This is a genomic window from Pseudomonas sp. FP2335, assembly GCF_030687535.1.
In the GTDB taxonomy this organism is placed as follows: Bacteria; Pseudomonadota; Gammaproteobacteria; order Pseudomonadales; family Pseudomonadaceae; genus Aquipseudomonas.
This window is the reverse complement of record NZ_CP117437.1, coordinates 3,750,091-3,807,761: the sequence shown is the minus strand read 5'-3', so window position 1 is coordinate 3,807,761 and position 57,671 is coordinate 3,750,091. Positions and strand designations below refer to the sequence as shown.

Sequence of the window (57,671 nt, the reverse complement as noted above, 5' to 3'; positions counted from 1 at the left end):
GAGCGCCTTGTTCGTTGAGTTTGCGGTAGTTGTCCGGATACCAACTGTCACTGCCTACCAGCACGCCGAGGCGGCCGGCCGGTGTGTCGACCACGCTGACGACGTTCTCATCGCCTGGCGTGATAAAGCCGCGCTCATCGTAGATCGGGTAGAGCTGGCGCTGCGGCTGGCCCACCGGTAGGCCTTCGGCGCTGAACACCAGACTGGCGTTGTACAGCGCGCCATGGCCGACCTGCAGTTGCCCCTGGCTCACACTCGGGTTGGGCAGGGCGATGGAGCCGGCCACCAGGGTGACGCCGAACTCCTTGGCCAAGCCGCCGAACACCAACTGATAGTCCCGCGCCATGCCGGAGGCTTTCATGCGCAGGTAGGCATCGTCCATGCGGTTATCGCCGGTGGCGCTGATCCAGGCACGGGCGAACAGCAAGGGGTTGCTGGCCGACAGCCAGTTCATCGCATCCTTCGCGTGCAGGGCCTGGTAGACCTCATTTTTTTCGCCGGTGAGCATCAGCCAGGTGCCGATATGTTCCGGCAGCACCACGATGGTCTTGGGGTTGATCAGCCCCTGATCCCGGGCATTTTGCAGATAGGCCGCCAGCTTCAGGTGCAGGCGTTCCAGGCTCTGGTAGTCGGCAGGGAACAGTTCCGGCTGGATGCCCAGCAGGTTGCCACGATCGGCCGGCACCCCTTCGTTCACCGCAAGGGTAATGCGCAGGTCTGACAGGTAATGCGCCACAGGGCGCTCCTGGGTCCAGACCAGATACGTGGTGACGGCGGCAACCAGGGCCAGGGAGACGGTAAAAGCTAGAAGTTTACGCATGGGGCAACAGACAACAGACCGTGTGCAGGGTTCGCCGACTAGGGTAGGGCCCATGGGGCGGCTTGCCAAGGGGCGCTGCGCATTTGGATCAATAACTTGTCAGTTTCGGTCATTGAGCCGTAGTCCAGTGCCTCTTAGTCTGTGGGACATAAACCGATGGCACACCGTTCGAGTGCGCCACGTCCCGTGATGATCCGTTGTGGAGCTGTACCATGACCGCTGCTGCCTACCCGCACCTGTTGGCCCCTTTGGACCTGGGTTTTACCACCCTGCGCAACCGCACCTTGATGGGCTCGATGCACACCGGCCTGGAAGAGAAACCCGGCGGTTTCGAGCGCATGGCGGCCTACTTCGCCGAGCGCGCCCGTGGCGGCGTGGGCCTGATGGTCACCGGCGGCATTGGCCCGAACGATGAAGGCGGGGTGTATGCCGGCGCGGCCAAGTTGACCACCGACGACGAGGCGCAAAAGCACAAGATCGTGACGCAGGCCGTGCACGACGCCGGCGGCAAGATCTGCATGCAGATCCTCCACGCCGGTCGCTATGCCTACAGCCCCAAGCAGGTTGCACCGAGCGCGATCCAGGCGCCGATCAACCCGTTCAAGCCCAAGGAGCTGGACGAAGAGGGCATCGAGAAGCAGATCCAGGATTTCGTCAACTGCTCGTTGCTGGCTCAGGTCGCCGAGTACGACGGCGTGGAAATCATGGGTTCCGAAGGCTACTTCATCAACCAGTTCCTCGCCGCCCACACCAACCACCGTACCGACCGTTGGGGTGGCAGCTACGAAAACCGCATGCGCCTGGCCGTGGAAATCGTGCGCCGTGTGCGTGAGGCGGTAGGCCCGAACTTCATTATCATTTTCCGCCTGTCGATGCTCGACCTGGTAGAAGGCGGCAGCACCTGGGAAGAGATCGTGCAGTTGGCCAAAGCCATCGAGCAGGCCGGTGCGACGCTTATCAACACCGGCATCGGCTGGCACGAAGCGCGGATCCCGACCATCGCCACCAAGGTGCCGCGTGGCGCGTTCAGCAAAGTCACCGCCAAGCTGCGTGGCGCGGTGCAGATCCCGCTGATCACCACCAACCGTATCAACACCCCGGAAATCGCCGAGCAGATCCTTGCTGAAGGCGATGCCGATATGGTCTCCATGGCGCGGCCGTTCCTGGCCGACCCGGAATTCGTCAACAAGGCCGCCGCTGGACGTGCCGATGAAATCAACACCTGCATCGGCTGCAACCAGGCGTGCCTGGACCACACCTTTGGCGGCAAGTTGACCACTTGCCTGGTCAACCCGCGGGCGTGCTACGAGACCGAGCTGAACTACCTGCCGGTCAAGCAGATCAAGAAGATCGCGGTGGTGGGCGCCGGGCCTGCCGGTCTGGCTGCGGCGACGGTTGCCGCCGAGCGGGGGCATCAGGTGACGCTGTTCGATTCCGCCAGCGAAATCGGCGGCCAGTTCAACATCGCCAAGCGTGTACCGGGCAAGGAAGAGTTTTTCGAAACCCTGCGCTACTTCAAGCGCAAATTGCAGACCACCCACGTGGAGGTGTGCCTCAATACCCGCGTCGACGTCGAGCAACTCAAGGCCGGCGGTTACGACGAGATCATCCTGGCCACCGGCATTGCGCCGCGCACCCCGGCGATCCCGGGCATCGAGCATGCCAAGGTGTTGAGCTACCTGGATGTGATCCTGGAACGCAAGCCGGTAGGTAAGCGCGTGGCGGTGATCGGTGCGGGCGGTATCGGTTTCGACGTTTCGGAATTCCTCGTGCATCAGGGGGTGTCCACCAGCCTTGACCGTGAAGCGTTCTGGAAAGAGTGGGGCATCGACACCCAGTTGCAGGCCCGTGGTGGCGTAGCCGGGATCAAGCCGCAAGTGCATGCGCCGGCGCGTGAAGTGTTCCTGCTGCAACGCAAGGCCTCCAAGGTCGGCGACGGCTTGGGCAAGACCACCGGCTGGATCCACCGCACCGGTCTGAAGAACAAGCAGGTGCAGATGCTCAACAGCGTTGAATACCTGAAGATCGACGATGCAGGTTTACATATCCGCATCGGCGCCGAGGGCGAGCCCCAGGTGTTGGCGGTGGACAACATCGTCATCTGCGCCGGCCAGGACCCGCTGCGCGAGTTGCAGGACGGTTTGCTCGCAGCGGGCCAGCATGTGCACCTGATCGGCGGCGCAGATGTGGCGGCCGAGCTGGACGCCAAACGCGCGATCAACCAAGGCTCGCGACTGGCCGCCGAGCTGTAAGGCACATAGACTACGGGCCCTTTGCGCACAGAGATGCACCTGATGGGCCCGTTTGACTGGCTTCCCCACGCTCCCCTTGAGCCCTTGCGCCTGGACTGGCTGCAAGGCGTCGAGTTGGCCGTGCTGCGCCTGGATCGCATCGACCCGCTGATCAGCGGCAACAAGTGGTTCAAGCTCAGCGGGCACCTGGCGCAAGCGCACAACGCCCAAGGCATCATCAGCCTGGGCGGCGCCTACTCCAACCATCTGCATGCGCTGGCGGCGGCGGGCAAGCGCTTTGGTTTTCCGACTGTGGGCCTGCTGCGCGGCCATCCCCAGGACACGCCCACCGTACTCGACCTGAAAGCCTTCGGCATGCAACTGCACTGGCTGGGTTATGGCGGCTATCGCGCGCGGCATCAGCCGGGGTTCTGGACGCCGTGGCGTGAGCAATATCCCGATCTGCATGCGGTGCCCGAAGGTGGCGGCGGGCTCGCCGGTGCAACAGGTTGCGGCGTGCTCATCGAGCAGGTTCGCGCGCAGTTGCACGTGCTGGGCTGGGCCGACTACGACGCCTGGTGGCTGGCGGCGGGCACCGGCACCACGTTGGCCGGATTGGCATTGGCGGAGACGGGCGCACACCCGGTGTACGGCGCTATGGCGGTACCGGACGACCATGGTGTGGCGCAGAACGTGGAGGCTATCGTGCGGGGCGGTTATGAACTGCTGGACGCCAGCCGAGGTGGTTTTGCCAAGGTCGATCCGCTGCTGCTGGACTTTATCGAGCAAACAGAAAAGGCCTGCGGCCTGCCCCTGGAACCGCTCTACACCGGCAAAGCGCTGCTGGCCTTGAAGCAGCAGATCGAAGCCGGGCGTTTTCGGCCCGGCACCCGTCTGATCTTCATCCACACTGGCGGCCTTCAGGGCCGCCGGGGTTTCATGGGGTAGCGCGCTTGCCGGGTATCATGCGCAAGGCCGTGTTATCGCGCAGGATGTAATGGTGAAAAATCCCCGCCAATGCATGCAACCCAATCAACCAATACCCGACCTTGCCGAACCACACATGCCAGCCCTCGATTTCTTTGGCCAGTGCCTTGTTCTCCGCGATCAACGGCGGCAGTTCAATGCCATAGAACATCACCGAGTGCCCTTCGGCACTGACGACCAGCCAACCGGCGATCGGCATGCCAATCATCAGTGCGTACAGTGCGACGTGCATCAGCGTCGCCAACAGGCTCTGCCATTTCGGCGGCGTTGGCACAATCTTCGGCGCCACCCCCAGGCTGCGTGCAAACAGGCGTAGCCACACCAGCACAAACACGGTGAGGCCCAACATGAAGTGCATCTCGACAATCAGGGTTCGCGCCCCGCTGCCTTTGGGGAACTGGCCGCGCAATTCAATGCAGGCGTAGACCACCGCCAGTAGCACCACCATCAACCAGTGCAACGCAATCGACATGGTGCTGTAACGCGTATCGGAGTTTTTCCACGGCATCGCTGTGTTCCTCACTCATCAGGGCAATCCTGTGGCGAGGGCGCTTGCTCCCGTTGGGCTGCGCAGCAGTCCCTCTGTTCAGGGCCGCTTCGCGCCCCGATGGGAGCAAGCACCCTCGCCACAGCTACAGTTTCTTCACGGAACAGCATTGCGTTCTTCAGTGACGCAGTGACTTAACTGTATGCCGGTTTTGAGCGCTTTGCCTGGGGTAAATGCCGTTGTCTTGACTTCTATCAGTGACCTTGCGGAATTTCCCCACGGGCCAGCCGTGCGTTGATCTCGGCGATCACCGCCGGCAACTCGGCGATGGTGTCGATCAGGTAGTGCGGGCGCGAGCCTGCGAACAGTGCTTCGATGCGCGTGCGTTCACTGGCCAGGGTGCTGGCGTCCAGAGCGCGGAACTGCTCATGGGTCAAGCCCAGCGCATTGCCGGAGCAGGTCAGCGCGACGGTCCACATCCCGGCGCGGCGGCCTTCGAGGATGCCCGGCACGGTGTCGTCGACCTTCACGCAGGCGGCCACGTCATCGATGCCCAGGGCGATCACGTTGGCCAGGGCCTGGGCCGGCCAGGGGCGGCCGTTGGGCACTTCGTCGGTGGCGACCACATGGTCGGCGTAATAGCCATTGGTGGCGGCCAGCGCGACTACCTTGTCCATCACCTGCTTGGGGTAGCCGGAGCAGGAACCGATCTTGAGCCCTTGCAGGCGCAAGCGGGCGATGGTGTCGAGGGCGCCGGGGATCAGTGCCGAGTGCTCGGCGATCTTCTCGATCTGCAAGGGCATGAAGCGCTGGTAGATGGCCGTCACGTCATCATCCGTTGGCGTGCGCCCGAATGCCTGGCGGTAGCGCTCCGCCACCTGCGGCTGGTTGCACAGGGTGCGGATGTGGTCCCACTTGCCCATGCCCATCGGGCCGCGGGCTTCTTCGATGGAGACTTGCACGTCGAACTCGGCAAATGCCTCGACAAAGATCTGCGTGGGCGCAAAGGAGCCGAAGTCGACCACGGTGCCGGCCCAGTCGAGGATCACGGCCTGGAGGGTGTTGGGGGTCTGATAGTTCATGCTGGCGATCCAATAGAGGAAGGGGTGATGCCCATGGCGCGCAGTGCGTCGCCGATGGCGGTGACGGCGGCGCGCATTTGCGGGGTGTCGACATGGCCGATACAGCCGACGCGGAAGGTGTCGACTTCGGTCAATTTGCCGGGGTAGAGGATGAAACCCTTGGCCTTGACCCGTTCGTAGAAGTCCTTGAACTGGTAACGCGGGTCGTGCGGGGCGTGGAACGTGACGATGATCGGCGCCTGGATCGCCGCCGGCAGAAAGCTGCGCAGGCCCAGGTCGGCCATGCCGTCCAGCAGCGCCTGGCAATTGCGCGCATAGCGTTGATGGCGTGCGGGCAGGCCGCCTTCTTCGGCGTATTGCACCAGCGCTTCATGCAGTGCGGCGACCACGTGGGTCGGCGGGGTGAAGCGCCATTGGCCGGTCTTGGCCATGTACGCGTGCTGGTCGAACAGGTCCAGCGCCAGGGAGTGGCAGTTGCCCTGGGCGGCGGCCAAGGCCTGTTTGTCGGCAAAGACAAAGCCCATGCCCGGCACGCCTTCCAGGCACTTGCCCGAGGCGGCGATCAGCGCATCGAACGGCACGGCGCGGGCGTCAATGGGCAGTGCGCCGAAGGCGCTCATGGCGTCGATGATCAGGCGCTTGCCGTGGCGCTTGACCACCTCGGCGATCGCGGCCAGCGGGTTGAGGATGCCGGTGCTGGTTTCGCAGTGAATCAAGGCAACGTGGCTGATGCGCGGGTCGGCGCGCAGCAGGCGGTCGACATCGGTGGCGGTGGTGGGTTGGTCTTCGGCGGTTTCAAAGGTGCTGACGGCACGGCCCAGCACGTCGCAGATCTTCGCCAGGCGCTTGCCGTAGGCGCCGTTGATCAGCACCAGCACCTTGCCATCGCGGGGCACCAGCGTGCCGATGGCGGCTTCGACGGCGAAGGTACCGCTGCCCTGCAACGTTATGCAGTGGTGACTGTCGGCGCCGTCGATGATCGCCAGCAATTGCTCGCAGACGCTGGCGGTCAGTTGGTTGAAGCGCTCATCCCATGAACCCCAGTCCACCAGCATCGCCTGGCGGGTGCGGGCGGAGGTGGTCAGGGGGCCAGGGGTGAGCAGTACAGGCGCGGTCATTGCAAATCCTCGTCAAGCCATCGATTCAAGCTACGGCGCCTAAATTGCAGTTTGGCTTGTTATCAATCAAATTGTTTGTTGTTATGCGAGCTATCAGTGAGGCCGATAACCATGAACCTGTTCCAACTGCGTGCATTTGATGCCGTGGCCCGCGAGGGCAGCTTTACCCGGGCGGCGGCGCGGCTGTTTATCAGCCAGCCGGCGGTGACCGGGCACATCAAGGCCCTGGAAGAGCACTACCAGATCCCCTTGCTGCGCCGTACCGCGCGACGGGTGGAATTGACCGAAGAGGGCGCACGTTTGGCGGCGATCACCCGGGCGATTTTCGGCCTGGTGGACGAGGCGCAGACGATGCTGGAAGCCAATCGCCAGTTGCTCAGCGGGCGCCTCGAAGTGGCAGCCGACGGCCCGCATCTGGTGATGCCGATGCTCGCCAGCCTGCGCGCGCGCTACCCCGGCATCACCGTCAACCTGCGCCTGGGCAACGCCCAGGAAACCCTGGCGGCGTTACTCTCGGAGCACGCGGATGTGGCGGTGTTGACCGAAGTGGAGCCGCGCAACGGCCTGCATCTGCAAGCGTTGAGTGAATCGCGGATTTGCGCGCTGGTGCCGGTCAGCCACCCCTGGGCGATGCAGCCCGCGGGCATTGCGCTGGCGCAGTTGCACGGAGTGATCATGGTGCTGCGTGAGCCGACCTCCACCACCCGGCGCACTTTTGATGAGGCCTGTCAGGCGGCCGCTGTGCAGCCCAAGGTGTTGCTGGAACTGGACAGCCGCGAGGCGGTGACCGAGGCCGTCGCCGCTGAACTGGGCGTGGGGGTGGTGTCGTCGATGGAAGTCAGCCCCGACCCACGGGTGCGGGCGATTCCCCTGCAAGGCGACGGCTTGGTCAACCGCCATCTGCTCGGCTGCCTGGAGCGGCGTCGCTCATTGCGCCTGATCCAGGCGTTTTTCGAGTTGGCGCCCTGACGGTTTTTTGGTGGAACGTTGCGTTTTTGCCCTATAAACTCTGCCCCCAAAGCGCCCGCCAGTAGACGTTTGGGCGCGATGGACAGAAGAGAGCGAGTCATGGGCGCACAGTGGAAAGTCAAACATAAAGAAGCGGCAGCCAATGCCAAGGGCAAGATCTTCGGCAAGCTGGTGAAAGAAATCACCATCGCCGCCCGCAACGGCGCCGACACCTCCACCAACGCCCACCTGCGTCTGGTGGTGGAACAGGCCAAAAAGGCCTCGATGCCCAAGGAAACCCTGGACCGCGCGATCAAGAAAGGCGCAGGCCTGCTGGGTGAAACCGTGCAGTACCACCGAGTGACCTACGAAGGGTTCGCGCCGCACCAGGTACCGCTGATCGTCGAGTGCGTGACCGACAACATCAACCGCACCGTGGCGGAAATCCGCGTGGCGTTCCGCAAGGGCCAACTCGGTGCTTCCGGCTCCGTGGCCTGGGACTTCAACCATGTCGGCCTGATCGAAGCCTCGGCGGACACGCCGGACGCTGATCCTGAAATGGCCGCGATCGAAGCCGGTGCCCAGGATTTCGAAGCCGGTGAAGAAGAGGGCACCACCCTGTTCATCACCGAGACCACTGACCTGGATGCGGTACAGAAAGCACTGCCGGAGCAGGGTTTCACCGTGTTGTCGGCCAAGTTGGGCTACCTCGCGAAGAACCCGGTGAGCGGTTTGAGCGATGAGCAGATGGCCGAAGTCGAGGCTTTCCTCGAAGGCCTGGACAACCACGACGACGTGCAGGACATGTTCGTCGGCCTGGCTGGCTGATTCCAGCAGACCACATGCAGTCCGAAATGTGTGAGCGGGCAAGCCCGCTCCCACATGGGGTTAGTGGTGTCCGATAGCCCCTAGCAAGGTTTCGATTTCTGCGAAACCTGGACGCGCCAGCACATCAGGTTGGCAGCAACGCTCGCGCAACCCGATCAGCGCGTCACTCACCTGGGTCTCGACCCGCGCCAACAACTCCCCCAACAACACCCCAAACGCTCTCACTTCAATGCGCTGCAACGCCCGGGTCTCCTCGGTATCCGTCGTGGCATGGAACGACGCCGCGCCAAAATCCCCAAGCAGGCAATCACCGGCTTCATTCCACAAAATATTGTGGCCATACAGGTCGCCATGGGTGATGCCATGCCGGTGCAGATGCGCGGCGACCGAGGCGATGCCCCGCGCCATGCGTAACGCCACCTCCAGGCTGAACACGGTGCCCGGTGCGTAGATGTCACGGGTGCACGAGGCCAGGCTCGGCAGGGCGGCGAGGTTGCGGTAGCTCGGGTCGATCAGGTCCATCACCAGCGCTGCTTGACCCTCAGGGTGGCCGATCACGCGACCTTCGACCTTGATCAGGTTGGGGTGCAGCCCGGCGGCGATGCACGCTTGCATCTCATGCAGGGGCGAGCCGTCGCTGGTGATGGTGCCTTTGTAGAGCTTCACCGCGACGGATTGCCCCGTGGTTTTCCACAGCGCCTTATGGATCACCCCCGAGGCGCCTTCGCCCAGCACTTCGGCCAGTTCCAGTTCGGACCAGGGGATATTCGGCGTGCTGTCATCGCCAGGCAGCTCCACCGCCATTTCCACCGGATTGCCGGCATACGCCAGCCAGGTCAGGCTTGGCAGCGCCAGCAGCCATTGCGGCAGGCGGGTGAAGCGGTTGGCGGCGATGCGCAGCAGTTCGAGGTTGTGGCAGCCGGCCAGGCTTTCCGGCAGGTGCGTCAGTTGGTTGCCGGCCAGCATCAGTTTTTGCAGCAAGGGGCGCCGTCCCAATTCGCTGGGCAATTGGCTGATCTGGTTATCGGTGAGGATCAGCCAGCGCAGCAGTGGCGGCAGTGCGGCGGCGTGCACCTGCGTGATCTGGTTGGCCTTGAAGCCGATCATGCTCAGCTTGGCGCACTGGCCCAGGCATGGTGGCAGTTCGGTGAAGCGGTTGTCCGAGCAGAACAGCACGCGCAGGTGCGGCAGGCGGTGCAGGTCCTCAGGCAGGTGGCTCAGGGCGTTGCCGCTGAGGTTGAGGATTTCCAGGGAGTCGGCCAGCGCGAAGATTTCCCGGGGGAATTCGGTCAGCCCGCAGGACAGGTCCAGGCGCGTGATGCCAGCCAGTTGGCCGGCCTTGAGTTGGGCGAGGGTATGCATGAACGGCGCAGTCTCTGGGCGGTGGGGACGCAAGCGGCGCCCATGATAACGGTTACGCGTCGCTCTGTTGCAATTGCCCCAGGCGACTGACGGTGCGGGAGAGGTCGATGGCCTGGCCGCGCAACGCGTGCGCAAGCGGTTGTTCGCCGATCAGGATCAGGTGTTTGTCCTTGTCGTAGAGCACGTCCACCAGATTGATAAAACGCTGCTGCACGGCAATCGGGCACTCCGCCAGCTCCGGCAGGCCGTCGATGATCCAGTGGTCGAAGTCGTCGCACAGCAGCAGGTAGTCCAGCACCGCCGTGGGTTGCTCGCACACATCGTTGAAGGTGAAGGCGATGGTGCGCCCCTCGTGACCACGGACTCGCAGCTGGCGGGTGCCGACGGTCAGGCTGAGGGCGGCGCAATCGGCCGCTGGCAAGCCCAGTGCCTGGCGTTGTGCCGGGCTGCCCGGGCACACGAAGCGGCCCTGGGTGAAGCGCTGTTGGTCGTGATTTTGCGCCAAGCCACGGTAGTCCTGGGGCGCGTTGACCTCCATGACGTCCATGCGCGCATCGATCAGCTCGATCACCGGCTTGAACCGCTGGTGGTACAGCGGGTTCGGCAGCAGCCCCGCCGGCGCGTAGTTGGAGGTCACCAGTACCAGCACGCCTCGTTCGAACAACGCTTTGAACAGGCGTGTGATAAGCATCGCGTCGCCGATGTCATGGACGTGGAATTCGTCGAAACACAGCACGCGACAGTCTTCGAGCAATTCATCCAGGGTCACCGCGAGGGCGTCGGGCTGCTGGCGATGGCGGAACATACCCTGGTGCAGGCGGGCAAAAAAATCGTGGAAGTGCACGCGGCGCTTCTCGGCCAGGGGCATTGCCTGGAAAAAACCATCGAGCAACCAGCTTTTACCGCGTCCCACGGCGCCGTGCAGATACAGGCTGCGCGGCGCTGGCCCCGCTTGCTGCAAGGCCCCGGCCAGCAGCGTCATGCGTTCGATGACCTGCTGCTGGCTGGGGCTGAGGGTGTAGCCTTGGCGTTGGGCCTTGTCCTGAAAATACGCAGACACCTCTTCAACCGCGGCCGCGGCAGGCTTGGCGAATAAACGGCGCAGGGTGCTGGGTAGGGCCAATGGGGCGGGTTCCGTCTAGTGAGGGGCGCTATTTTGCGGGAAAGCGCGCCAATTTAACCAATACAAAATGCGCTGGCCAGCGATCGCAAAAGCAGATGGCCAGCTCCCGCCGCCGGCCGGTATCGACTTGCGCAGCGTGATTCCGGGCGGGGGCTTCTAGAACTTCAGCAGTGCCGTGGTGGGCTCGCCCTCTGGGCTGACCATCGCATAGTTGTAGCCGCCGCCGGACCAGTACTCGGCCTGCAAGCCATCGGCGCTGCGGCTGCCACGGGGCAGGAAACCGTTGTCCGGGCCCGGCGGGCGAATATAGAAGCTGATGCGCCGACCTTGTTGATCCTCATACAACACCATCGCCGCCGCGCCTTGGTCGGTCGTGAGCAAACGCCCGCTGACCGCTGTGTAGCCGGCTGCGCTCAAGTCCGGCAGGCGGCTGGCTTGGCTGAAGTAGCGGTCGATCCAGGCTTGCATGCTGCCGCCGTTCTGCACGTGATAGTCGGCGGGCAGCACGCCGTCCCTGGCAAACAAGCGATACGCCTGCATGGCGTCGGCCATGGGCAGCAGGGGCGTTTGCGTTGCTTCGCGGGCCTGCCAGCCGCCGATGCCGCCGAGGCTGACGGCGAGCAACAGCAGCGCCGCCGTGGCGAAGTGTCGGCGGGTCTGGCGTTTGCGGCGTTGGCGGATCAGCGCCGGGTCCAGCGCGGGGTTGCTCGGCTGTTGCAGGCCTGCGCCGAGTGCGGCGCGCAGCAATTGTGCGTCCTGCTGCCAGGCGTGGACCTGGGCCGCGACGTCGGGGTGGGCGGCCAGCCAGGTGTCGAGGAGGCGCCGGTCACTGTCCGCCAATTGGTGGTCGACGTAGGCATGCAAATCGCGTTCGCTGGGGGGCAGGCTGATCATTTGAGTATCCGCAGGGAAGGGCTGGCAATTTCGCCATCGCTGAGTTGACGCAAGGCTTGGCGCGCGCGGGACAGACGCGACATCACGGTGCCGACGGGCACCTCCAGGATGTCGGCGACTTCCTTGTAGCTCAAGCCTTCGACCGAGACCCACAGCAGCAGGGCCCGCTGCTCGGTGTTGAGCAGGTCGAAGGCTTGCAGGGTGGATTGGGCGATCACCGTGCGTTCCACCGACGGCTGCGCATCCTCGCGGCCGGTGAACAATTCGAGCATGCGCGCATAGCGTCGGGTGCGCCGGTGAGCGTCGAGGAACTGCCGATAGAGGATTGAAAACAGCCACGCACGCAAATCGCCTTCGCTGCGCTTGCCGACCCAACGGGTGAGCGCCCGTTCCAGGGTCGATTGCACCAGATCGTCGGCGCTGCTGGCGTTACGGGTCAGGGACACGGCAAAGCGCCGTAGCCTGGGGATGAGTTCACGTAACGCTGCGTCGAGTTCATGCATGGAGTTCTGGCTGGTCATTGCGCTGGGACTAGAGAGACGTCCGGCGTTGGCGGTTATTCCCGGGGCCGGAAAATTAAGTCAATGGCCAGGGAATAGAGGCGGTTGGCGTTCGTCCTAATGCTCCGACCTTATGTTCCACCCCCCTGAGGCCCCTGGCCCTGGAGTTCCTTCATGGTAGATCACTCATCACCACCCCGTCCCCCGTTGAGTACGGCGAGCCTGATCGCGCGACTCGCCGGTATCGGTGCCGTGGTCGCGCTGGTGGCCGGGGCGTTTGCCTACGTCAACGGCACGCTCGACCCACAACGCCTGCGTCCGAAAACCTTGGTGAATGCCTTGGAAACCAACAACGGTGTGCACCCGGGTTTCCGGCGTAACCATGCCAAGGGCGTATGCGTTGCGGGTTATTTCGAAAGTAGCCCCGAGGCACGTGCCTATTCCAGCGCACAGGTATTCAGTGCGGCCAAGACTCCGGTCATTGGCCGTTTTGCCTTGCCCAGCGGCAACCCGTATGCGCCGGACAGCAGTGTGCCGATCCGCAGTTTTGCCGTGCAATTCACTCAGGCCAACGGCCAGCAATGGCGCACCGGGATGAACAGCATGCCGGTATTCCCGGTGGGTACGCCCGAGGCTTTTTACGCGCTGCTCAAGGCCGGCGCGCCGGACCCGGCTACCGGCAAGCCGAACCCGTCGAGCATGCCCGCATTTTTCGCCACGCATCCGGAGACGGCGGCGTTTCTGGCGTGGGTCAAGACGGCCAAGCCGTCGGCCAGCTATGCGACCGAAACTTACAACGGGATCAATGCGTTTTATCTGGTGGACGCCGATGGCAAGCGCCAGGCCGTGCGTTGGGCAATGGTGCCGCTGAGTCAGGATGCAGCGGGTGATACCGCGCCGGCGGGGCCTGATTTTCTTGAGCAGGACCTGGTGCAGCGTCTAGGCGCTGGCCCCCTGCGTTGGCAGTTGAACATGGCCCTGGCCAACCCCGGCGACCCGCTGGACGACGCGAGCAAGACCTGGGCAGGCGCGCACAAGGTGCTGAACGCCGGGACGCTGGTGTTGCAGAGCAGCCAGCCGCAAGCGAACGGCGATTGTCGCGACATCAACTTCGACCCGCTGATTTTGCCCAGCGGTATCGAAGCCTCCAATGATCCGCTGTTGGCCGCACGTTCGGCGGCGTATGCCAGTTCATATCTGCGCCGTGCCGGTGAAGTCAGCCCGCTGCACCGTGCCCCTCAGGAGTCGAAGCCATGAATGCCCAACCGCGGTTTTTTGCGCCATTGGCGCGCTTGCTGCACTGGGTGATGGCGCTGATGGTCATCGCCATGCTGTTTATCGGCGCGGGGCTGGCGGCGTCAGTGTCGCAGCGGCACGAGTGGTTGATCCATCTGCATAAGCCGTTGGGGATAGCGATTCTGGCGCTAGTGATCGTGCGTTTGGTGGTGCGCTTTTCCACGCGCCAACCGCCGTTGCCTGCCGATTTGCCGATGTGGCAAGTGCTGGCAGCCAAGGCGTCCCACTGGATGTTGTACGGCTTGATGCTGGTGTTGCCGCTGCTGGGCTGGGCGATGATCTCGGCCGCCGGCGACCCGGTGATGCTCGGCAGCTCGGTGCAATTGCCCGCGCTGGTGGCGGCAAATGCACCGTTGTTCGCAGTGCTGCGCAAGGCCCATGGCTTTCTCGCCTACCTGTTGTTCCTGACGGTGCTGTTGCACCTGGCGGCGGCGTTGTTCCACGGGCTGATCCGCCGCGATGGCGTGCTGCGCAGCATGACAGGCGTCAGCGCAAAACGCTGACGATGTCGGCGACGGTGCTCAACACATCCTTGCCCAACTGCATCGAACGTTTGCCCGACCAGCCAGTGTGCGGGTTGGGCGCGTCGTCGTTGTCCTTGAACGGCATTTCCAGGGTCAGCGACAGGCAGTCGTACTTTTCCCCAACGGCATTGCAGGCCAGGGTCATGTTGGCTTCGCCCGGCAGGTCGCGGGTGTAGCCGTGGGTGGTCTGGAAGTCGCGGGTCAGGGCGCTCAGGTGACTGCGAAAGTGTTTTTCCAAGGCTTCTATACGCGGCGTGTAACCTGGGTTGCCTTCGCAGCCAGCGGTGAACACGTAGGGGATTTCTTCGTCGCCGTGGATGTCGAGGAACAGGTCGACGCCGTACTTCTCCATCTGTTGCTGGACGAAGAAGACTTCCGGGCTGAGTTCTTCGCTGGCGCTTTGCCAGGCTCGGTTGAGGTCCTGGCCCATGGCGTTGGTGCGCAAGTGGCCGTGGAATGCACCGTCAGGGTTCATGTTGGGCACCAGGTACAGGTCGGCGACTTTCAGCAGTTTTTTCAGCTCGATGTCGCCGTCCTGTTGCAGGCGTTCGATGATGCCTTCCATGAACCATTCGGCCATGTGTTCGCCGGGATGTTGTTGGGCGATGATCCACACCTTGCGTCGGCCTTCGCCGCCTTTGCCACGGCGCAGCAACTGAATGTCGCGGCCTTCGACACTTTTTCCGGTGGCCAGCAACTGGGTGCCCGCACGGGTCAGGGCCTGTTCGATCAGCCAGTCGTGGCGCTCACGGCTATAGGGTTCGAAATAGGCAAACCAGGCGTGTTTCTCACGGGTTTCGAGGCTGATGTGCAAGAGGTCGCCATCAAAACGCGTGGGCACGCGGAACCAGTTGATATGGTCGTAGGACGCCACGGCGTTGTAGCCGCTCCACGCGTGCTTATAGGAAGACTGGCTCGCGTTGCTCAGGCGGAAGGTGTGGGTGTGGCCCACATGCATGCCTTCGGCCTTGAAGTGGAACCATTGGAAATGCGGGCTGCGGGTGTCGGGTTTGATGGCGAGCAACAACTGATAGGAATCGCTGGCGTCGAGCACCTGGATATTGCCACTGTCGAAGTCGGTGCTGATCCGGATGGAGGTCAAGGCCACGGTCATAGTCTGATTGCCTGAGTATGAGTGTTGTGGCAGGTATCTTACACAGGAGTCGGGCAAAATCTTGATGCAAAATTGTTGCATGGAGAAGGGGGGGGCGTCGTCCATGACGCCGCAGCAGCTTAGAATCTATGAGATTGATTCTCAAGCGCTAATTCGCAGAGATCCGACGCAGGGCGTTCGTTCGGCTTTCTTTTCGCGATGGTCTTTTGCTACCATGCGCGCCATCAAGCAACACACAGTCTTCATTAGCCTGAAGCCATGCCAGGGAAACTGGCAAAAAAAAGACCCGGCCAAAGAGCCGGGTCAAAAACCGTGATTAGCCTGATGAGGAGATATTCCAAGAGTCCGACCTAAGGTCCCTTGGTCTATCGACTGATCTCGCGATCAGCTGGGTCCAATAATAATCATTATCATTTGCAAGTCAAATGTTTTTATCCGTGGGATAGAAATATTTTCCCGCGTGCCCGCTAAACGTTCGCCTGGGCTTCTGGCACCTGCAACGACCGCTCCACCATCGCCTTTGCCATATCAATCAAATACACCACTGAAAACGCCAGGTCCCGCTGGTTGCCTTGATGGCTGTTCGCCGATTCATACGCGGTGGCGGCCGCACTGCGCAACAAATCCGAGGCATGCACCAGTGCTTCCTCCTGGCTGATGCCGGATTTGACGCGGAACAGGATGTCGTCCTGGATCGATGTCGACATATCTTCTTTCAAGTAATAGTCCAGCGCGCGCTGGGCGGCGCCGCTGCTGCGCATGTCCAGCGGGTCGTCGGTTTCGGTTGTGTCGGGCAGTGAATACAGGCTTGTCGTCATAAGGGGCGGTACTCCGTGTGGGGGGCGAAAACCTTATGTCCGATGATAGTACGTATCGTATTTATGTCGTTTTATGGATTACTACAAACTGTTTATTGCCCTGGAATATGCCTGCCGTATGCTCAGGCCCCATGGATAAATGGATAGCGTTGGTCAAAGCCAACATGGAAGACGCCAAGGTCTCCCAAACCGAACTGGCCAAGCGCCTGGGCATGAGCCAGGGGGGCGTCGGCCACTGGTTGACGAAGCGTCGCACGCCGCGCGTGGCAGATATGAATCGGGTGCTGGCCGAGCTGGGCCTGGGTGACCTGGAGGTGACGCTGCACATTCGCGAACGCAGCGCTGAAGCACCGGCGGCGACCGGCAAGTACAACCCGTATTTCCGCTACCCGGTCAGCGATTGGAAAGGCCTGTGTGAAGTGCGCGAGGAGCGCGGGACCTATGCCGCGCCACGCTTCGAACCGACGGATTACCACGCCCGGGGCGCCGCCTTCTGGCTGCCGGTCACGGGCGATGCCATGACCGCGCCCAGCGGCTTGAGCATCAGCGCGGGCATGCTGATCCTGGTGGACCCGGCCATCACCCCCGAACCGGGCAAGCTGGTGGTCGCACAATGGGCCGACAGCCCCCAGGCCACCTTCCGCCAGTTGGTGCAAGAGAGCGGCCAGTTGTACCTGGTGCCGCTCAATCCCACCTATCCCAAGCAGCTGTTCAGCGCGGATTGCCGCATCCTGGGCGTGGTGGTGCAGGCCACGGTGAAGTTTTAGTCCGCCGTGGCGAGCTCCACCAGCGCGCAACCTTCAGCAACCATTTCGCCTTCTTCGCAGAACAGTGCCTTGATCACCCCGGCCTGGGGCGCGCGGATGCTGTGTTCCATCTTCATCGCCTCCAGCACCACCAATTGCGTGCCAGCCTCGACGGTTTGGCCAACCTCGACCAGCACCCGCACGATACTTCCGTTCATCGGCGCCGTGAGGCCGCCCTGGTGCGACTGACCGGCTTCGACCGCCGCAATCGGGTCAAACAGGCTGACCGCATGCATCTGGCCGTCCCAGCGCAGGTACAGGGTGTCGGCGCTGCGTACGGCCAGATGGGCGCGACGCACGCCCTGGTGTTCGATCAGCAACTGTTCGCCGCTTAACTGCGGCGCGTCTGTCGACAGTGTCACCAGCCGATCCTGGCCATTGCAGCTCAAATGCAGGGAGACCTCGGCTGGCAGCCCGGCACGAAAGCCGCGAGTGTCGGCCCACGGCCCATCAGCCTTGGGCAGGCTCTGCATGAAGGCCGCGCCGGCCGCCTGCCAGAATACATCGCTCAACTCGCCTGGCTCCGGTAGCAGTGCATCCTGATAACGCGGGATAAACCCGGTATCCAACTGCGCCGCGGCAAACGCCGGATGTTCGATGATGCGTCGCAAAAAGCCCAGGTTGGTCTTGAGCCCGCCGACGGCAAATTCATCGAGCATGCTCAACAAGCGCAGGCGCGCCTGTTCACGGTCTTCGCCCCAGGCAATCAGCTTGCCGAGCATCGGATCGTAGAACGGCGACACGCTGTCGCCTTGGGCGACGCCGCTGTCTACCCGGCGCCCAGGGCCTGGTGCGGATTCGCGGTACAGCGCCAGGTGGCCGGTGGCCGGCAGGAAATCATTGGCCGGGTCTTCGGCATACAGCCGCACTTCAATGGCATGCCCGATCAGCGGCACCTGTTCCTGGGTGATGGGCAGCGCCTCGCCCTGGGCGACGCGAATCTGCCAGGCCACCAGATCGAGGCCGGTGATCGCTTCGGTCACCGGATGTTCCACTTGCAGGCGCGTGTTCATCTCCATGAAGAAGAACTCGCCGCGTGCATCCAGCAGAAACTCCACGGTGCCAGCCCCAACGTAACCGATGGCCTGGGCCGCACACACCGCCGCTTCGCCCATGGCCTTGCGCTGTTCAACACTCAGGCCCGGCGCCGGGGCTTCCTCGACGACCTTTTGATGGCGTCGCTGGATCGAGCAGTCGCGCTCGTTGAGGTACAGGCAATGCCCATGCTGATCGGCAAACACCTGGATCTCCACATGGCGTGGCTTGAGCAGGTATTTCTCGACCAACATCTGCCCATTGCCGAACGACGACAAGGCCTCCCGCTGTGCGGAGGCGAGGGCGTCGGCGAGCCCGCTGACGTCCTCGACCACTTTCATGCCCTTGCCGCCACCGCCGGCAGTGGCCTTGAGCAATACCGGGTAGCCGATGCGCTCGCACGCGTCGCGGAAGGTCTCCAGGTCCTGGGCGGCGCCGTGATAGCCCGGCACCAGCGGCACGCCGGCGGTTTCCATCAGCGCCTTGGCGGCGGATTTGCTACCCATCGCATCAATGGCCGAGGCGGGCGGGCCGAGAAAGATCAGGCCTGCGGCCTCAATCGCACGGGCAAATGCGGCGTTTTCCGACAAGAAGCCATAGCCCGGATGAATCGCCTGGGCGCCGCTGGCCTGGGCGGCGGCGATCAGTTTGTCGATCTGCAGGTAACTCTCGGTGGCCTTGCTGCCGCCCAGGTCGACCCGAATATCCGCCTCGCGACTATGCCGCGCATCGCGGTCGGTGGCGCTGTGCACGGCCACGGTGGTCAGACCCATGGCCTTGGCGGTACGCATGACGCGGCAGGCAATTTCACCGCGATTGGCCACTAGTACGGTGGTCAATGGACTCATGGGCGCGGCTCCTGTGCTTGCCAGCTGGGCGGACGTTTTTGCAGGAAGGCACGCAAGCCTTCCTGGCCCTCGGCACTCACGCGAATCCGTGCGATGGCATTTTCGCAATAGCGCCGCAACGCCGGGGTGAGGGCGCCGTTGCCCACTTCACGCAGCAAATCCTTGCTGGCGCGCATTGCCGCCGGGCTGTTTTGCAACAGATTGGTGATCCACAGTTCGACATGCAGGTCGAGGTCGGCAACCGGATAACTGTCCGCCAGCAGGCCGATTTCCCGCGCGCGCTGGCCGCCAAAGCGTTCGGCCGTGAGGGCGTAGCGCCGTGCCGCACGTTCGCCGATGGCCTGGACCACGAATGGGCTGATCACCGCGGGGGCCAGACCGATGCGCACTTCCGACAGGCAGAACTGCGCATCATCGGCGCCAATCGCCATGTCGCAGCAACTGATCAAGCCCAGCGCGCCGCCGTAGGCCGCGCCTTGCACCACCGCCAGGGTCGGGATCTTCAGCTTGGCCAGGTTGTACATCAGCTCCGCCAGTTCGCGGGCGTCGTCCAGGTTGGTGTGGTAATCCAGTTCGGCTGACTGCTGCATCCAGGCCAGGTCGGCGCCTGCGCTGAAATGCCTGCCGCGCCCGCGCAACACCAGGAAGCGCAGGGTTGGATCGCCCTGTACCCGGTCGAGGGCAATGATCAGTTCGCGGATCATCTCGGCGTTGAACGCGTTGTTCTTGGCTTCACGACTGAGCCACAGCGTGGCGAAACCACGGCTGTCGGTGATCAGTTCGAGGGTATTGAAATCGCTCATGGGTACAGCTCCATTTACATGCGGAACACGCCGAAGCGGCTCGGCTCGATGGGGGCGTTCAACGCAGCAGAGAGGGCCAGGGCCAGCACGTCGCGGGTTTGCAACGGGTCGATGACACCGTCGTCCCACAGGCGTGCGCTGGAATAGTAGGGGTGGCCCTGGGTTTCATACTGGTCGAGGATCGGCTGCTTGATCGCTCGTTCTTCCTCGGCACTGAAGGCGTTACCGGCCCGTTCGGCCTGCTCGCGCTTGACCTGCACCAGCACCCCGGCGGCCTGTTCAGCGCCCATCACGCCAATGCGGGCGTTCGGCCACATCCACAAGAACCGTGGGTCATACGCGCGGCCGCACATGCCGTAGTTACCTGCACCAAAGCTGCCGCCGATGATTACCGTGAACTTCGGCACCTTGGCGCAGGCCACCGCCGTGACCAGCTTGGCGCCGTGCTTGGCGATGCCGCCGGCTTCGTATTTCTGGCCAACCATGAAACCGGTGATGTTCTGCAAAAACAGCAGCGGAATGCCGCGCTGGCAGGCCAGCTCGATAAAGTGCGCGCCTTTTTGCGCGGCTTCGGCGAACAGGATGCCGTTGTTCGCCAGGATCGCTATCGGGTAGCCGTGCAGGTGCGCAAAGCCGCACACCAGGGTGGTGCCGAACAGCGCCTTGAACTCATCGAACACCGAGCCATCCACCAGCCGTGCGATCACTTCGCGCACGTCGAACGGCTGTTTGGCATCGGCGGGGATCACGCCATACAGCTCCTCGCCGCTGTACAACGGCGCTACGGGCGTGCGTTGCAGCAACTCGCCCTGTTTGCGCCAGTTGAGGTTGGCCACGCTGCGCCGGGCCAGCGCAAGGGCGTGTTCGTCGTTGTCGGCGTAGTGGTCGGCCACCCCGGAAATCTTGCAGTGCACATCGGCGCCGCCGAGGTCTTCGGCACTCACCACTTCACCCGTGGCGGCCTTTACCAAGGGAGGGCCGGCGAGAAAGATAGTGGCTTGCTGGCGCACCATGATCGCTTCGTCTGCCATGGCCGGCACATACGCGCCGCCGGCGGTGCAAGAGCCCATCACCACGGCGATCTGCGGGATGCCCTGGGCGCTCATGTTGGCCTGGTTGAAGAAGATCCGCCCGAAGTGCTCGCGGTCAGGGAACACTTCATCCTGACGCGGCAGGTTGGCGCCGCCGGAGTCCACCAGGTAGATGCACGGCAGGCGGTTCTGCTCGGCGATGGTTTGGGCGCGCAGGTGTTTTTTCACCGTGAGCGGGTAGTAGGAGCCGCCTTTCACGGTGGCATCGTTGGCGACGATCATGCATTCGACGCCCTCCACGCGGCCGATCCCGGCAATCACGCCGGCGGCGGGTACGTCCTCGCCATACACCTGATGGGCGGCGAGTTGGCTGAGTTCGAGGAAGGGCGAGCCTGGGTCGAGCAGGCGGTTGATGCGCTCGCGCGGCAGCAGTTTGCCGCGTGAGGTGTGCCGCTCCTGGGCTTGCGCGCCGCCGCCTTGTCTGACGTGGGCGAGCAGGGTGTGCAGGGCATCGACCTGCTGGCGCATCGCCGCGTTATTGGCGGCAAATTCCGCCGAGCGCGGGTTGAGCTGGGTATGCAAGGTGGCCATGGCGCGCTCCCTCAGCGGGTTTCGTTGAACAGTTCGCGGCCGATCAGCATCCGGCGGATCTCACTGGTGCCGGCGCCGATTTCGTACAGCTTGGCGTCGCGCAGCAGGCGGCCGGCGGGGAATTCGTTGATGTAGCCGTTGCCACCCAGGATCTGGATCGCGTCGAGGGCCATCTGCGTGGCGCGTTCGGCGCTGTAGAGGATCACGCCGGCGGCGTCCTTGCGCGTGGTCTCGCCGCGCTCGCAGGCCTGGGCCACGGCATAGAGGTAGGCACGGCTGGCATTGAGTTGGGTGTACATGTCGGCGACCTTGCCCTGGATCAGCTGGAATTCACCGATGCTCTGGCCGAACTGCTTGCGGTCGTGGATGTAGGGCACGATCAGGTCCATGCACGCTTGCATGATCCCGGTGGGGCCGCCGGACAGCACCACGCGTTCGTAGTCCAGGCCGCTCATCAGCACTTTCACGCCGCCGTTGAGTACGCCGAGGATGTTTTCCTCGGGCACCGCCACGTCATCGAAAAACAGCTCGCAGGTGTTGGAGCCGCGCATGCCCAGCTTGTCGAATTTGTTGCTGCGGCTGAAACCCTTCCAGTCGCGCTCGACGATAAATGCGGTGATGCCGTGGGGACCCTTTTCCAGGTCGGTCTTGGCGTAGATCACGTAGGTGTTGGCGTCGGGGCCGTTGGTGATCCAGGTCTTGCTGCCGTTGAGTACATAGTGGTCGCCGCGCTTGTCGGCGCGCAGTTTCATCGAGACCACGTCGGAGCCGGCGTTCGGTTCGCTCATGGCCAGGGCGCCAACGTGTTCGCCGCTGATCAGTTGGGGCAGGTACTTGAGTTTCTGCGCGTGATTGCCGTTGCGGTTGATCTGGTTCACACACAGGTTGGAATGGGCGCCGTAGGACAACGCCACCGACGCCGAGCCGCGGCTGATCTCTTCCATGGCCACCACGTGGGCCAGATAGCCCAGGCCAGCGCCGCCGTATTCTTCCGGGACGGTGATGCCAAGCAGGCCCATGTCGCCGAACTTGCGCCACAGGTCGGCGGGGAACAGGTTGTCACTGTCGATTTGTGCCGCGCGGGGGGCGATTTCCTTGGCGACGAAGGACTGCACCTGGTCGCGCAGCATGTCGATGGTTTCGCCGAGGGCGAAGTTCAGGGACGGGTAACTCATGGACAGGCACCTTAATGTGAGCGTTGTTTTTATGTGGGTTCAACGCCGGGAGGAGGGCGCTCACCTTTACGTTAACGTAAGCTTGCGTTAAGGCGCTGTCAATCGTAGCTTACGTAAACGTCAACCTAACAAAAAAGACAATAGGGGTCGTTATGGAACAACCGAATCCGAGCTACAGCCGCGGTTCTCAGGACAAGACCTTGCTGGCCATGACGATTGGCCAGGCCTTTGATCAAACCGCTGCACAGTTTCCCGATGGCGAAGCCCTGGTAGTGCGCCATCAACAACGTCGCTACACCTGGCGCCAACTCGCTGAAACCGTTGACCTGCACGCCCGCGCCTTCCTCGCCCTGGGCATGCAAACCGGCGACCGCCTGGGGATCTGGGCGCCCAATTGCGCCGAGTGGTGCATCAGCCAGATCGCCAGCGCCAAGCTGGGCGTGATCCTGGTCAACATCAACCCGGCCTATCGCAGTAGCGAGTTGGAATACGTGCTCAAGCAATCCGGCTGTCAGTGGCTGGTGTGCGCCGGGGCGTTCAAGACCTCCGATTACCACGGGATGCTGCAGGCTTTGAAGCCGGACCTGCGTGGCATGATCAGTCTCGACCCCAGCCCGCCGTCGGGATTCCTGCCGTGGTCGCAGTTGGCGGCGCTCGGGGCAGGTATCCCGCCCGAACAGTTGCACTCCCGCCAGGCCAGCCTGCGCTTCGATCAGGCCGTGAATATCCAGTACACCTCCGGCACCACTGGCTTTCCCAAGGGTGCCACCCTCAGTCACCACAACATCCTCAATAATGGCTACATGGTCGGCGAAAGCCTGGGCCTGACCGCGCAGGATCGCCTGGTGATCCCTGTGCCGCTGTATCACTGTTTCGGCATGGTCATGGGCAACCTGGGCTGCATCACCCATGGCACCACCATGATCTACCCGAATGATGGCTTCGACCCGCTGTTGACCCTGACTGCCGTCGCCGAAGAACGTGCCACCGGCTTGTATGGCGTGCCCACCATGTTCATCGCCATGCTCGATCATCCGCAGCTTGGCGACTTTGATCTGTCCACCCTGCGCACCGGCATCATGGCCGGCGCCACCTGCCCCATCGAAGTGATGCGCCGGGTGATCAGCGAGATGCACATGAGCGAGGTGCAGATAGCCTACGGCATGACTGAAACCAGCCCGGTGTCTTTGCAAACCGGTGCGGATGACGACCTGGAGCGCCGCGTGACCACGGTTGGCCGCACCCAGCCGCAACTGGAAAGCAAGATCATCGACGCCGACGGCAACACGGTTGCGCGCGGTGAGATCGGCGAACTCTGCACCCGTGGCTACAGCGTCATGCTCGGCTACTGGCACAATCCCGACGCCACCCGCGAAGCGATCGACGACGCTGGCTGGATGCACACCGGCGACCTGGCAAGCATGGACGCCCACGGCTACGTGTGCATCGCCGGGCGCAACAAGGACATGATCATTCGTGGCGGAGAGAACGTGTACCCGCGTGAGCTTGAGGAGTTTTTCTTCACCCATCCGGCGGTGGCAGACGTGCAGGTCATCGGCATTCCCGACGAGCGATACGGTGAAGAGATCGTCGCCTGGGTCAAGTTTCATCCCGGCCATGTGGCCAACGCGCTGGAGCTGCAAACCTGGTGCAAGGGCCGCATTGCGCACTTCAAGACGCCCAGGCATTTCAAATTCGTGGATGAGTTTCCGATGACGGTGACGGGCAAGATCCAGAAATTCCGGATGCGCGAGATTTCGATGCAAGAGTTGCGCATGCAGCCCCCGTCACAGTGAGGCTCAATGTGGGAGCTGGCTTGCCTGCGATAGCGGTCTGTCAGTTACAGGTGTGTTGCCTGATCCGCCGCTTTCGCGGGCAAGCCCGCTCCCACATTTTGAATAGCGCGGTGTCAGGCAAATCGCTGAATCGCAGAAAGCACAAAGGGGACCCAAAGGTCCCCTTTAATTTGTCGTTACGTGCTCTTTTTTTATTATTGAGGGGCGGTCTATTGTTGTTTTTGGTAACCGTTACCCTTTACCGCTGTTTTTGGCGACCCCCATCCGGGGTCAAGAGCAAACGTATTTTTTTGAGCGCTGATCTGCTTCTTCGTACGCGATCCAACCAGTGGGTAGCTACCTGAAGGTAGTTTTATTGTTCTCTACTGGTCGCGGGTTTCGGCGATGCCGTTCCCTGCGAAGCACATCTTCTCCAAAAAAATCTGTTAGCTGCGTCTCTGCCGTGTTGTTTTTGTTATGTCAGAGTCGTTTCGTCTTATTTTTATTAGGTTTGGCGCTTTTTATTCTTGTTATGCCATAGAGATAGCAGGAGCCGTGCCAACTTTTAAAAATCCTTTAAAATCAATTACTTGGTTTTTGTGTGGGCAACAGCCTACGGCTAATGCGACAAAATATGTTCCCGTGTTACTCGATGTGTAGTCGTGCGGTAACACATTGTCACGGCTACGCTACTCAACTGGCCCTACGCGCCTTGGCTACTCGCGACCCCGTCGGCCGACCCAGCACGTGGCTGATTTGCTCACCCGCGCGAATCAACGCCTGCAGGTCGATACCGGTGTCGATACCCAGGCCGTTGAGCAGGTACAGCACATCTTCGGTGGCGACGTTACCACTGGCGCCCTTGGCGTAGGGGCAGCCACCGAGGCCCGCGATAGAGCTGTCGAACACATGGATCCCTTCCAGCAGGCTGGCGTAGATGTTCGCGATGGCCTGCCCATAGGTGTCATGGAAATGCCCGGCCAGCTTGTCCCGTGGCACCTGCGCGCCGACCACCTCGAACAACCGCCGCGTGGCCCCCGCTGTGCCGGTGCCGATGGTGTCGCCCAGGGACACCTCGTAGCAGCCCATGGCATACAACTCCCGTGCGACCGCGGCGACTTGCTCCGGCGCAATCTCGCCCTCGTAAGGGCAGCCCAGCACGCACGACACATAACCACGCACGCTGATGCCGTGCTGTTTGGCCGCGGCCATGATCGGCGCGAAACGTTCCAGGCTCTCGCTGATGGAACAGTTGATATTGCGCTGGGAAAACGCCTCGGATGCCGCCGCGAACACTGCGACTTCCTTCACCCCCGCGGCCAGCGCATCATCAAAACCACGCAGGTTCGGCGCGAGCGCGCCGTAGGTTACGCCGGGCTTGCGCTGGATCTGTGCGAACACCTCGGCCGACCCGGCCATCTGCGGCACCCATTTGGGCGAGACAAAGCTGCCGACTTCGATATAGCTCAAGCCTGCGGCGCTTAATGCGTCCACCAGTTGGACCTTGTCGGCCACGCTGATCGGCTGGGCTTCATTCTGCAAACCGTCGCGCGGGCCGACTTCCACCAGGCGCACATGGGAGGGGAGGGACATGGCAGTTACCTTCTGATCAATGGCCAACCTGGCTCATGGTGTGGGCCAGGGCCTGGGTGCAACGCTCTTCGGCGGTGTCCAGTTCCAGTTTCATCTGTTCGATGTCCAGCAGTTGCTGCTCCAACTGCTCACGGCGCTCGGCGATCTTGCTGAGCATGCTGTTGAGCTGGATGTGGTTGCCGCTGGTGGGGTCGTAGAGTTCGATCAGTTCGCGGCATTCGGCCAGGGAAAAACCGATACGCTTGCCACGCAGGATCAGCTTGAGGCTGACCTTGTCCCGCGCCGAGTAGATGCGCTCCTGGCCCCGGCGTTCCGGGGCCAGCAGGCCTTGTTCTTCATAGAAGCGAATGGCGCGGGTGGTGATGTCGAGCTCGCGGGCGAGGTCGGAGATGCTGTAGGTGGTACTCATGGCAGTGCCCAGGAAGAAGTCTTGGGCGCTAAGCTAATGGCTGCTTGACGTTAACGTCAAGCAGGTCGCCATCCGTAACAAGAGCGTTTGCCACAAAAAAGCCACTCAAGCCTGCTTGCCATCCAATTTCTTTTCGTGCGCCGTCACTTGCTGGCACAACTCGATCATCTGCTCGCGCATCCAGCGGTTCGCCGGGTCCTGGTCGGTGCTTTCGTGCCAGTAAAGATGGGTTTCCACCGGCGGCACGTCGTTCACCGGCAGGTTGAACCAGTGCAATTCATGACGGCGAGCGAAGCGTTCGGGCACGGTCATGACCATGTCGGTCTGCTGCAACACCTGCGACGCCATCAAATAATGCTGGGAACGCAGGGCGATCTTGCGTTGCAAGCCCATCTTGCCCAGTGCCAGGTCCACATGGCCCAAACCGTTGCGGCGGCTGGAGATATGAATGTGGGTCAGCCCCAGGTAATCATCCAGGGTCAGCTTGTCCTTGCCCGCCAGCGGGTGGCCCTTGCGCATCGCGCACACGTAGCGGTCTTCCATCAGCTTGACGTGGCGCACCTGGGGGTCGGTGTTGAGTGGCGCGTCCACGGCGAAATCCAGGCGCCCGGCAGCCAGTTCCTTGGTGGTTTCGCGGCGTTTGGACAGGAAACTCTCGATCACCACCGTGGGTGCCAGGCGGCGCAGGCGCTGGAACAGCGGCGGCAAAATCACCGCTTCGGTGAGGTCGGTCATGCTGATGCGGTAGGTCTTGGCCGCTTGCTGCGGGTTGAAGATGCGGCTTTCCTGCACCGACACCCGCAACAACGACAGCGCATTGCGCACCGGGCCGATGATGTTCTGAGCCATCGGTGTGGGCACCATGCCCTGGGCGGTGCGCACGAACAGCGGGTCGTTGAAGGTCTCGCGCAGACGCGCCAGGGCGTTGGACACCGCTGGCTGGGTGATGCCCACGATCTGCCCGGCGCGGGTCAGGTTGGCTTCGGTGTAGATCGCGTCGAAGACGATAAAGAGGTTGAGGTCGACCTTGCTCAGATTCATTTCGTTGCGCTCTTATTGTTAGGTGGTCATACGTCGATCATATATCGGTGATGAATGTTAATACACGCCGAGAATAGGCTAGGTAAATTATCAACGCTGTTCTAGCATCGATTGCATGACCTAAACAACCTCTCAGAGAAGGGAGCTGCTCATGGATTTCGCCTATTCGCCCAAGGTTCAGGAACTGCGTGAACGCGTCACTGCGTTTATGGATGCATACGTTTACCCCGCCGAGCCGGTGTTCGAACGCCAGGTCAGCGAAGGCGACCGCTGGCAGCCCACCGCGATCATGGAAGAGCTGAAAGCCAAGGCCAAAGCCGAAGGCCTGTGGAACCTGTTCCTGCCGGAATCCGAGCTGGGTGCCGGCCTGACCAACCTCGAATACGCGCCATTGGCCGAAATCATGGGCCGCTCCCTGCTGGGCCCGGAGCCGTTCAACTGCTCCGCCCCCGACACCGGCAACATGGAAGTGCTGGTGCGCTACGCCAACGAAGAGCAGAAACAACGCTGGCTGCAACCCCTGCTGCGCGGTGAGATCCGCTCGGCCTTCGCCATGACCGAACCGGACGTGGCCTCATCCGACGCCACCAACATGGCCGCCCGTGCCGAGCGCCAGGGCGACCAATGGGTGATCAACGGTAAGAAATGGTGGACCTCCGGCGCCTGTGATCCGCGCTGCAAGATCCTGATCTTCATGGGCTTGAGCAACCCCGACGCACCGCGCCACCAGCAGCATTCGATGATCCTGGTGCCGGTGGACACCCCTGGCGTGAAGATCGTGCGCCCGCTGCCGGTATTCGGCTACGACGACGCGCCCCACGGCCACGCCGAAGTGCTGTTCGACAACGTGCGGGTTCCGTACGAAAACGTCCTGCTCGGCGAAGGTCGCGGCTTCGAAATCGCCCAAGGCCGCCTTGGCCCAGGCCGTATCCACCACTGCATGCGCTCCATTGGCATGGCCGAGCGCGCATTGGAATTGATGTGCAAACGCTCGGTCAGCCGCACCGCGTTCGGCAAGCCATTGGCGCGCCTGGGCGGCAATATCGACAAGATTGCCGACTCACGCATGGAGATCGACATGGCACGCCTGCTGACCTTGAAGGCGGCGTACATGATGGACACCGTGGGCAACAAAGTGGCGAAAAGCGAAATCGCCCAGATCAAGGTGGTGGCGCCGAACGTGGCGTTGAAGGTGATCGACCGCGCGATCCAGATCCATGGCGGTGCGGGGGTGTCCAACGACTTCCCGCTGGCCTACATGTACGCCATGCAACGCACCCTGCGCCTGGCCGATGGGCCGGATGAAGTGCACCGGGCGGCGATTGGCAAGTTCGAGATTGGCAAGTATGTGCCCCGGGAGTTGATGCGCAGCGGGCAGTAAGTAGGAACGAGTCGCCTGCATTCGCGAGCAAGCCCGCTCCCACACTTTGATTTGTGAACACATTCAAAATGTGGGAGCGGGCTTGCTCGCGAAGAGGCCAGTGTTAACAACACAAAACCAGGGTTCAGTACACCCAAACCTCCACCCGCCGATTCTTGATCCGGCCCTCATCCGCCGTATTCGCCGCCACCGGCATCTGCGCGCCAAACCCGCGAATATCCCTTAGCACCACGCCGCTCTTGACCAGCTCGCGCCGCACCGCCATGCCCCGCAACTTCGACAGCAGCGCCGCACGCTGCGGGTCATTCTTGGCATCGCCAAAGCCCACCAGGGTGACTTGGCGGTCGAGCTTGTCGTGGCCTTTGAGATACGCCACCACTCGCTGCAAATCCTGGCGTGCCTTGTTGTCCAGGCTGGCACTGCCTTCTTCGAAACGAAAGTTCACGGTCAGGCGCTGGGCTTCACGGGCGATACGTTGATAGTCCTCAGGCATCGATGGGCGCGGTTCCACGGCCATCGCCTGCACCCGCTGCGCGATAAACCCGTTGGCGGCGACAATCGCCTGGCCCTTGCTGCTCTGGCTAAAGTCGACCAGCGCCTTGGCCCACGGGTTGTGGCTGGACGGCGGCAGATAGAAAAACAGTCGGCGCGACAGTGGGTAGTCCTCGGTGGCGATCAGGCTGTTGAGCGGTAACATCGACTGCGAGTCACCATCGACAATCGCCACGGCCTTGGCCTGGCGCACATAGGGCAGGCCGATAAAGCCGATACCCTGGGGGTCCTGACTCACGGCATCGGACAGCTGTTCACTGGACTCGAAGCGTTTGGCCGACGCCGCCAGCGGTTTGCCGCGCAGGCGCAGCACCAGTTCCTTGAAGGTGTCGTAGGTGCCGGACTGGTCATCCCGCGCATATAAATGAATGGCGCCGCCGACACCGCCCAAGGCCTCCCAGGTGGTCACTTCACCGTTGAAGATCTGCGCCAGTTGCTCGGTGTTCAGGCTGGCCAACGGGTTCTGTGGGTTGAGGATGATGGCCAGGCCGTCGATGGCGATGACCTGCTCGGCGTCGGGGCTTTTCAGGTCGCCGAGGGGCTCGAGCTCGACCAGTTCGCCGTCCTTGATCGGGCGGGATGACGCGGCCAGGTCGGCGCTGGATTTTTTCAGCGCGGCAAACCCGGTGCTGGAGCCGTGGGCGGCGATCTCGATCAATACGGTTTTGCCTTGGCGATTCTTGCCCAGTACCCGCAGCTCATTGGCGCCGTCGCCGGGTTCGCTGTGCACCGCCTGCAAGCCCTGGTGCTCCATCAACCCCTTGACCAACGCCGGCCCCAGTGCCGCGCCAATGGTGTTGGAGCCCTGGATGCGCAAAGCGGGGCCTTGATCGGGAACGGGCAGGGCGGCGCACACCGCGTGGAGGGGAAACAGAGTCAGCAGGAACAGAGCGCGCAGCCGCATGCCGGCACCTTCTTGGGCCAAAGGGAGTGCCGCGAGAATAAGTCAGTAAGATTGCGTAAATATGACAGGTGTTCACAGGGCAAAAATGTGGGAGCGGGCTTGCCCGCGAAAGCGCAATGTCAGAACAATATGCACTGACGGACCCACCGCATTCGCGGGCAAGCCCGCTCCCACAGTTGATTGGTGTTGATGCTCAATAGGCGCTCGGCTGGAGATCGCCCAGGCATTGCCAATCCCCTGTGGGAGTTAGCGAGGCTGCGAAGGCGGTGGGACTGTCGGTGGAGATGTTGCCTCCACCATAGAATCTCCCACACCAGCCAGCTCCCACGGGTTGACTGGGTGCAACCTGAGATCAGCTCAATTCAAGCCAGATCGGTGCGTGATCAGACGGCTTTTCCAGCCCGCGCAATTCGTAATCCACCCCCGCATCCTTGACCCGTGACAGCAAGCCATTGGACGCCATGATCACGTCAATCCGCAGCCCGCGCTTGGGCTCATCCTCGAACCCCCGGCTACGGTAGTCGAACCAGCTGAAACGATCGGCCACATCCGGGTTCAGGTGACGGAAGCTGTCCACCAGGCCCCAGTTCTTCAGGCGCGCCATCCACTCACGCTCTTCCGGCAGGAAGCTGCACTTGCCGGTTTTCAGCCAGCGCTTGGCGTTGTCCGGGCCGATGCCGATGTCGATGTCTTCCGGCGAGATGTTGATGTCGCCCATCACCACCAACGGCTGGTCATTGCTGAACTGGCTTTCCAGCAGCTGTTGCAAGTCTTCATAGAAGCGCTGCTTGGCGGGGAACTTGGTCGGGTGGTCGCGGCTTTCACCTTGTGGGAAATAGCCGTTCATGATGGTGATCGGAGTGCCGTGCTCGTCGGCGAAAGTGCCCCAGATAAAACGGCGCTGGGCGTCTTCTTCATCACTGGCGAAACCTTTGTGCAGGCTCAATGCCGGCTTGCGCGAAAGCAGGGCCACGCCGTAGTGGCCTTTTTGGCCGTGGTAGTACACGTGATAGCCAAGAGCCTGCACTTCGGCCAGGGGGAACTGGTCGTCGTGGACCTTGGTTTCCTGCAGGCCGATCACATCCGGTTGATGCTTTTCAATCAGCGCCGCCAACTGATGTGGGCGGGCGCGCAGCCCATTGATATTGAAGGAGACGATTTTCATGGTCGGCAGTCCAGTCTGGGCAAAAGGGCGATGCTAGCCGACAAGTCGGACGGGGGCCAGCGTGGCGGTAGGATGGATGCACTGCTAATGTCTGGGAACGACTGGAGTCGCGTAGGTTCGTACCCATAAGAACGCCATCCTTTTCAATGGCGCCCAGGGAGATCAACTGTATGCCGGACACGTCCACTGCCACCGCCGAAATTCGCCTGCTCAACAGCGGCTATTCCCGCGAGGCCCGCTCCCTGTTGTACCAGGCCTATCGGCATGAGCCGACGTTCGCCTACATCTTCGAAGCCGAACGTCCCGGTTATGAACAGCGGGTACGCGCCACCGTGCGCGAACTGGTCAAGCAGCATTTTTTCCAGAAGCTTCCCGCCATCGGCCTGTTCGTCAACGACCGCCTGATCGGCATCGCGCTGATCGCCCCCCCGCAGCGCCGCCTGGGGATCACCGAGAGCTGGGCCTGGCAGATCCGCATGTGGCTGAGCACCGGGGTGCGTGGCACCCGGCGTTACCTCGACTACCACCACGCGGTGCTGGCCTGTCTGCCCGGCGACGCGGTGCATATGCTGCCGCTGTTGGGTATTCACCCGCAATTCCAGGGCAAACACTACGGCGAGCAACTGCTGGAGGCGGTGCACAATTGGTGCGCCGAAGACCCGCACTCATCCGGTGTGGTGCTGGACACTGGGAATTCTCGCTATCTGGAGTTCTATAAACGCCAGGGCTATGAGGAGATTGGTGAAGTCGCCGTAGGACCTGTGCTGGAACATGTTTTTTTCCACCCCAATCCCCAGGCGTTACATGCTGCAACGGCTTAGCGCAGAATTTTTCAGATTCATCCGAGTTCTAAGAAGCTCCCAAGCTCGTGTAGCATCCGCGCCTATGAAGTTTCCAGGAAGATTTACCAGCGGCTTGATTCTGCTGTTCACAAGCTGCGGCGCGTTGGCGCAAAGCGAATTGGACGTGCGCATCAAGCCCTCAAACGACGCGTTGAAAGCCAACATCGAAGGCTACATCGGCGGGGTGGGCGATCGTGATGAAGAGGCCTTGCTGCGGTTCAGCCGTGGCGCCGAGGAGCAGGCGCGTAAAGCGGCACAGGCCCTGGGCTTCTATCAGCCACAGATCGAGAGCGACGTGAAGGGCGGCAAGAACCCGCGCCTGATCCTCACCATCGACCCCGGCGAACCGGTGCATTTGCGCGACGTGACCATTCGGGTCGACGGCCAGGCCGCGAACCTCAAGGCATTTCGCGTGCCCGCCAGCGACGACCTCAAACCCGGCGCCGTGCTCAACCACGGCCATTACGAAGACGCCAAGCGTCTGATCCAGAACCAGGCCTCGCGCTACGGCTTTTTCAGTGGGCGCTTTACCAGCCAGAAACTCGCGGTGGACCCTAAGGCGGGTGTCGCCGACATCGAACTGATCTATGACAGCGGTCCGCGTTATACCTTGGGCCAGGTCAACTTCAAGGGCGACACGCCGTTCGACGAAGAACTGCTGCAACGCATGGTGCCGTTCAAAAGCGGCGCTCCCTACGATTCCGAACTGATCGCCGAGCTCAACCAGAACCTGCAAGCCAGCGGCTTTTTCGAAGGCGTGCGCGTGGACGCCGCGCCCGCCGCCTCGGCCAACGATGTGATTCCGGTAGCCGTGCAACTGCAGACCCGCAAGCCACGCACCATGGGCCTTGGCCTGGGTTTTTCGACCGACGTCGGCCCACGTGGCAAGGCCAACTGGACACGTCACTGGGTCAACCCCCAGGGCCACAGTTACGGCTGGGAAGCCGAATTGTCGGCTCCTCGGCAGAACGTCGGGCTGTGGTACGACATCCCGCTGGACCCGCCCCTCACCGACAAACTGCGCTTCGCCGGTGGCTATCAGAACGAAGAACTGGCCAACACCGACACCCTGAGTAAATTGCTCACCCTCGGCCCCGAATGGCACAGCAAGCTGCCCAGCGGCTGGACCCGGGTGATCTCGCTCAAATACCAGCGCGAAGAATATCGCCTGGGCAATGATTCCGGCCTCAGCAACCTGGTGATGCCGGGCATCAACTATTCCTACCTGCGCAGCGACAACCGCATCGACCCGCACCACGGCTACCGCCTGCAATTTGATTCCAAGGTGGCCAAAGAAGGCCTGGGCTCCGACACCAACCTGCTTTACGGCACGGCCATGGTCAAAGGCCTGACCACCTTGTGGGACAACCATCGCTTCCTTGCGCGCGCCCAGGTCGGCGGCAGTGCCACCAATGGCTACAAGTCAGTGCCGCCGTCGCTGCGTTTCTTTGCCGGTGGCGACCAGAGCGTGCGCGGCTACGAATACCAGACGTTGTCCCCCGAAAACGACCGCGGCGACCGCATTGGCGGCCGCTATATGGTGGCCCTGAGCGCCGAGTATCAATATTCCATCGCCGAGAAATGGCGGATCGCAACGTTTATCGACCAGGGCAACTCGTTTAATACCCTGGAAATGCCCAGCTTGAAGACCGGCGTGGGCGTCGGCATCCGTTGGGTTTCGCCGGTGGGGCCGATCCGCCTTGACCTGGCCCATGCCCTCGAAGATCCGGGCGGCGTTCGTTTGCACTTTTCCATGGGGCCTGAGTTGTGATGCGTGGTGTGAAAATAGCGGGGCTGGCCATAGTGGCGATCCTCGCCGTGCTGTTGCTGGCCCTGTGGGCGGTACTCGGCACCCAGGCGGGCAGCCGCTGGGCCTTGGGCCGTGTGCCGGGCTTGACCGTGGAGAATTTCCAGGGCCATTTGGGTGGTCGCTGGAGCGCCGAACACCTGTTGTGGCAACAGGACAGCAGCCGCGTCGAGCTCAAGGCGCCGACAGTGGATTGGTCGCCCGCGTGCCTGTTGCGCATGACCTTGTGTGTCAACCAACTGGACGTGGAGCAGGTCAGCCTGCAATTTCCACCCTCCACCGAGCAAAGCAGCGGGCCGATCCAATTGCCCGAGTTGAAACTGCCCGTGGCGATCCAGTTGGGCGACGTTCGTGTCGGCAGCCTGCTGTTCAACGGCAGCGAAGAACTCAAGGGCCTGCAACTGGCCGCGCACTGGACCGTCGCAGGTATGCAGATCGATTCAGTGCACCTGCAACGCGACGATTTGGTACTGGACCTGGCTGGCCTGCTGCAACCCACCGGCGATTGGCCATTGAGCGTTACCGGCAACCTGAGCCTGCCTTACGCGCCAGGCGGCGCGCCCTGGACTGTCGCGCTGAAAGTCGAAGGCGACCTGCTCAAGACCCTCAAGCTCGACGCCGACAGCAGCGGTTACCTGCCCGCCAAGCTCAACGGCGAGCTGCAACCCCTGGCGGACAACCTCCCGGCACAGGTGCAGATCACCGCCGATGGCTTCAAGCCCAGCGCCGACTTGCCCGACACCCTGCAACTCAATCAACTCGAGCTCACGGCCAAGGGCGACCTGAAAAGCGGCTACCAACTGCTGGGCAAAGCCGTACTGCCCGCGGAAAAAGGCCCGGTGGACCTGCTGCTGCAAGGCAAGGTCGACGCCAAGGGCGCGCAGATCGCCGGCCTGGACCTGACGGCAGGCGATAAACAAAGCCTCAAGCTCACGGCCCAATTGGATTGGCAGCAAGGCTTCAGTGCCGACGCCAAGATCGATTGGCTGGACTTCCCGTGGCATCGCCTGTACCCGGTGATCGACGAACCGCAGGTGGCGTTGCGTACGTTTAACGGTGAGATTTCCTACAAGGACGGCAACTACCTGGGCAACCTCAAGGCCGACCTCGACGGTCCCGCCGGCAAGTTCAATGTGGTCACGCCGTTCAGTGGCGACCTCCAGCAAATCTTCCTGCCCGAACTCAAGCTCACCGCCGGCCAAGGCAAGGCCGAAGGCCACTTGAACGTGCAGTTCGCCGACGGCATCGCCTGGGACACCGCACTCGACCTGTCGGCGCTGAACCCGGCGTACTGGGTCGCGGAACTGCCCGGCACCCTCGCCGGACCGTTGCGCAGCAAGGGCGAGTTCAAGAACGAGCAGCTCAAGCTGAACGCCGACCTTGACCTCAAGGGGCGCCTGCGTGGGCAAACCGCCGTACTCGCGGCCAAGGCCGAAGGTGCCGCTGATCAATGGACCCTGGCCAACCTGGATATACGCCTGGGCGACAACCGCATCAACGGCAGCGGCAGCCTGCAACAACGCCTCGCCGGGCAGATCGACATCAAGCTGGCGCGCCTGGCCCAGCTGTGGCCGCAGTTGCGGGGGCAAATCAACGGGCGTCTCGACGTGGCCGGTAGCCTCAACGCGCCCCAAGGCAAACTCGGCCTCAAGGGTCAGCAACTGGCCTTTGCCGACAATCGCCTGCAAAGCCTGAGCCTCGACGCCACATTGGATAGCGCCCAGCGCGCGAAGATCGACCTCAAGGGCAGCGGCATCCAATCCGGTGACACCCAGGTCGGCACCCTGACCGCCAGCGCCGCAGGCGACATCAAGAACCAGAAGGTCCAACTCGACCTGGCCGGCCCGCTGGTCAAACTCGCCCTGGCGTTGGACGGCAACCTCGACAAAGGCAACTGGCGCGGGCGCCTGGCCAGTGGCGATGTGCAAGCCGGCGGCCAGGACTGGAAGCTGCAAGCCCCGGCGAAAATCGAGCGCATGGTCGACGGCAAGTTGACCTTCGCCGCGCACTGCTGGGTGTCCGGCCCTGCCAGCCTGTGCGGTGAAGACCAGCGCCTGATGCCCGAGCCCAAGCTGCGTTATCACCTCAAGCAATTCCCCATCGACAGCCTGGCGGCGTTTCTGCCCAAGGACTTCGCCTGGCAGGGCAAGCTCAACGCCGACCTCCAACTGGACCTGCCCGACAGCGGCCCCAAGGGCGTGATCGCGGTGGATGCCGGCAGCGGCACCTTGCGCGTGAAGGACAAAGACCAGTGGTTGGACTTCCCCTACGACACCTTGAAGCTGGAAACCACCCTCAACCCCAAGCGCATCGACACCCAGCTGAACTTCCATGGCGGCAAACTCGGTGAACTGACGGTGCAGGCACAGATCAACCCATTGCCGAAAAACAAGCCGATCACCGGCAACTTCAGCCTGGTCGGGCTGGATCTGGCGGTGGCGCGGCCGTTTGTGCCGATGGTGGAAACCCTCAGCGGCAAGCTCAACGGCAACGGACGTATCTCCGGCGGCCTGCTCGCGCCGCAGGTCAACGGCAACGTCAATCTGGTGGGGGGCGAAGTGTCCGGCCCGGAACTGCCGATCAGCCTTGAGGGCCTCAACGTGCAGGCGCTGATTGCTGGCGAGAGCGTGCAACTCAACGGTGGCTGGCGCAGTGGCAAGGCCGGGCAGGGCAGCCTCAAAGGCCGGATCGACTGGGGTCGCGCCCTGGCGGTGGACCTCAGCCTGCAAGGCTCGCAATTGCCGGTCACGGTGGAGCCTTACGCCGTGCTCGAAGTGGCGCCCGACCTGAAAATCAGCCTCAAGGATGACAAGCTGGCCATCGCCGGCAAGGTGCAGATCCCACGCGGTGACATCACCGTGCGGGAGTTGCCGCCGTCCACGGTCAAGGTCTCCGGCGACACCGTGATCATCGGCAGCCAGACCGAAGAGGGCAAACCGCCGATGGCCATGGCGATGGACATTGATGTGGCGGTGGGCGAAGACAAGCTCAACTTCTCCGGCTTTGGCCTCACCGCCAAGGTGCAGGGGCACGTGCACATCGGCGACAACCTCGACACCCGTGGCGAGCTGTGGCTCAACGATGGCCGCTACCGTGCCTATGGGCAGAAGCTCGATGTGCGTCGCGCGCGGTTGCTGTTCGCAGGCCCCTTGGATCAGCCGTACCTGGACATCGAAGCGATCCGCAAGACCGACGACATCATCGCCGGTATCCGTCTGAGCGGCAGCGCCGAGCAGCCCACCACGCAAATCTTCTCCGAGCCGGCCATGAGCCAGGAGCAGGCGTTGTCCTACCTGGTGCTGGGGCGTCCGCTGACCACCACCGGCGAAGACAACAATATGCTCGCCCAAGCCGCACTGGGGCTGGGCTTGATGGGCAGCGCCGGGGTTACGTCGGACCTGGCGAAGAACCTGGGTATCCAGGACTTTGAACTCGACACCCAAGGCAGCGGCACCACCACGGCGGTGGTGGCCAGCGGCAAGATCACCGAGAAACTCAGCCTGCGCTACGGGGTGGGGGTGTTTGAACCGGCGAGCACGATTGCGCTGCGGTATCTGTTGAGCAAGAAGGTGTACCTGGAAGTGGCGAGTGGCGTGGCCAGCTCCCTGGACATCTTCTACAAACGCGACTTTTGAGTCATACACAGTAAAAAATGTGGGAGCGGGCTTGCTCGCGAATGCGGTGGATCAGCCAATGAATCTGTTGACTGACATACCGCATTCGCGAGCAAGCCCGCTCCCACATTGAGTTATTGGTGTTCCTGAAATTGTGGGGTGCACTTCAAGTCCACCCGCTCATAATTGAGCGCCTTGTTGCGTTCCCCTAACGCATAGTTCGCCTGGCACTGCTGCTCCCCCCACTTGATCACCAACGTGCCCGTATCCTGCTCAACCAAGGCCAGCGCCTTGCCGTTGGGATCGGAAATCGCCATCTGCTTGCCCGCCGTGTCTTCCAGCGAAGCACCAAACGGGATCGGCTGTTGCTTGGCATCGAACAGCGCGAACTGCACGCGGCGCCCGGTCTTGCTGACATAGCGCGCCAACACCACGGCACCGCGACGCGGCACCACTTGTTGGGTGGCGTTGTCGATCTCGATATCGGCGCCCAGGTCACGGGTGTCAAGGCTGATCCAGTTGACCCGATAGGGCTGCGCATTGGGCACTACCGCGTAGCCATTGCTGCCGGTCTTGGCCCCGGAAAAACTGCCGATCTTCACTCCGCTCACGCCTTCGACTTGCGCCAGCGCAAAGGTCTCGCCCACGGTTTGCCCCAGGTTGATCCCGCCGCCGTGGCCTACTACCGAGCCGGCCAGGTTGAGGCTCTGCGAGTTGTAGCCACGGCCCTGGCTGTAACTGGCGCTGACATCCATCACCGAGGTACGGGTGCTGAGGTTGGCCGAGCCGGTGCTGCCACCGGTGCTGCTGTTGCCGCCTTGCAGCGAGTAATAGGTGTCGCTGTTTTCCGTGAGGTAGCCGTTGATACCGACTTGCGCGGTGTCGTTGTCTTTCTGTGTGCTGGCGGAGACAAAGGCCCTCGGCGCGCGGGGTGTCGAGCCGAGCGGGAAGGACAATGACAGGTTGACCAGGGTGTCATTGTTCGACGGCCCGGCGTTGCCCACATCCTTGGTGTAGGTGGCGGCAACGTTGTAGCTCACCTCACCCCAATAGTTGCTGTAGCCCGCCGACAGGCTTTGCGAGCCGCCACGGCTCCAGTAGCGCTGGTCGCTGGCGTTCACGTAGAGGCTGCCATATTGCTGGTTGCGGCCCAGGCTCTGGTTGACGGTCAGGTCAGTGCGGGTTTTTGAGTTGCCGGTGCGCCGTTGGCCGTCGCTGCTCAGTTCCTCGACGTGTTCGGTGAGGGTGCGATAGCCCTCGGTGGAGTAGCGGTAGGCGGCGAGGGTGAAGCTGGTGTCGGTGCCGGTAAACGTCTTGGCATACAAGGCGCGCAGGCTGTTACCCGTGACGGCCTGGCCGAAGGTGCGGCTGGCGGAGTGGGTCATGTCCAGCGACACGGCGCCGATCGGCGTGTTGCGCCCGACACCCACGGACATCGCCTGGAAGTCCTGGCTGGCCTGCACGCCGACGATGCCGGACAAGTTGCTGCTGATGCCGTAGGCCAGGGTGCTGCTGACAAACTGTGGCGACTGTTGCCCGTCGCTGTTGCTGTTGTATTGGCCCGCCGACAGGCTGTATTTGAGTTGGCCTTCGCGCACCATGATCGGCAGGCTGGAAAACGCCTGCACCGTGACCCGGCGGCTGCCATCGGCTTCGATCACGGTGATTTCAAGGTCGCCGTTGGAGCCGCTGGGGTAGATGTCGCTGATCTCGAACGGGCCCGGCGGCACGTTGGCGGTGTAGAGGATGTAGTTGTTCTGGCGGATCTCCACAGTGGCGCTGGTTTGCGCGATACCGCGGATGATCGGCGCATAGCCGCGCTCGCTGTCGGCGCGCATGCCATCGTCGGAGCCCAGCTTGACCCCGCGATAGCGCACGCTGTCGAACAGGTCGGCGTCGGAGAAAATATCCCCGGCGCTGAACTGGCCCTTCAGCGCGGTCACGTCGTGTTGCACGTAGGTGCGGTTGCTCTTGAACGTGCTCGGGCGGTCGGTGCTGCTGTTGAAGTTGGATTCGTTGCGCAACCGCCAGCCGCCCAGGTTGATCCCGTTGCGCAGGCCGAGGTTGTTGGACAGGGTATTTTGCGCCTCGGTGCTGTTGCGGTTGCTGCTCAACTGGTAGTTGATGAATGCCGCCGACACGCCGGCATCCCACAGCGCCGGGTCCACGTAACCACGGCGGCCACGCTCCATGGCGATCTGCGGCACACTCACCAGCAGGCGCAGGCGCGGCACGTCGTAGCGCATGCTGGCACCGGGGATCAACGTGGGCAGGTCGAGGCAGGCGTCAGGGTCGCTGCCTTCGAGCTTGCCGCTGGCCTGTAGCTTGGCGATATCGACACCCAGTTGTTGCACCATATCCAGGGTCAGGCAGGCCTCGATCCTGCCGTTGCCGGGGTTGCGTCGGAAGTCGATATCGCGACGGCCCACCAGGGTTTCGTTGCCATACAAGTCCACCCGGTAGTTACCGGGTAGTACGTTGCTACTGGCCAGCAACGATTGCAGATCGACCGAGGAGGCCGCGCCTTGCAGAAAGGAGGTATTGAACTGTTCCTCACCGTCGGCTTGGCATGCCGTGCTGAAACCCAGGGCAACCAGCAGCGGCGACCATCCGTTGCGCTTGATTAAAAACATGCAGGAACCCTATATCACCTCCGATACGAACTAACGGAGCGAAGAGAAATACAGTGAAAGTGCGTTTGCCAGAATGGCAGACGGGTTATGGCGATTCTTTATTCAACGTGGCGCGGCTGTCGGCGCTGTTTGAAAGGCGTGCGGTGTATCGGTCTTGTGCGCCATAGTCATTAATGCTGCTGAACAACAATGTTGGCGAACTGTCCCGGCTTAGTTGTTTGAGGGGGAACTCTTTTTGTTCGCCGGGCGCGATCATCATCGAATCAAAAGGATGTTCTTTGACGCCGCCGGCATGCAGGGTGATTTCGGCAATTGACACGTGATACAGGCCCGGGTTGGTCACCACCAGCACCGGCTTGCCGGCACGCTCGGCCAGGCTCCACATCAGCTCGGTCGGTGCCAGGTAGGCCTCGTTCTTCATGCCCGCAGGGCGGAAGAACAGCTTGATGCGCTGGCGTACGGCCAGTTGCAGGGTGTTCTGCAGTTTCGAAGCCTGGGGGATCTCCTGCACATTGAGCCACACCATCGACTCGCGGTCGGTTGGCATGCCCTGGCCTTCGTAGATCACCCGCAGCAGTTGCTGCTCTTCACCATTGATTCGTGCCAGGGGCGGGGTCACGGCAAACGGTGCGGATGGAGCGTTGTCAGTGTCGACCCATGACTGGATCAACACGGTTTCGCCGTTGTTACGCACGGTAATACCGGCTTCTTTATGCGTGCCGTCGAAGATCAGGCGGGTGCTGCTCAATGAAATGCCGGCCGTGGCCGAGTTAGCCGCAAGCAGGCCCAACAGGCCCACGCAGAGGGATAGAGTGTGACGATAAAACATGATGGCTACCGCGCTGTTGAATGAAAGTGCAGGGCCGTATGGCCCTGCACTGTGCCTGGGCGTTCGCGCGGGTTATTCGTATTGCAGCGTGAACGGCAGGGTGGCGTCGCCGCGACCAGCCACGGCCGTTTTGGCATCGGCGGTGGTAACGTAGGCGGCCGAGAATTTCAGCGTGGTATTGCTGTCTTGCAGGGTGTTCTCGATCTTTGCAGTGGCCGGGGTGCTCAAGTCGATCAAGGCACCGTTGGCATCGAGCAGGGCGATACCGACGTTCTTGGCGGCGCCCAGGCCGTCGATCAGTTTCAACACCTTGGTTCCGGCAACGATGCCCGAGCCCGCGCCTTTGGTCGGTTCGAACAGCATTGCCACTTTGGTGCCGGCGTTGCAGCTGATCTTCATGTCGAAGTTCTCTGCGCTCAGGGTGCCGGTGCCTTGCGGTGCGGTGGCGGTGCCCATGTCCTTGATCGACACTTCACCCATGTTCACCGAAATGGTTTTGTTCAAACCAATGCCTTCCACCGAGCAAGCATCGTTGTTGATGGAGCCGGTGAAGTTGATGGTGCCGCTACCAGCCTTGGTCGGTGTGGCAGGCGGGTCGACGGCGAACGCATTGCCGGCGGCAAAGATCGACAGGGCCAGAAGTGTCCGAGAGAGCTGTTTCATGTTGTTTTCCATGCTGGGAGTTGAAACAACACAATAAAGCCCTGGCCATTAGTTAGACATCAGACGATCCTTAGAAATCCGATTGTTTGAATAAGGGCTAGTTGAACAAGTTGCGTTCTATGCAATAAGCCAATAAGTCCTGGTCGCTGGTAACTTCCAACTTGCGCATCGCCGCCACTTTTTGCGTGCTGATGGTCTTGGCACTTCGGTTCAAGCCCCGGGCGATTTCATTGACACTTTGTCCGGCCACGAACAAACGCAGGATCTCGTGTTCCTTGGGCGACAACCGGGTAAACCGCTCATTCAAATCGGCGCCGGACTCCATCACCGACGTCGGTAGCGGCCCGCTGCTGCGGATCGGATTGCCCCGGGCGATGGCCTTGAGCGCCGCCTGGATCTCATTGTGCAGCTGGTTCTTCTGGATCACGGCCAGTACGCCCAATTCCTGCAAGCGCGTCAGGATCAGCGGGTTGGAGATCATCGTCAGCACCAGCACGCGCACCTTGGGAAAGCGCCGCACCAGGTACTCCACCAGTTTCAGGCCATCGCCGTAGGGCGAGTCCGCCGGCATGTTGAAGTCGGTGATCACCAGGTCAACGGCGGTGTTTTCCAGCAGCGTCACCAATTCGTTGGAGCACACGGCTTCGCCCACCACGCGAAAACGCTCATCGCGCTCGACCAGTTCCCGTACCCCGACCAGCACGATGGGGTGATCGTCTGCAATGACTACGTTGAGGGTTTCCATGGGGTGATTATCCAGAGTGAGGTTATTCAAAGGTGTCGAGCAATGCCGTGAGGCTCGTCAGTTTGCGCCTCACCTCCAAGGCCAGGGCGGGCGTGACGGCCATGCCGGCCAGGCGAAGTTCCAGCTCGACAAAGGCATTGGCCATATCACCGAGCTGCACGGCGCCGAGGGCACCGGCCATGCTGTGCAGTTGTTGTGCAGCGCCATTGGCGTCTTGGTTGTCCAGTGCGGCCAGGGTGGTGTGCACGTCCTGACGCAGCGTGGTGACAAACAGTTCGCGCATCTTGGGCGACAGCGCCGGCATCTCGACGACGGCGGGCACTTCGATCTTGCAGTGTTGTTGCAATTGCGCACGCAGGTTGGCGAGGTTCAGCGGCTTGACCATCCACCCATTCATGCCGACGGCTGTGCAGTGTTCGCCTTCTTCGCGCATGGCATTGGCGGTCACCCCGATAATCGGCAGTGTGGCGTCGCGCCGGCGCAATGCCTCGGCCAACTGGTAACCGTTCATCACTGGCATATTCACGTCGGTCAGCACCAGGTCGAAGCGTCCGGACACCCATTGGGTCAGTGCCTGTTCGCCGTTGGCGGTGAGTACCACCGAGCAGCCCAGGGCTTCCAGTTGTTCCTGGATGATGGCCGCGTTGATCACGTTGTCTTCGGCCACCAGCACGTGCAGGTTCAGCGGGCGTGCCTGGGCGGATGGCGCGGGGCGCTGGCCGGCGTCGGCGCCGTATTGCGCCAGGTAGATCGCCCAGGCAATGGCGCGTACATCGTCGGCGTCGACCGCCCAATCACCGCCGCAGCGTTGCGCCGGGTTCGGCCCTCCGGCGCTGGCGATAATGCGTGTGCCGGGCCATGCCGGATTGTCGGTGAAGTCCACCAACACGGCGCAGGCGGGCAGGTCGGTTGCCAGCGCGCGGCTGTCGAGACCCAGGCGTTTGAGCCAATCGATCATGTGTTGCGCCCGCTCCGGTTCCAGTGCGCGCACGTAGACAGCCGGCGTACCGGGGCTGAAGGCCGGACAGTCGGCCAACGTGCCTGGCACGGGCTTTAGTGCAACTTGCAGGGTAAAGCTGCTGCCCAGGCCGGGTTCGCTGACCACCTTCAGTTGCCCGTGCATGAGCTCGCACAGCCATTTGCAGATCGCCAGGCCCAGGCCGGCACCGGCCTGGCTGGTGGCATCTTCGGCCTGGTAGAACGGGTCGAACAGTTGTTGCTGCTGTGCTTGGGAAATGCCCACGCCGGAGTCGCTGACTTGCCAGTCCAGGTCGATCCGCCCATCGCTGGTTTCCAGGCCGCGCAGGCGCAGGACCACGCGCCCGTTGTCGGTGAACTTGATCGCATTGCTCAGCAGGTTATTGAGGATCTGGCGGATCCGCAGCGGGTCACCGCACACCCTGTCCGGCAGGTTCGCGTCGATGCAGGCATACAGCTGCAAGCCCTTGGAGCGGGCGAACGCGCTGTAGGTGCGCACACAGTCTTGCGTCAATTCCAGCGGGCAGAAATCCTGGAGTTCGAGGGTCATTTGCCCGGCTTCGATCTTCGACACATCCAGCACGTCGCTGATCAACTGGAACAGGGTGGTGGACGAACGCTGGATGGTCTGCAGGTAATCCTGCTGACGTGGCGCGAGCGAGGTCAGGCCGAGCAGCTCCAGGGTGCCCAGCACGCCATACAGCGGTGTGCGGATTTCATGGCTCATGGTCGCGAGGAAGCGGCTCTTGGCCTGGTTCGCCGAATCGGCCGCCTGGCGGGCGTCCTCCAGGGCGGCGGCATCTTCGATGTGCCGGGTGACGTCGTGCACTGCACACAACCACGCGTCCTGGCCCTGGTAACGGGTGGGCACGAAGGCCACGTGCAGGTGGTGGCCGTCACTTTCAAGGTCGGCCTGGCCCGGCACGGTGTGCGGCTGCTGTTTGAGCAACTCGAACAAGGCGCGGGCGTCCCGCCATTGCTGGGCCCGCTGGTTTTGCAGGAGGACATGATGATCGCTGCGGCGGATCACGCACAGGCCGGTCGGCGCGGTGTCGATGACCGCGCGGCTGAACGCCTCGCTTTCGGCGATGCTGGCGTGGGCCTGATGGGCAGGCAACACCACCCGTGCCGTGTACCAACGGTTGAAGGCGCGGCTGCAGCCCAGCATCGCCAGCGCCACGGCCAGCAGGCACAGTAGTGGCCACAGCGCGTAGTCGAGGAAGCGTTGCAGGCTGATCACGTAGATCGCCGTCCAGGGCTGGCCGTCCTGGCTGGTCAGCTTGAACACCAGGCCGTCGCGGGTGACATTCACGCCCTCGTTCAGCACTTGGCCGGGCTTCACCGCGCCAGTCAGTGTCATGCCGGCTGGGGTGATCAAGGTGAAGTTGTCGTAGATCGACCACTGCATCAAGCGCTCGATGTGATTGACCTTGGCCAGGTCCAGCAGAGAGGCCACCACCACCCAGGTGTTGGCGCCGTCGATGGTCAGCGCGGTCGAGGCCAGGTTGATGTCGACATAGCCCAGCAGCACGGGCGCACCGTTGTGATCGGGTGTGGGGGCGTAGGGTTCCCAGTGCACTTGATGATCCGTCCGCGACGAATTCTGTGCGTGCAGGCGTTCGCTCAACTGGGTCAGCACGTCCAGCAGCGCACCGACGGGCACCTGGCCGCCATCGCGCAGCCGGCCGGTGGCGGGCACGCTGATGTCGAAGTTGTCCGGGCTGTTGACCACCATTACCTGGGGCGACTGATAGTGAGAGGCGGCCCAGAATGCGCTGTAGTAAGCCGACAAGTAGGTGCCGAGGGCGAACACCTTGGGGTACTCGGCGGCGGCGATCTTGTCCGGGTTGATTTTCAGGCTGTAGGGCAGGGAAAACGGCAGCCCGCGACCCTCATAGATATTCGGTCCTTCTTCGGGCAGCGGCTTTTGCGCAACGGGTGGGAGCAGGGCCGAAGGGTTGAGTTCGCCCTGGATACTGCCCCGCGAGACTTCGTGCAGGAAGGCTTCCTGCTCGTGGATATTCTCCATCAGCCGGGCGAAATGGAATTGCAGGGTTTCATGCTGCTCCTGGACCATGCGTTGCACCCCCAGGTAGCTGATACCCAGCAGCAACAGCACCAAGGCTCCCAATACCTGCAAGCCTTTGTTCAGGCGCAGTGAACTGCTGGTGAGTTTCTCCAGGAAGGCATTGGGGGGATGCATGACGCGGTGACCTCGCAAGCTAACGGTGTTGTTCCACACCCGGCAGCCGGTCAATAGGCGCTCGCCGGCCCGTCGTGGGTCAGCAATTGCTGGAACTGATCCGCAGAGACGGCGTGGGAGATCAGGAAACCCTGGACCTGAGTGCAGTCGATCTTACGCAACAGCGCAAGTTCTTGCGCGGTTTCTACACCTTCGGCGACCACAATCAAGCCCAATTGACGCCCGAGGCTGACGATGCTGGTGAGTGCCTGGGCCAGTTCTTCGTTGGTGTTGCAGCCCTGTACCAGGGCGCGGTCGATCTTTACCTCGGTGAACGGCGCCGAAACCAGGTTCATGTACGAGCTGTAGCCCTTGCCGAAATCGTCCTGGGACAGGCCGAACCCCTTGATGCGCAAGCGGCAGGCGCCGGCGTAGAAATTACTGATATCGTCGGGCACCGAGCATTCCATCAGCTCGAAACAGATACGTGCCGGCAACCCCTGGTGTTCCAGCACGAACGCCAGAATGCGGTCGGGCAGGTCGTGGCTGTTGAGCAGGTGCGTGGGCAGGTTGATGGACACCGGGATGTCATAGCCTTGTTGGCGCCATACGGCTTGGGCGGCCATCGCTTGTTTGAGCACGCACCACAACAGGCGTTCTTCCAGGTGGCAGGCAATCAAGGCCGGCAGGAACACACCCGGCAGTAACAGGCCATGCTCGGGGTGAACCCAGCGCACTAACGCTTCAGCCGCAACGATGCGACCATTGCTCAGGGCTTTCTTGGGTTGGAACCAGGCTTGCAGTTCGCCGTTGACCAGGGCATTCGTCAGGCTTTGGCAATCAATGCCGGGCTGCGCCTCTGCCGGTACGACCTGACGCAGCGCCAGCAATTGATCGGTCAGGCAGCGCAAGGCGGCAGCATTCACCGGCTTGGAGATCAGCCCGATCACCTTTACTTGCAGGTTGCTCGCCACCAGGCTCGCGCCCATCAGCATGCGCCGTGAGGCGGCACTCATGATCGCCAGGGCCGGGCGCGACGGTTGTGCGGCCAGGCCCTGGATAAATTGCACGCCGTCCATGCCCGGCATCAGTAGGTCGGTAAGCACCAGGTCGAAGTCACGTTGTTTCAGACACGCCAGCGCCTCTTCGCCGTCCCTGGCGCACACCAGGTCGAAATCACCCAACTCGCTGAACAGGTTCTGCAGATACAGGTGCTGAAAGGGATGGTCTTCAACGATCAAAATGCTACAGGGTTTCATGGGTAGCTCGTGCGTAGGGAGCCAGGGCAGTGAACAAGGCTCGCAGTGTGAAGGGTTTGACCAGGCAGTGATTCATGCCGGCCGCCAGGCACAAGGCATCTTCACCGCGCAGGGCGTTGGCGGTTGCGCCGATGATCGGGGTGTTGCAGCCAAGGCGCCGCAGGGCTTCGGCCAGTTCGTAGCCATTGAGCTTGGGCATGTTGACGTCAGTGAGGACGATGTCGAAGGCGCCTTCGTGCCAGCGGGACAAGGCCTCTTCGCCATCGCCGGCCAGCTCTACGGTGCAACCGAGCTCTTCAAGCTGGTCGCGCAGGATCAACTGGTTGATGACGTTGTCTTCGGCCACCAGGATATGCAGGTGCAAGGGGTGCAGGTCGCGCCGCTCGCAACGCGCCTGGGACGGTGCGGCCTGGCCGTTCTGGGCGTGTCGAACCGCCTGGTGGATTGCGTTCAGGTCGTTGAGGTTGACCTGCCAGCCATCGCCGGTGAACTGCGGTTCGTGGGCACCATCGCTGCTGGCGAATACCCGTGGGCCGTGCCAGGAGGTGTCCAGGCTGCGCTCTACCAGTTCGAGCAGTACCGCGGGTGCGGCCAGCTCGGCGCTGGACGGCGGGCCAACCTGCGCACGGGCGCCCCAGCGGCGCAGCCAGCCGCAGAGGCTGTCGGCCAGTTCGCGTACAGGCGAGAGCACATACACCACCTCCTGTGCCAACAGCGGCAGCAGCGACGGCGCGAGGCCAGCGGGTTGCTCCAGCGGCACGGTCAGGGAAAAGCTGCTGCCCAGCCCCGGCTCGCTGACCATGCGCAGGGTGCCGTTCATCAAGTGGGTCAGGCGCAGGCAAATGGGCAGGCCGAGACCGGTGCCGGCGATCACATGGGGGTTGCCTTCGGTCTGGTAGAAAGGCTCGAAGATCAGCGCCTGGTCTTCCTGGGCGATGCCTTTGCCAGTGTCCGAGACTTGCCATTGCAGGCACGCCCGTTCGCCTTCACAGCTGAGCTTTTTGACCCGCAGTACTACGCGCCCGGAGTCGGTGAACTTGACCGCATTGCTCAGCAGGTTGTTGAGGATCTGGCGCAAGCGGCTGGCATCGCCGATCAGGCGCAGCGGCAGTTGCGGGTCGAGGCACGCATACAGCTGCAAACCCTTGCTCTGTGCGGCGGCGGCGTAACCCTGCACCACTTCCTGCACCAGGCTGGGCACACAAAACTCGCTCAACTCCAGGGCCAGTTGGCCGGCTTCGATCTTTGACACGTCGAGCACATCGCAAATCAGTTGCAGCAGCGTCGCCGAGGAACCTTCGATGGCATGCAGGTAGCTTTTCTGCTGGGCATCCAGGCGGGTGCGGGCGAGCAGTTCCAGGGTGCCGAGCACGCCATACAGCGGCGTGCGGATTTCGTGGCTCATGGTCGCCAGGAACAGCGTCTTGGCTTCGTTGGCGGCATCGGCGGATTGGCGTGCCTGTTCCAGCGCCGCTTCGATCTGGGTGCGTGCGCTGATGTCGCTGAAGGCGCAGAGCAACACGTCTTCCCCCTTGTAGCGGGTAGGTGCGCAGCTCAGGTACAGGTGACGACCATCGGCAGCCTCGAAGTAGTCGGTGAGGCTGGGGGCGTCGGGGTCGAAGGCACCACGAATCCAGCCCGGCCCCAGGTGCACGCCGGCTTGGCCGAGCCATTGTTGGGCGAGGGTGTTTTCCAGCACCACTTCGCCGTCCGTGCGCCGCAGCACGCACAGGGCCACCGGGGCGGTCTGGATCACATCGCGGCTGAACAGCTCGCTTTCCACCAGCGCCTGGATGCGGTGGATGGCGGGGGTGATGAAGCGGTGTTCCAGGCGCCGGGTCAGCAGGCACACCAGGCTGATGGTCAGCAGGCAGAACAGCAGGGCGCCGAGCATCTGCGGCCATAGCGCCCAAAGGACGGCACGCAGGTCGATGGAGTAGGTGAGCTGCCAGTCCGAAGACTTCAGCTGTTTGCGCAACACCAATTGCTCGGGCAGCCAGCCGTCGCCGACAAAACCGAAGAAGTCCTGCTGGCGCAGGTGCGGCAGGTATTGCCCGGGCGGCGGGTTACGGCTGTTGCTGAATAGAGGCATACCTTGGGCGTTGAACATGGTGAACTTGCCAGCACTGTGGTCGCTCAACGCCTTGGAGACTTCGCGGTCATCCATTTCCAGGCCGAGCCAACCGGAGTTCAGGTCGCGTTCATCCAGGCGGATAAAGATATACAGCTGCGAGTGGCCGTCGTCGGTGTGGGTCAGCCAGAGTTCCTGCAGGGTTTTCTGCTGCTTGAGCGCATTGAGTTGCGCCAGCATGGACGCGGGAAAATCGGCGGCCGCGGGCCCCGCATCGTACAGCCGCAGTACCTGGGCATCGGTGCCGACGTACAGCAGGTTGAGCTGCTTGGCCTTCAGGAAGTCGCGCATGCGCTGGGTCAGCCAGATGCTCCATTGCTTACCCGGGATTTTGCCGAGCAACAGGCGGATTTCCTCATCGTTCACCGGCAGGTTCAATTCGGCCTTGCGTGTGGCCGACAGGCTGAGGCTTTCCAGCAGGGCTTCACGGGTGGTGAAAAAGGTATGGGCCTCGGCGATGGCGCTGCTCATGTAGCTGCGCCGCTGGGAGATTTCGTTGTTGAACGTAAACAGCAGGAAGCTGTACACGCCGCCCAGCATGCCCACCAGCAGCACCAGCGCAAAAATCCGCAGCAGCCGGCGTGCGGCATGGGGTGTGGACAGGACGGGGCTGATCTGGTGGAGATAGTTCTTTAATCGCATCCCGGCACTCTAGGCGTGGCCGGGTTTAGGAAAAATCAGACGATCCTTAGTTTGCTACAGGTAGTTCACGATAAAGGTGACTTCGGTGTTGGCGCTGCCAGCCTCGACGTTGCCGGTGGGCAAGCGGTAATACGAGGCCGACAAGGGGATCTTGAAGTTGGCGCCCGTGGTGGTGAAACCGCTGAAGGTGTAGGTCGTATCAAACGCGATGGGTTGCCCAGCATCATCCATCAATTGCAGGCCGATGCCTTTGGCCGTGGAGCCGCCATTGAGCGCGACGACACCTTTTGCCGCGTCGATGACGGAGGTGGTGGCCTTGAGCGAATAGGTGACTTTATTGATACCGGTCTGGCACTGGTTCAAGCCGATGTTGAAGCGAATGGTGCGAGGGGTTGCGCCTGCGTCGCGAAACTCCCAGAGCTGATAGTCGTCGCCCATGGCGACGGGGACGGAAGGGGTCTGGCAGGAGGCGGCGTTCAGCACCAGGGGGTTGGTGAGGTTGTACTTGCTGATGATCAGATCGTCAGCTTGCAAGTTGCCCAGGTTGCCGGCAGCGACCTTGACCTGTGGAGACAGCGGGCCTGACTTGACGATTTCCAGGCGTACCGAGCCTGGGGAGATGCCGTAATTGTCTGGCTTGAGCGTGAAAGGCCTTTTCTCATAGCGGCTCAGTGCGTCGATCCAGATCCGGAATGAAAGCCCGGTCTTGCCGATAGGGTAGGTCGAGCCGCTGGTGACCGAGCCCAGTGCAGGGTTCATCACCAGGCCGTATTGCGAAGCGCCCGTGCATTTCCATTCGTTTCGAACCGATTGCACGGTGTCCTGGTAAATCACAGTGCCGTCGGGTGTGTCAGCGGGAACCGTCAGGCTGCCATTGGCCAGGCTCGCGCCGAAATTAAGGGTTTCGTTGGTGTTGGTGGTGACGGTGCAATTAGCCGCAAAGGCCGCTTGCGCACCCGCCAGGCTGATTGCCGCGAGGCAGGCAAGCTGTTTCAAAGAGGTCATGGAAAGGTCGCTATCGACTGGCCAAGGGACTACGCAGATTACTGAGCGAAGGCGTCGCAACCCATCAGGTAATCCTTAGAAACCCACCATTCATCCGCCAATTACCAAGCAAGCTAATAATTTCTTTTGACATTCGCTGCCTAGGCAGTAACATCTTGTCATACATTCACTGCCTAGGCAGTAATAAGGTGACTTCCGATGCCCCACTTCACCCCTGACAGCTTTCGCAACTGCCACCTCGGCCTGCTCCTTGGCCGGGCGGCGCTGCTCAAGGACCGCATTATCGACACCCATATGGAGCCGTACGGCGTCACCGCCGCGCAGTTCAAGGTGTTGATCATCATTGCCCAGTTCGACGTGGACACCCCGGCAGAGCTGTGCCGCCACCTGTCCCTGGACAGCGGTTCCATGACCCGCATGCTCGACCGCCTGGAACAGAAAGGCTTGCTCGCGCGCCAGCGTTCCGAGCAGGACCGGCGCCAAGTGCGCTTGGTGCTCACCGAAGACGGCCAGCGCCTGGCCGACATGCTGCCGCACATCGGCGCCCAGTCGATGAACGAGTTGGCCGGCGCCCTGGAGCCCGGCGAGCTGCAGACCCTGGAGCGCATCCTCAAGAAAATTCTGGTAGCTGCCGGTGACGCCATCGTCATCCAGCGGGTAGGTAATCAATGAACACACGTGCACTCAGCCTGGTGCTGGTGGCCATGAGCATGGCCGGTTGCGCCAACTACAGCGGCCTCGACACCCAAGGCAAACGCCTCGACGCCGGCACTTTGCAAACGGGTAAGACCTTGAGCGACGTGACCCTGTCGAGTGCCGCCTGGCCCAGCGCCGATTGGTGGAAAAGCCTCGGCGACCCGCAACTCGACGGCCTGATCCAGGAAGCCCTGCAAAACAGCCCGGACATGCAAGTGGCCAGCGCCCGTGCCCATCAGGCCGAAGCCGCCGCCTACGCCGCCGACGCGGCGCGTATGCCAACCCTGGATGCCAGCGCCGGTGTGACCCGCTCGCGCCTGGCCAAGGACCAGGACCCACGCGGGCAGGGCGATGCCTACTCGACCGTGCGCAATATTGGCGCCAGCTTCAACTACACCTTCGACCTCTGGGGCGGCCAGCGTGCGGCCTGGGAAGCCGCGTTGGGCGAGGCGCGTGCCGCCCAGGTCGACCAGCAGGCCGCGCGCCTGACCCTGGCCGCCAACGTGGCCAAGGCTTACAGCGACCTGGGCCAGGCCCATATCGTGCGCGACCTGGCCAATGACGACCTCAAGCGCACCCGGCAGATGCTCGACCTGGGCAAGCGCCGGCTGAACTCGGGCATCGACAGCCAATACCAGTACCAGCAGACCGAAAGCCTGGAAGCCAGCTCGCAGTCGCAATTGATCGACGCGGAAAAACAGCTGAAAAGCGCCAAGATCGCCCTGGCCGTGTTGCTCGGCAAAGGCCCGGACCGTGGCAATGAATTGGCCCGGCCCACTGTGCTGAAACCCAGCGCGGTCGCCGTGCCCTCGGTGCTGCCGGCCGAGCTGCTGGGGCGGCGCCCGGACCTGATCGCCGCACGCTGGCGGGTCGAATCGGCAGGCAGGAACATCGATGCCAGCAAGACGCGCTTCTATCCCAACCTCAACCTGAGCGCGAGCGCTGGGGCCGAGTCGTTGCTGGGCGATGCGATGTTCGGGTCGGCCAGCCGCTTCTTCAACATTGCACCGACGATCTCGCTGCCGATCTTCGACGGCGGCCGCCTGCGCGCCGACCTTGATGCCCGCGACGCCGACTACGACCTGGCGGTGGCGCAGTACAACAAAACCCTGGTGCAAGCCCTGGGCGATATCGGCAACACCCTTTCGCAACTGCGCGACACCGGCCGGCAGATCCAGGCCCAGCAACATGCCGCGGACATTGCCCAGCAGTCCTACGACACCGGGGTGCAGCGCTACAGCTCCGGGATCGGTAACTACCTGGATGTGCTGAGCATCGAGCAGCAACTGCTGCAGGCCCAGCGTCAGCTGGCAACCCTGAATGCCGCGCAGATCGATCTGTCGATTCAACTGATGCAGGCCCTGGGCGGCGGCTACAGCGCCGACAACGTGGCAGCGACCACCCCAGCCACACGCACGGAATAATTTGAGGTACTTGTCATGGCCACTGCCGAAAACACCAACGCAACCGAACAACCGAAAGACAACAACCCACGCAAACGCAAAGTGATGCTGATCGGCCTGGCGCTGATCGTCATCCTCAGCGTCGTCGGCGTGTGGGCCTGGCACGAACTTTACGGGCGCTTCAGCGAAAGCACCGACGACGCCTATGTGAACGGCAACGTGGTGGAAATCACCCCGCTGGTCACGGGCACCGTGGTCAGCATCGGCGCCGACGATGGCGACCTGGTCCACGAAGGCCAGGTGCTGGTCAACTTCGACCCGAACGACGCCGCCGTCGGCCTGCAAAGTGCCCAGGCCAACCTGGCCCGCACCGTGCGCCAGGTGCGCGGCCTGTACAGCAACGTCGACGGCATGAAGGCCCAGGTCAACGCGCAGAAAGCCGACGTGCAAACCGCCCAGGACAACTTCAACCGGCGTAAAACCCTGGCCCAGGGTGGCGCGATTTCCCAGGAAGAACTGTCCCACGCCCGCGACAGCCTGACCGCCGCGAAGAACGCCCTGACCAACCTGGAGCAACAACTGAAAACCACCAACGCGCTGGTGGATGACACCGTGATCAGCTCCCACCCGGACGTGCAAGCCGCCGCCGCGCAACTGCGCCAGGCCTACCTGACCGATGCGCGCAGCACCCTGATCGCGCCGGTCACCGGCTACGTCGCCAAGCGCACCGTGCAACTGGGCCAGCGCGTGCAACCAGGCACCGCGTTGATGGCGGTGATCCCGCTGAACCAACTGTGGATCGACGCCAACTTCAAGGAGACCCAGCTGCGCGATATGCGCATCGGCCAGCCGGTGGACATCGAGTCGGACATCTATGGCAGTGACGTGAAATTCAGCGGCACCATCGATAGCCTCGGCGCGGGCACCGGCAGTGCATTTGCCTTGCTGCCGGCGCAGAACGCCACGGGTAACTGGATCAAGATCGTGCAGCGGGTACCGGTGCGCATCCACATAAACGCCACCGAGCTGGCCAAGCACCCGCTGCGGGTGGGCTTGTCGACCCAGGTCAGCGTTGACCTGCACGACCAGAGCGGCCCGGTGCTGGCGCAACAGGCGCCGCAAAAAGCCTCGTTCAGCACCAACGTGTATGACCGCCAGCTCGCCGAGGCCGATGCCATGATCACCCAGTTGATCCATGACAACAGCCTCGCCGCGCCCAAGGCTGTGCAACGCTGATGAGCAATAACGCCTCCTTCACGCCACCCAGCCTGTTGATGGCCACTATTGGCCTGTCGCTGGCGACCTTTATGCAGGTGCTCGACACCACCATCGCCAACGTGGCGTTGCCGACGATTTCCGGCAACCTTGGCGTGAGTTCGGAGCAGGGCACCTGGGTCATCACCTCGTTTGCGGTGAGCAACGCCATCGCCTTGCCGCTCACCGGCTGGCTCAGCCGCCGGTTTGGCGAGGTGAAGCTGTTCCTGTGGGCGACCATCCTGTTTGTGTTGGCGTCGTTCCTCTGTGGTATTTCCACGTCGATGCCCGAGCTGATCGCCTTCCGGGTCCTGCAAGGCCTGGTCGCGGGGCCGTTGTACCCGATGACCCAGACCTTGCTGATCGCGGTCTACCCGCCGGCGAGGCGCGGCATGGCCCTGGCGTTGCTGGCGATGGTCACGGTGGTGGCGCCGATTGCAGGGCCGATCCTCGGTGGCTGGATCACCGACAGCTACAGCTGGCCGTGGATCTTCTTTATCAACGTGCCGATCGGCATCTTTGCAGTGATGGTGGTGCGTTCGCAGCTGAAGAAACGCCCGGTGGTCACCAGCCACCAACCGATGGATTACGTTGGGTTGCTCAGCTTGATCGTCGGTGTGGGCGCCTTGCAGATCATCCTCGACAAGGGCAATGACCTGGACTGGTTCGAATCCAACTTCATCATCATCGGCGCGGCGATTTCGGTGATTGCCCTGGCGGTGTTCATCATTTGGGAGCTCACCGACAAACACCCGGTGGTCAACCTGAAGCTGTTCGCGCACCGCAACTTCCGCATCGGCACCATCGTGTTGATCCTCGGTTATGCGGGCTTCTTCGGGATCAACCTGATCCTGCCGCAATGGCTGCAAACCCAGATGGGCTACACCGCCACCTGGGCCGGCCTGGCGGTGGCGCCGATCGGCATCCTGCCGGTGTTGATGTCGCCGTTCGTGGGCAAGTACGCGCACAAGTTCGACCTGCGTCTGCTGGCGGGCCTGGCGTTCCTGGCAATTGGCTTGAGCTGCTTCATGCGGGCGGGCTTTACCAATGAGGTGGACTTCCAGCACATCGCCCTGGTGCAGCTGTTCATGGGCATCGGCGTGGCGCTGTTCTTTATGCCGACCTTGAGCATCCTCATGTCCGACCTGCCGCCGCACCAGATCGCCGACGGCGCCGGCCTGGCGACCTTCCTGCGGACCCTGGGCGGCAGCTTCGCGGCGTCGCTGACCACCTGGATCTGGATTCGCCGCGCAGACCAGCACCATGCCTACATGAGTGAAAACATGACCACCTACGACTCGGCCACACGCAATGCGCTGGATGCCTTGGGCGGGGCAGGGCAGAAAGCCTACACGCAGCTGGACCAGATCCTCACCAGCCAGGCATACATGATGTCCACCGTGGATTACTTCACGTTGCTGGGGTGGATGTTCATGGGGTTGATGCTGTTGGTGTGGCTGGCGAAGCCGCCGTTTACGGCGAAGGCGGGGCCGGCGGCTTCCGGGCACTGATCCACGAAATGTGGAATGCAATCCCCTGTGGGAGCTGGCTTGCCTGCGAAGACGGTGGTTCAGTCGATGCCTTGGTTGACTGACACACCGCCTTCGCGAGCAAGCCCGCACAGTTGGATCTGTGTTCACATCGGCAACCGACGCTATAGGTTGGGAAGTGCCCTGCTTTTAAAGAGGACCTTTCCGACATTATTCGCCGATAACAAATCTTTACTCTCTGGACTTTCGCACCGTCCAGGGATGACAAGGTATGAATACGAGCGTACTGCCGAGCGCTTTCTTTGATCACAGCCGACACAGGCTCAGGGTCTACGGTGTCGATCCGTTGCTCGACGTGCTGGCTTTTCGCGGCGAAGAGCAGCTGAGCCTTCCCTTCAAGTACCACATCGAATTCACCTGCACCGAGCGCGATCTGGCGGTCGACCGAGTGCTGGGCAAACCCGCAACTTTCAGCCTTTTTTCCTTGCCGCCCAAGCCTGTCCTGGTTTGGCAGCCACCTCCAAAAAACAAGCCACTTCGCACCCTGACCGGCGTTGTCACCGGCTTCAAACGCCTGTCTGGTTCCAGTGATGAAGGCCGCTACGAAATCATCCTCGAACCACGTTTGGCGCTGCTGGCGCAGGGCAAGCAATTTCGCATTTACCAGCAGCAATCCGTGCCGCAGATCGTTGAGTACATCCTGCGTAGCCGTCACGGTTTTGAAGGGCAAGATTTTTACTTCCAACTGCTGCGCGACTACCCCAGGCGCGAGCAGGTCATGCAGTACGACGAAAGTGATCTGGCCTTTATTTCACGGCTGCTGGCCGACGTTGGCATCTGGTATCGCTTCGTTCGCGATGAGCGATTGAATCTTGATGTCGTGGAGTTTCACGATCACCAGCGTTACTACCAGTTCGACGTCGAGTTGCCCTATCGACCGCCCTCCGGGCTTAGCAGCGATCAGGACTGTGTGTGGAAACTGCAAACCCACCATCAGGTTGTAGAGCAACACGTCAACGTTCGCGCTTATCAATACCGGGATGCCAATGCGTGTCTCGACGGCGACATCGACCAGACCCGTGGTGCCACCACCACTTATGGCGAGGCATACCACTATGCCGAACCCTACAGCGTGCTCGGGAACAGGCTGGATACCGACGAGGACCTGCCCACCGAAAGCGGCTACAGCTACGCGCGCCTGCGGCATGAACGCTACCTCAATAACCAGACCCGGCTCAGCGGGCTTAGCACCAGTGCAACGCTGGCGCCAGGCCAGGTACTGACCATTACCGGCGGCGCGCCCAAGGCGTTCATGCCCAGGGTGGTGATCACCCAACTGACAACCCGTGCTGCCCGCGATCGCAGCCTTGAGGTCAGCTTCGGCGCCATCCCCTATTCGGAAACCGTGTGTTACCGACCGCCGTTGCAACCCAAGCCAAGTATCGCCGGCACCGTCCCGGCTCGTGTCTCCAACCCGGGGGTGAACGACCCTTACGCGCATATCGACCTGGAGGGGCGCTACAAGGTCAATTTCCTGTTTGATCGCGACACTTGGACGCGCGGCGAGGAAAGCCTCTGGCTGCGCCTGGCCCGGCCTTATGCGGGGGATACTCACGGCTTGCACCTGCCACTGATCGCGGGCACCGAAGTGGCCGTGGCGTTCGAGCAAGGTGACCCAGACCGCCCTTATATTGCCCACGCCCTGCACGACAGCGCACGCCCTGATCACGTCACCCTGCGCAACTACAAACGCAATGTGTTGCGCACGCCGGCCAATAACAAATTGCGCATGGATGATACCCGGGGTGAGGAGCACATCAAGCTCAGCACCGAATACAGCGGCAAGAGCCAGCTAAACCTCGGTCATATCGTAGATGCCGCAAAGAAAAAACGCGGCGAGGGGTTCGAACTGCGCACTGACGGCTGGGGCGCGATGCGGGCCGCAAAAGGCCTGCTGATCAGTGCGGATCAACAGAGCAAAGCCTCTGGCGCGGTCTTGGCGATGGACCCGGCCACGCAGCTGATACAGGGAGCTGCGCAGCAAATGGCCGACTGGCAGACCATCGCCCAGGCCCACCGAAGCCCTCAACCGTCCATCAACGGTTTACAGCAGTTGCAGGCTGACGCAAAAGACCTGGCAGCCCCGGCCATCCTGCTCAGCGCTCCCCAAGGTATTGGCGCGGTTACGCCGTCCAGCCTGCTGCTCAAAAGCGGCGACGCGCTGTACCTGCAAAGCCACGACGACATCCATCTAGCC

Annotated in this window: 45 protein-coding genes (2 of these 45 only partly in view); 18 read left to right on the top strand and 27 right to left on the bottom strand. The window is 62.3% G+C overall.

Annotated elements, in window-relative coordinates:
• Positions 1–820 carry the 5' portion of a carbon-nitrogen hydrolase family protein gene (locus PSH81_RS16955; RefSeq protein ID WP_305391136.1) on the bottom strand. 311 nt of this gene lie to the left of the window's left edge, so only the first 820 of its 1,131 coding nucleotides appear in the window; the start codon lies at positions 818–820; the stop codon falls past the left edge of the window.
• A gap of 212 nt (positions 821–1,032) precedes the next feature.
• Here PSH81_RS16955 and PSH81_RS16950 point away from each other — a divergent pair, with 212 nt between their 5' ends.
• The gene (locus PSH81_RS16950) at positions 1,033–3,072 is read left to right on the top strand and encodes an NADPH-dependent 2,4-dienoyl-CoA reductase (RefSeq protein ID WP_192296640.1); all 2,040 of its coding nucleotides are present in this window, start codon (positions 1,033–1,035) and stop codon (positions 3,070–3,072) included.
• Between the two features lie 42 nt (positions 3,073–3,114).
• On the top strand, positions 3,115–3,999 hold the full coding sequence (locus PSH81_RS16945; RefSeq protein ID WP_226456435.1) for a 1-aminocyclopropane-1-carboxylate deaminase/D-cysteine desulfhydrase: 885 nt from the start codon (positions 3,115–3,117) through the stop codon (positions 3,997–3,999).
• Here PSH81_RS16945 and PSH81_RS16940 read toward each other — a convergent pair.
• The 3 genes from PSH81_RS16940 to PSH81_RS16930 form a co-directional block, all read right to left on the bottom strand.
• Positions 3,989–4,546, bottom strand: coding sequence for a cytochrome b (locus PSH81_RS16940; protein ID WP_192296638.1), 558 nt, complete (start codon positions 4,544–4,546; stop codon positions 3,989–3,991). The genes PSH81_RS16945 and PSH81_RS16940 overlap by 11 nt on opposite strands.
• 233 nt (positions 4,547–4,779) lie before the next feature.
• Complete coding sequence (phnX, locus tag PSH81_RS16935; protein WP_226456434.1) at positions 4,780–5,607, bottom strand: phosphonoacetaldehyde hydrolase; 828 nt, start codon at positions 5,605–5,607, stop codon at positions 4,780–4,782.
• Positions 5,604–6,725, bottom strand: coding sequence for a 2-aminoethylphosphonate--pyruvate transaminase (locus PSH81_RS16930; protein WP_305391135.1), 1,122 nt, complete (start codon positions 6,723–6,725; stop codon positions 5,604–5,606). The genes phnX and PSH81_RS16930 overlap by 4 nt, the downstream gene beginning before the upstream one ends.
• Positions 6,726–6,836: 111 nt before the next feature.
• On the opposite strand from PSH81_RS16930, the gene PSH81_RS16925 reads away from it, so the two are divergent.
• Both PSH81_RS16925 and PSH81_RS16920 read left to right on the top strand, forming a co-directional pair.
• Positions 6,837–7,694: a LysR substrate-binding domain-containing protein gene (locus tag PSH81_RS16925; protein WP_226456432.1), complete on the top strand. Its 858-nt coding sequence runs from the start codon at positions 6,837–6,839 to the stop codon at positions 7,692–7,694.
• 99 nt (positions 7,695–7,793) lie between these two features.
• Positions 7,794–8,501, top strand: coding sequence for a YebC/PmpR family DNA-binding transcriptional regulator (locus tag PSH81_RS16920; RefSeq protein WP_192296634.1), 708 nt, complete (start codon positions 7,794–7,796; stop codon positions 8,499–8,501).
• A 60-nt stretch (positions 8,502–8,561) separates the two neighbouring features.
• Here the strand turns inward: PSH81_RS16920 and PSH81_RS16915 are convergent, their stop codons facing one another.
• The 4 genes from PSH81_RS16915 to PSH81_RS16900 all read right to left on the bottom strand — a co-directional run bounded on the left by PSH81_RS16915 (position 8,562) and on the right by PSH81_RS16900 (position 12,383).
• Positions 8,562–9,863 (bottom strand): protein kinase, encoded by a 1,302-nt coding sequence (locus PSH81_RS16915; protein ID WP_305391134.1) that lies wholly within the window; start codon positions 9,861–9,863, stop codon positions 8,562–8,564.
• A gap of 52 nt (positions 9,864–9,915) precedes the next feature.
• Entirely contained in the window at positions 9,916–10,986 is a 1,071-nt protein-coding gene (gene zapE, locus PSH81_RS16910) for a cell division protein ZapE (protein ID WP_305391133.1), read from the bottom strand.
• A gap of 156 nt (positions 10,987–11,142) precedes the next feature.
• The gene (locus PSH81_RS16905) at positions 11,143–11,880 is read right to left on the bottom strand and encodes an anti-sigma factor (protein ID WP_305391132.1); all 738 of its coding nucleotides are present in this window, start codon (positions 11,878–11,880) and stop codon (positions 11,143–11,145) included.
• Entirely contained in the window at positions 11,877–12,383 is a 507-nt protein-coding gene (locus PSH81_RS16900) for a sigma-70 family RNA polymerase sigma factor (RefSeq protein ID WP_305392786.1), read from the bottom strand. Before PSH81_RS16900 ends, PSH81_RS16905 begins: the two co-directional genes overlap by 4 nt.
• Before the next feature lie 171 nt (positions 12,384–12,554).
• On the opposite strand from PSH81_RS16900, the gene PSH81_RS16895 reads away from it, so the two are divergent.
• Together PSH81_RS16895 and PSH81_RS16890 are read left to right on the top strand one after the other, a co-directional pair.
• The gene (locus PSH81_RS16895; RefSeq protein ID WP_305391131.1) at positions 12,555–13,637 is read left to right on the top strand and encodes a catalase family peroxidase; all 1,083 of its coding nucleotides are present in this window, start codon (positions 12,555–12,557) and stop codon (positions 13,635–13,637) included.
• Positions 13,634–14,179 (top strand): cytochrome b, encoded by a 546-nt coding sequence (locus PSH81_RS16890; RefSeq protein WP_226456427.1) that lies wholly within the window; start codon positions 13,634–13,636, stop codon positions 14,177–14,179. Before PSH81_RS16895 ends, PSH81_RS16890 begins: the two co-directional genes overlap by 4 nt.
• Here PSH81_RS16890 and PSH81_RS16885 read toward each other — a convergent pair.
• Positions 14,163–15,314, bottom strand: a complete 1,152-nt coding sequence (locus PSH81_RS16885) for a M14-type cytosolic carboxypeptidase (protein WP_305391130.1) — start codon at positions 15,312–15,314, stop codon at positions 14,163–14,165. The genes PSH81_RS16890 and PSH81_RS16885 overlap by 17 nt on opposite strands.
• Positions 15,315–15,417: 103 nt before the next feature.
• On the opposite strand from PSH81_RS16885, the gene PSH81_RS16880 reads away from it, so the two are divergent.
• On the top strand, positions 15,418–15,630 hold the full coding sequence (locus tag PSH81_RS16880) for a hypothetical protein (RefSeq protein WP_192296627.1): 213 nt from the start codon (positions 15,418–15,420) through the stop codon (positions 15,628–15,630).
• A gap of 151 nt (positions 15,631–15,781) precedes the next feature.
• Here PSH81_RS16880 and PSH81_RS16875 read toward each other — a convergent pair whose 3' ends face one another.
• A complete protein-coding gene (locus PSH81_RS16875) occupies positions 15,782–16,132 on the bottom strand; it encodes a DUF3077 domain-containing protein (RefSeq protein WP_226456426.1) in 351 nt (116 codons plus the stop codon).
• 131 nt (positions 16,133–16,263) lie between these two features.
• Between PSH81_RS16875 and PSH81_RS16870 the strand changes: the two genes are divergently transcribed.
• Positions 16,264–16,899 carry a LexA family transcriptional regulator gene (locus PSH81_RS16870; protein ID WP_305391129.1) on the top strand — a complete coding sequence of 212 codons (636 nt, stop codon included), beginning with the start codon at positions 16,264–16,266 and terminating at the stop codon, positions 16,897–16,899.
• Here PSH81_RS16870 and PSH81_RS16865 read toward each other — a convergent pair.
• The 4 genes from PSH81_RS16865 to PSH81_RS16850 are packed head-to-tail and all read right to left on the bottom strand — an operon-like array spanning position 16,896 to position 22,421.
• Positions 16,896–18,821 carry an acetyl/propionyl/methylcrotonyl-CoA carboxylase subunit alpha gene (locus PSH81_RS16865; RefSeq protein ID WP_305391128.1) on the bottom strand — a complete coding sequence of 642 codons (1,926 nt, stop codon included), beginning with the start codon at positions 18,819–18,821 and terminating at the stop codon, positions 16,896–16,898. The genes PSH81_RS16870 and PSH81_RS16865 overlap by 4 nt on opposite strands.
• Positions 18,818–19,624 carry a gamma-carboxygeranoyl-CoA hydratase gene (locus tag PSH81_RS16860; protein ID WP_305391127.1) on the bottom strand — a complete coding sequence of 269 codons (807 nt, stop codon included), beginning with the start codon at positions 19,622–19,624 and terminating at the stop codon, positions 18,818–18,820. Before PSH81_RS16860 ends, PSH81_RS16865 begins: the two co-directional genes overlap by 4 nt.
• A 14-nt stretch (positions 19,625–19,638) precedes the next feature.
• Positions 19,639–21,246: a carboxyl transferase domain-containing protein gene (locus tag PSH81_RS16855; protein ID WP_192296622.1), complete on the bottom strand. Its 1,608-nt coding sequence runs from the start codon at positions 21,244–21,246 to the stop codon at positions 19,639–19,641.
• An 11-nt stretch (positions 21,247–21,257) separates the two neighbouring features.
• Positions 21,258–22,421, bottom strand: coding sequence for an isovaleryl-CoA dehydrogenase (locus tag PSH81_RS16850; protein ID WP_226456424.1), 1,164 nt, complete (start codon positions 22,419–22,421; stop codon positions 21,258–21,260).
• A gap of 152 nt (positions 22,422–22,573) precedes the next feature.
• Between PSH81_RS16850 and PSH81_RS16845 the strand changes: the two genes are divergently transcribed.
• Positions 22,574–24,217: an AMP-binding protein gene (locus tag PSH81_RS16845; protein ID WP_305391126.1), complete on the top strand. Its 1,644-nt coding sequence runs from the start codon at positions 22,574–22,576 to the stop codon at positions 24,215–24,217.
• 672 nt (positions 24,218–24,889) lie between these two features.
• Here PSH81_RS16845 and PSH81_RS16840 read toward each other — a convergent pair.
• The 3 genes from PSH81_RS16840 to PSH81_RS16830 all read right to left on the bottom strand — a co-directional run bounded on the left by PSH81_RS16840 (position 24,890) and on the right by PSH81_RS16830 (position 27,239).
• A complete protein-coding gene (locus PSH81_RS16840; protein WP_305391125.1) occupies positions 24,890–25,789 on the bottom strand; it encodes a hydroxymethylglutaryl-CoA lyase in 900 nt (299 codons plus the stop codon).
• A gap of 16 nt (positions 25,790–25,805) precedes the next feature.
• Positions 25,806–26,198, bottom strand: coding sequence for a MerR family DNA-binding transcriptional regulator (locus PSH81_RS16835; RefSeq protein ID WP_017737716.1), 393 nt, complete (start codon positions 26,196–26,198; stop codon positions 25,806–25,808).
• Positions 26,199–26,303: 105 nt separating this feature from the next.
• Positions 26,304–27,239 (bottom strand): LysR family transcriptional regulator, encoded by a 936-nt coding sequence (locus PSH81_RS16830; protein WP_192296618.1) that lies wholly within the window; start codon positions 27,237–27,239, stop codon positions 26,304–26,306.
• A gap of 151 nt (positions 27,240–27,390) precedes the next feature.
• On the opposite strand from PSH81_RS16830, the gene PSH81_RS16825 reads away from it, so the two are divergent.
• Positions 27,391–28,620: an acyl-CoA dehydrogenase gene (locus tag PSH81_RS16825; RefSeq protein ID WP_226456421.1), complete on the top strand. Its 1,230-nt coding sequence runs from the start codon at positions 27,391–27,393 to the stop codon at positions 28,618–28,620.
• A 124-nt stretch (positions 28,621–28,744) separates the two neighbouring features.
• Here PSH81_RS16825 and PSH81_RS16820 read toward each other — a convergent pair whose 3' ends face one another.
• On the bottom strand, positions 28,745–30,076 hold the full coding sequence (locus PSH81_RS16820) for a substrate-binding domain-containing protein (RefSeq protein ID WP_226456420.1): 1,332 nt from the start codon (positions 30,074–30,076) through the stop codon (positions 28,745–28,747).
• Positions 30,077–30,428: 352 nt separating this feature from the next.
• Complete coding sequence (gene xthA / locus PSH81_RS16815; protein WP_192296615.1) at positions 30,429–31,241, bottom strand: exodeoxyribonuclease III; 813 nt, start codon at positions 31,239–31,241, stop codon at positions 30,429–30,431.
• A 170-nt stretch (positions 31,242–31,411) separates the two neighbouring features.
• On the opposite strand from xthA, the gene PSH81_RS16810 reads away from it, so the two are divergent.
• From PSH81_RS16810 to PSH81_RS16800, 3 genes are all read left to right on the top strand, one after another.
• Positions 31,412–32,062, top strand: coding sequence for an N-acetyltransferase (locus PSH81_RS16810; RefSeq protein ID WP_305391124.1), 651 nt, complete (start codon positions 31,412–31,414; stop codon positions 32,060–32,062).
• A 64-nt stretch (positions 32,063–32,126) separates the two neighbouring features.
• Positions 32,127–33,854 (top strand): autotransporter assembly complex family protein, encoded by a 1,728-nt coding sequence (locus PSH81_RS16805; protein ID WP_305391123.1) that lies wholly within the window; start codon positions 32,127–32,129, stop codon positions 33,852–33,854.
• The gene (locus tag PSH81_RS16800) at positions 33,854–37,525 is read left to right on the top strand and encodes a translocation/assembly module TamB domain-containing protein (protein WP_305391122.1); all 3,672 of its coding nucleotides are present in this window, start codon (positions 33,854–33,856) and stop codon (positions 37,523–37,525) included. Before PSH81_RS16805 ends, PSH81_RS16800 begins: the two co-directional genes overlap by 1 nt.
• 113 nt (positions 37,526–37,638) lie before the next feature.
• On the opposite strand, the gene PSH81_RS16795 is transcribed toward PSH81_RS16800, so the two are convergent.
• The 8 genes from PSH81_RS16795 to PSH81_RS16760 all read right to left on the bottom strand — a co-directional run bounded on the left by PSH81_RS16795 (position 37,639) and on the right by PSH81_RS16760 (position 50,571).
• Positions 37,639–40,137 carry a fimbria/pilus outer membrane usher protein gene (locus tag PSH81_RS16795; protein WP_305391121.1) on the bottom strand — a complete coding sequence of 833 codons (2,499 nt, stop codon included), beginning with the start codon at positions 40,135–40,137 and terminating at the stop codon, positions 37,639–37,641.
• Between the two features lie 85 nt (positions 40,138–40,222).
• Entirely contained in the window at positions 40,223–40,966 is a 744-nt protein-coding gene (locus PSH81_RS16790) for a molecular chaperone (protein WP_305391120.1), read from the bottom strand.
• Between the two features lie 72 nt (positions 40,967–41,038).
• Positions 41,039–41,629 (bottom strand): fimbrial protein, encoded by a 591-nt coding sequence (locus PSH81_RS16785; RefSeq protein ID WP_305391119.1) that lies wholly within the window; start codon positions 41,627–41,629, stop codon positions 41,039–41,041.
• Positions 41,630–41,726: 97 nt separating this feature from the next.
• On the bottom strand, positions 41,727–42,374 hold the full coding sequence (locus PSH81_RS16780; RefSeq protein WP_305391118.1) for a response regulator: 648 nt from the start codon (positions 42,372–42,374) through the stop codon (positions 41,727–41,729).
• A gap of 22 nt (positions 42,375–42,396) precedes the next feature.
• On the bottom strand, positions 42,397–45,555 hold the full coding sequence (locus PSH81_RS16775; RefSeq protein ID WP_305391117.1) for a hybrid sensor histidine kinase/response regulator: 3,159 nt from the start codon (positions 45,553–45,555) through the stop codon (positions 42,397–42,399).
• Positions 45,556–45,605: 50 nt separating this feature from the next.
• On the bottom strand, positions 45,606–46,793 hold the full coding sequence (locus PSH81_RS16770; protein WP_305391116.1) for an EAL domain-containing response regulator: 1,188 nt from the start codon (positions 46,791–46,793) through the stop codon (positions 45,606–45,608).
• Positions 46,780–49,566 carry an ATP-binding protein gene (locus PSH81_RS16765; protein ID WP_305391115.1) on the bottom strand — a complete coding sequence of 929 codons (2,787 nt, stop codon included), beginning with the start codon at positions 49,564–49,566 and terminating at the stop codon, positions 46,780–46,782. Before PSH81_RS16765 ends, PSH81_RS16770 begins: the two co-directional genes overlap by 14 nt.
• Positions 49,567–49,620: 54 nt before the next feature.
• The gene (locus PSH81_RS16760) at positions 49,621–50,571 is read right to left on the bottom strand and encodes a fimbrial protein (RefSeq protein WP_305391114.1); all 951 of its coding nucleotides are present in this window, start codon (positions 50,569–50,571) and stop codon (positions 49,621–49,623) included.
• A gap of 198 nt (positions 50,572–50,769) precedes the next feature.
• Between PSH81_RS16760 and PSH81_RS16755 the strand changes: the two genes are divergently transcribed.
• The 5 genes from PSH81_RS16755 to PSH81_RS16735 all read left to right on the top strand — a co-directional run.
• Positions 50,770–51,243: a MarR family winged helix-turn-helix transcriptional regulator gene (locus PSH81_RS16755; RefSeq protein ID WP_226456416.1), complete on the top strand. Its 474-nt coding sequence runs from the start codon at positions 50,770–50,772 to the stop codon at positions 51,241–51,243.
• Positions 51,240–52,691 (top strand): efflux transporter outer membrane subunit, encoded by a 1,452-nt coding sequence (locus PSH81_RS16750; protein WP_305391113.1) that lies wholly within the window; start codon positions 51,240–51,242, stop codon positions 52,689–52,691. The genes PSH81_RS16755 and PSH81_RS16750 overlap by 4 nt, the downstream gene beginning before the upstream one ends.
• A 15-nt stretch (positions 52,692–52,706) precedes the next feature.
• Positions 52,707–53,906, top strand: coding sequence for an efflux RND transporter periplasmic adaptor subunit (locus PSH81_RS16745; RefSeq protein ID WP_305391112.1), 1,200 nt, complete (start codon positions 52,707–52,709; stop codon positions 53,904–53,906).
• On the top strand, positions 53,906–55,435 hold the full coding sequence (locus tag PSH81_RS16740; protein ID WP_192296608.1) for a DHA2 family efflux MFS transporter permease subunit: 1,530 nt from the start codon (positions 53,906–53,908) through the stop codon (positions 55,433–55,435). Before PSH81_RS16745 ends, PSH81_RS16740 begins: the two co-directional genes overlap by 1 nt.
• A gap of 250 nt (positions 55,436–55,685) precedes the next feature.
• Positions 55,686–57,671 carry the 5' portion of a type VI secretion system Vgr family protein gene (locus PSH81_RS16735; RefSeq protein ID WP_305391111.1) on the top strand. 408 nt of this gene lie beyond the right edge of the window, so only the first 1,986 of its 2,394 coding nucleotides appear in the window; the start codon lies at positions 55,686–55,688; the stop codon falls past the right edge of the window.

Excerpts from the sequence above, each read along its gene's own strand:
- PSH81_RS16950 (WP_192296640.1), top strand. The coding sequence starts at position 1,033 with ATGACCGCTGCTGCCTACCCGCACCTGTTGGCCCCTTTGGACCTGGGT.
- PSH81_RS16945 (WP_226456435.1), top strand. The coding sequence starts at position 3,115 with ATGGGCCCGTTTGACTGGCTTCCCCACGCTCCCCTTGAGCCCTTGCGC.
- PSH81_RS16940 (WP_192296638.1), bottom strand. The coding sequence starts at position 4,546 with ATGCCGTGGAAAAACTCCGATACGCGTTACAGCACCATGTCGATTGCG.
- phnX (WP_226456434.1), bottom strand. The coding sequence starts at position 5,607 with ATGAACTATCAGACCCCCAACACCCTCCAGGCCGTGATCCTCGACTGG.
- PSH81_RS16930 (WP_305391135.1), bottom strand. The coding sequence starts at position 6,725 with ATGACCGCGCCTGTACTGCTCACCCCTGGCCCCCTGACCACCTCCGCC.
- PSH81_RS16925 (WP_226456432.1), top strand. The coding sequence starts at position 6,837 with ATGAACCTGTTCCAACTGCGTGCATTTGATGCCGTGGCCCGCGAGGGC.
- PSH81_RS16920 (WP_192296634.1), top strand. The coding sequence starts at position 7,794 with ATGGGCGCACAGTGGAAAGTCAAACATAAAGAAGCGGCAGCCAATGCC.
- PSH81_RS16915 (WP_305391134.1), bottom strand. The coding sequence starts at position 9,863 with ATGCATACCCTCGCCCAACTCAAGGCCGGCCAACTGGCTGGCATCACG.
- PSH81_RS16905 (WP_305391132.1), bottom strand. The coding sequence starts at position 11,880 with ATGATCAGCCTGCCCCCCAGCGAACGCGATTTGCATGCCTACGTCGAC.
- PSH81_RS16900 (WP_305392786.1), bottom strand. The coding sequence starts at position 12,383 with ATGCATGAACTCGACGCAGCGTTACGTGAACTCATCCCCAGGCTACGG.
- PSH81_RS16895 (WP_305391131.1), top strand. The coding sequence starts at position 12,555 with ATGGTAGATCACTCATCACCACCCCGTCCCCCGTTGAGTACGGCGAGC.
- PSH81_RS16890 (WP_226456427.1), top strand. The coding sequence starts at position 13,634 with ATGAATGCCCAACCGCGGTTTTTTGCGCCATTGGCGCGCTTGCTGCAC.
- PSH81_RS16885 (WP_305391130.1), bottom strand. The coding sequence starts at position 15,314 with ATGACCGTGGCCTTGACCTCCATCCGGATCAGCACCGACTTCGACAGT.
- PSH81_RS16880 (WP_192296627.1), top strand. The coding sequence starts at position 15,418 with ATGACGCCGCAGCAGCTTAGAATCTATGAGATTGATTCTCAAGCGCTA.
- PSH81_RS16875 (WP_226456426.1), bottom strand. The coding sequence starts at position 16,132 with ATGACGACAAGCCTGTATTCACTGCCCGACACAACCGAAACCGACGAC.
- PSH81_RS16870 (WP_305391129.1), top strand. The coding sequence starts at position 16,264 with ATGGATAAATGGATAGCGTTGGTCAAAGCCAACATGGAAGACGCCAAG.
- PSH81_RS16865 (WP_305391128.1), bottom strand. The coding sequence starts at position 18,821 with ATGAGTCCATTGACCACCGTACTAGTGGCCAATCGCGGTGAAATTGCC.
- PSH81_RS16860 (WP_305391127.1), bottom strand. The coding sequence starts at position 19,624 with ATGAGCGATTTCAATACCCTCGAACTGATCACCGACAGCCGTGGTTTC.
- PSH81_RS16855 (WP_192296622.1), bottom strand. The coding sequence starts at position 21,246 with ATGGCCACCTTGCATACCCAGCTCAACCCGCGCTCGGCGGAATTTGCC.
- PSH81_RS16850 (WP_226456424.1), bottom strand. The coding sequence starts at position 22,421 with ATGAGTTACCCGTCCCTGAACTTCGCCCTCGGCGAAACCATCGACATG.
- PSH81_RS16845 (WP_305391126.1), top strand. The coding sequence starts at position 22,574 with ATGGAACAACCGAATCCGAGCTACAGCCGCGGTTCTCAGGACAAGACC.
- PSH81_RS16840 (WP_305391125.1), bottom strand. The coding sequence starts at position 25,789 with ATGTCCCTCCCCTCCCATGTGCGCCTGGTGGAAGTCGGCCCGCGCGAC.
- PSH81_RS16835 (WP_017737716.1), bottom strand. The coding sequence starts at position 26,198 with ATGAGTACCACCTACAGCATCTCCGACCTCGCCCGCGAGCTCGACATC.
- PSH81_RS16830 (WP_192296618.1), bottom strand. The coding sequence starts at position 27,239 with ATGAATCTGAGCAAGGTCGACCTCAACCTCTTTATCGTCTTCGACGCG.
- PSH81_RS16825 (WP_226456421.1), top strand. The coding sequence starts at position 27,391 with ATGGATTTCGCCTATTCGCCCAAGGTTCAGGAACTGCGTGAACGCGTC.
- PSH81_RS16820 (WP_226456420.1), bottom strand. The coding sequence starts at position 30,076 with ATGCGGCTGCGCGCTCTGTTCCTGCTGACTCTGTTTCCCCTCCACGCG.
- xthA (WP_192296615.1), bottom strand. The coding sequence starts at position 31,241 with ATGAAAATCGTCTCCTTCAATATCAATGGGCTGCGCGCCCGCCCACAT.
- PSH81_RS16810 (WP_305391124.1), top strand. The coding sequence starts at position 31,412 with ATGCCGGACACGTCCACTGCCACCGCCGAAATTCGCCTGCTCAACAGC.
- PSH81_RS16805 (WP_305391123.1), top strand. The coding sequence starts at position 32,127 with ATGAAGTTTCCAGGAAGATTTACCAGCGGCTTGATTCTGCTGTTCACA.
- PSH81_RS16800 (WP_305391122.1), top strand. The coding sequence starts at position 33,854 with ATGCGTGGTGTGAAAATAGCGGGGCTGGCCATAGTGGCGATCCTCGCC.
- PSH81_RS16795 (WP_305391121.1), bottom strand. The coding sequence starts at position 40,137 with ATGTTTTTAATCAAGCGCAACGGATGGTCGCCGCTGCTGGTTGCCCTG.
- PSH81_RS16790 (WP_305391120.1), bottom strand. The coding sequence starts at position 40,966 with ATGTTTTATCGTCACACTCTATCCCTCTGCGTGGGCCTGTTGGGCCTG.
- PSH81_RS16785 (WP_305391119.1), bottom strand. The coding sequence starts at position 41,629 with ATGAAACAGCTCTCTCGGACACTTCTGGCCCTGTCGATCTTTGCCGCC.
- PSH81_RS16780 (WP_305391118.1), bottom strand. The coding sequence starts at position 42,374 with ATGGAAACCCTCAACGTAGTCATTGCAGACGATCACCCCATCGTGCTG.
- PSH81_RS16775 (WP_305391117.1), bottom strand. The coding sequence starts at position 45,555 with ATGCATCCCCCCAATGCCTTCCTGGAGAAACTCACCAGCAGTTCACTG.
- PSH81_RS16770 (WP_305391116.1), bottom strand. The coding sequence starts at position 46,793 with ATGAAACCCTGTAGCATTTTGATCGTTGAAGACCATCCCTTTCAGCAC.
- PSH81_RS16765 (WP_305391115.1), bottom strand. The coding sequence starts at position 49,566 with ATGCGATTAAAGAACTATCTCCACCAGATCAGCCCCGTCCTGTCCACA.
- PSH81_RS16760 (WP_305391114.1), bottom strand. The coding sequence starts at position 50,571 with ATGACCTCTTTGAAACAGCTTGCCTGCCTCGCGGCAATCAGCCTGGCG.
- PSH81_RS16755 (WP_226456416.1), top strand. The coding sequence starts at position 50,770 with ATGCCCCACTTCACCCCTGACAGCTTTCGCAACTGCCACCTCGGCCTG.
- PSH81_RS16750 (WP_305391113.1), top strand. The coding sequence starts at position 51,240 with ATGAACACACGTGCACTCAGCCTGGTGCTGGTGGCCATGAGCATGGCC.
- PSH81_RS16745 (WP_305391112.1), top strand. The coding sequence starts at position 52,707 with ATGGCCACTGCCGAAAACACCAACGCAACCGAACAACCGAAAGACAAC.
- PSH81_RS16740 (WP_192296608.1), top strand. The coding sequence starts at position 53,906 with ATGAGCAATAACGCCTCCTTCACGCCACCCAGCCTGTTGATGGCCACT.